This is a genomic window from Photobacterium sanguinicancri (assembly GCF_002265265.1).
GTDB classification, from domain to species: domain Bacteria; phylum Pseudomonadota; class Gammaproteobacteria; order Enterobacterales; family Vibrionaceae; genus Photobacterium; species Photobacterium sanguinicancri.
The window spans coordinates 1-57,671 of record NZ_NOIF01000005.1; the positions used below are offsets into that span (position 1 = coordinate 1).

58 protein-coding genes (1 of these 58 running past the window's edge) are annotated in these 57,671 nt (G+C 44.8%); 51 read left to right on the plus strand and 7 right to left on the minus strand.

The window, feature by feature from the left end; translation table 11 throughout:
- Positions 1-247 precede the first annotated feature (247 nt).
- Positions 248-1,153 (minus strand): permease, encoded by a 906-nt coding sequence (locus ASV53_RS01670; protein WP_205049172.1) that lies wholly within the window; start codon positions 1,151-1,153, stop codon positions 248-250.
- Positions 1,154-1,310: 157 nt separating this feature from the next.
- Between ASV53_RS01670 and ASV53_RS01675 the strand changes: the two genes are divergently transcribed.
- Positions 1,311-1,601, plus strand: a complete 291-nt coding sequence (locus ASV53_RS01675; RefSeq protein ID WP_062688089.1) for an ArsR/SmtB family transcription factor — start codon at positions 1,311-1,313, stop codon at positions 1,599-1,601.
- Between the two features lie 17 nt (positions 1,602-1,618).
- Here the strand turns inward: ASV53_RS01675 and ASV53_RS01680 are convergent, their stop codons facing one another.
- From ASV53_RS01680 to flgA, 3 genes are all read right to left on the minus strand, one after another.
- Positions 1,619-2,047, minus strand: a complete 429-nt coding sequence (locus ASV53_RS01680; RefSeq protein ID WP_062688090.1) for a flagella synthesis protein FlgN — start codon at positions 2,045-2,047, stop codon at positions 1,619-1,621.
- Between the two features lie 66 nt (positions 2,048-2,113).
- Positions 2,114-2,437 carry a flagellar biosynthesis anti-sigma factor FlgM gene (gene flgM, locus ASV53_RS01685; protein WP_062688091.1) on the minus strand — a complete coding sequence of 108 codons (324 nt, stop codon included), beginning with the start codon at positions 2,435-2,437 and terminating at the stop codon, positions 2,114-2,116.
- A gap of 105 nt (positions 2,438-2,542) precedes the next feature.
- Complete coding sequence (gene flgA, locus ASV53_RS01690) at positions 2,543-3,250, minus strand: flagellar basal body P-ring formation chaperone FlgA (protein ID WP_083540798.1); 708 nt, start codon at positions 3,248-3,250, stop codon at positions 2,543-2,545.
- 130 nt (positions 3,251-3,380) lie between these two features.
- On the opposite strand from flgA, the gene ASV53_RS01695 reads away from it, so the two are divergent.
- The 13 genes from ASV53_RS01695 to flgL all read left to right on the plus strand — a co-directional run bounded on the left by ASV53_RS01695 (position 3,381) and on the right by flgL (position 16,404).
- Positions 3,381-4,304 carry a chemotaxis protein CheV gene (locus tag ASV53_RS01695; RefSeq protein ID WP_094955856.1) on the plus strand — a complete coding sequence of 308 codons (924 nt, stop codon included), beginning with the start codon at positions 3,381-3,383 and terminating at the stop codon, positions 4,302-4,304.
- A 102-nt stretch (positions 4,305-4,406) separates the two neighbouring features.
- Positions 4,407-5,234, plus strand: coding sequence for a protein-glutamate O-methyltransferase (locus ASV53_RS01700; protein ID WP_062688092.1), 828 nt, complete (start codon positions 4,407-4,409; stop codon positions 5,232-5,234).
- 303 nt (positions 5,235-5,537) lie between these two features.
- Complete coding sequence (gene flgB / locus ASV53_RS01705; protein ID WP_062688093.1) at positions 5,538-5,933, plus strand: flagellar basal body rod protein FlgB; 396 nt, start codon at positions 5,538-5,540, stop codon at positions 5,931-5,933.
- Positions 5,934-5,936: 3 nt separating this feature from the next.
- Positions 5,937-6,353, plus strand: a complete 417-nt coding sequence (gene flgC / locus ASV53_RS01710; RefSeq protein ID WP_048899751.1) for a flagellar basal body rod protein FlgC — start codon at positions 5,937-5,939, stop codon at positions 6,351-6,353.
- Positions 6,354-6,369: 16 nt separating this feature from the next.
- The gene (gene flgD / locus ASV53_RS01715) at positions 6,370-7,086 is read left to right on the plus strand and encodes a flagellar hook assembly protein FlgD (RefSeq protein WP_062688094.1); all 717 of its coding nucleotides are present in this window, start codon (positions 6,370-6,372) and stop codon (positions 7,084-7,086) included.
- A 28-nt stretch (positions 7,087-7,114) separates the two neighbouring features.
- Positions 7,115-8,416: a flagellar hook protein FlgE gene (flgE, locus tag ASV53_RS01720; RefSeq protein ID WP_062688095.1), complete on the plus strand. Its 1,302-nt coding sequence runs from the start codon at positions 7,115-7,117 to the stop codon at positions 8,414-8,416.
- A gap of 224 nt (positions 8,417-8,640) precedes the next feature.
- Positions 8,641-9,390: a flagellar basal-body rod protein FlgF gene (gene flgF, locus ASV53_RS01725; protein ID WP_062688096.1), complete on the plus strand. Its 750-nt coding sequence runs from the start codon at positions 8,641-8,643 to the stop codon at positions 9,388-9,390.
- A 20-nt stretch (positions 9,391-9,410) separates the two neighbouring features.
- Positions 9,411-10,199 (plus strand): flagellar basal-body rod protein FlgG, encoded by a 789-nt coding sequence (gene flgG / locus ASV53_RS01730; protein ID WP_062688097.1) that lies wholly within the window; start codon positions 9,411-9,413, stop codon positions 10,197-10,199.
- Between the two features lie 32 nt (positions 10,200-10,231).
- Entirely contained in the window at positions 10,232-11,008 is a 777-nt protein-coding gene (gene flgH, locus ASV53_RS01735) for a flagellar basal body L-ring protein FlgH (protein ID WP_062688158.1), read from the plus strand.
- Between the two features lie 26 nt (positions 11,009-11,034).
- Entirely contained in the window at positions 11,035-12,126 is a 1,092-nt protein-coding gene (locus tag ASV53_RS01740; protein WP_390960453.1) for a flagellar basal body P-ring protein FlgI, read from the plus strand.
- 63 nt (positions 12,127-12,189) lie between these two features.
- Positions 12,190-13,155, plus strand: coding sequence for a flagellar assembly peptidoglycan hydrolase FlgJ (flgJ, locus tag ASV53_RS01745; RefSeq protein WP_083540800.1), 966 nt, complete (start codon positions 12,190-12,192; stop codon positions 13,153-13,155).
- 161 nt (positions 13,156-13,316) lie between these two features.
- Positions 13,317-15,200, plus strand: coding sequence for a flagellar hook-associated protein FlgK (flgK, locus tag ASV53_RS01750; RefSeq protein ID WP_094955857.1), 1,884 nt, complete (start codon positions 13,317-13,319; stop codon positions 15,198-15,200).
- 13 nt (positions 15,201-15,213) lie between these two features.
- Positions 15,214-16,404, plus strand: a complete 1,191-nt coding sequence (gene flgL, locus ASV53_RS01755; protein WP_062688100.1) for a flagellar hook-associated protein FlgL — start codon at positions 15,214-15,216, stop codon at positions 16,402-16,404.
- Positions 16,405-16,505: 101 nt separating this feature from the next.
- Here the strand turns inward: flgL and ASV53_RS01760 are convergent, their stop codons facing one another.
- Positions 16,506-18,620, minus strand: a complete 2,115-nt coding sequence (locus ASV53_RS01760; protein ID WP_094955858.1) for a tetratricopeptide repeat protein — start codon at positions 18,618-18,620, stop codon at positions 16,506-16,508.
- A 342-nt stretch (positions 18,621-18,962) separates the two neighbouring features.
- Between ASV53_RS01760 and ASV53_RS01765 the strand changes: the two genes are divergently transcribed.
- The 36 genes from ASV53_RS01765 (at position 18,963) to ASV53_RS01940 (ending at position 55,783) form a co-directional block, all read left to right on the plus strand.
- Positions 18,963-20,084, plus strand: coding sequence for a flagellin (locus ASV53_RS01765; RefSeq protein ID WP_390960790.1), 1,122 nt, complete (start codon positions 18,963-18,965; stop codon positions 20,082-20,084).
- Positions 20,085-20,333: 249 nt separating this feature from the next.
- Positions 20,334-21,449, plus strand: coding sequence for a flagellin (locus ASV53_RS01770; protein ID WP_094955860.1), 1,116 nt, complete (start codon positions 20,334-20,336; stop codon positions 21,447-21,449).
- Positions 21,450-21,512: 63 nt separating this feature from the next.
- Complete coding sequence (locus ASV53_RS01775; protein ID WP_062688106.1) at positions 21,513-21,950, plus strand: flagellar protein FlaG; 438 nt, start codon at positions 21,513-21,515, stop codon at positions 21,948-21,950.
- A gap of 23 nt (positions 21,951-21,973) precedes the next feature.
- On the plus strand, positions 21,974-23,341 hold the full coding sequence (gene fliD, locus ASV53_RS01780) for a flagellar filament capping protein FliD (protein WP_094955861.1): 1,368 nt from the start codon (positions 21,974-21,976) through the stop codon (positions 23,339-23,341).
- Between the two features lie 34 nt (positions 23,342-23,375).
- Positions 23,376-23,678: a hypothetical protein gene (locus ASV53_RS01785; RefSeq protein WP_062688109.1), complete on the plus strand. Its 303-nt coding sequence runs from the start codon at positions 23,376-23,378 to the stop codon at positions 23,676-23,678.
- Positions 23,679-23,695: 17 nt separating this feature from the next.
- A complete protein-coding gene (fliS, locus tag ASV53_RS01790) occupies positions 23,696-24,100 on the plus strand; it encodes a flagellar export chaperone FliS (protein WP_062688160.1) in 405 nt (134 codons plus the stop codon).
- 173 nt (positions 24,101-24,273) lie between these two features.
- Positions 24,274-25,734, plus strand: coding sequence for a sigma-54 dependent transcriptional regulator (locus ASV53_RS01795; RefSeq protein ID WP_094955862.1), 1,461 nt, complete (start codon positions 24,274-24,276; stop codon positions 25,732-25,734).
- A 148-nt stretch (positions 25,735-25,882) separates the two neighbouring features.
- On the plus strand, positions 25,883-26,953 hold the full coding sequence (locus tag ASV53_RS01800) for a sensor histidine kinase (protein WP_094955863.1): 1,071 nt from the start codon (positions 25,883-25,885) through the stop codon (positions 26,951-26,953).
- A complete protein-coding gene (locus ASV53_RS01805) occupies positions 26,954-28,366 on the plus strand; it encodes a sigma-54-dependent transcriptional regulator (protein WP_094955864.1) in 1,413 nt (470 codons plus the stop codon).
- A gap of 182 nt (positions 28,367-28,548) precedes the next feature.
- Positions 28,549-28,860, plus strand: coding sequence for a flagellar hook-basal body complex protein FliE (gene fliE / locus ASV53_RS01810; RefSeq protein WP_062688113.1), 312 nt, complete (start codon positions 28,549-28,551; stop codon positions 28,858-28,860).
- Positions 28,861-28,875: 15 nt separating this feature from the next.
- Positions 28,876-30,627, plus strand: coding sequence for a flagellar basal-body MS-ring/collar protein FliF (fliF, locus tag ASV53_RS01815; RefSeq protein WP_094955865.1), 1,752 nt, complete (start codon positions 28,876-28,878; stop codon positions 30,625-30,627).
- The gene (gene fliG / locus ASV53_RS01820) at positions 30,620-31,660 is read left to right on the plus strand and encodes a flagellar motor switch protein FliG (RefSeq protein WP_062688116.1); all 1,041 of its coding nucleotides are present in this window, start codon (positions 30,620-30,622) and stop codon (positions 31,658-31,660) included. The genes fliF and fliG overlap by 8 nt, the downstream gene beginning before the upstream one ends.
- 61 nt (positions 31,661-31,721) lie before the next feature.
- Entirely contained in the window at positions 31,722-32,519 is a 798-nt protein-coding gene (fliH, locus tag ASV53_RS01825; RefSeq protein ID WP_094955866.1) for a flagellar assembly protein FliH, read from the plus strand.
- Between the two features lie 230 nt (positions 32,520-32,749).
- The gene (gene fliI / locus ASV53_RS01830) at positions 32,750-34,072 is read left to right on the plus strand and encodes a flagellar protein export ATPase FliI (RefSeq protein ID WP_062688162.1); all 1,323 of its coding nucleotides are present in this window, start codon (positions 32,750-32,752) and stop codon (positions 34,070-34,072) included.
- 18 nt (positions 34,073-34,090) lie between these two features.
- Positions 34,091-34,534: a flagellar export protein FliJ gene (gene fliJ, locus ASV53_RS01835; protein ID WP_062688118.1), complete on the plus strand. Its 444-nt coding sequence runs from the start codon at positions 34,091-34,093 to the stop codon at positions 34,532-34,534.
- Between the two features lie 120 nt (positions 34,535-34,654).
- On the plus strand, positions 34,655-36,553 hold the full coding sequence (locus ASV53_RS01840; protein WP_094955867.1) for a flagellar hook-length control protein FliK: 1,899 nt from the start codon (positions 34,655-34,657) through the stop codon (positions 36,551-36,553).
- A 67-nt stretch (positions 36,554-36,620) separates the two neighbouring features.
- Entirely contained in the window at positions 36,621-37,109 is a 489-nt protein-coding gene (gene fliL, locus ASV53_RS01845) for a flagellar basal body-associated protein FliL (protein WP_094955868.1), read from the plus strand.
- Positions 37,110-37,116: 7 nt separating this feature from the next.
- Positions 37,117-38,163 carry a flagellar motor switch protein FliM gene (gene fliM / locus ASV53_RS01850; RefSeq protein WP_062688125.1) on the plus strand — a complete coding sequence of 349 codons (1,047 nt, stop codon included), beginning with the start codon at positions 37,117-37,119 and terminating at the stop codon, positions 38,161-38,163.
- Between the two features lie 14 nt (positions 38,164-38,177).
- Positions 38,178-38,570 (plus strand): flagellar motor switch protein FliN, encoded by a 393-nt coding sequence (gene fliN / locus ASV53_RS01855; protein ID WP_062688127.1) that lies wholly within the window; start codon positions 38,178-38,180, stop codon positions 38,568-38,570.
- Between the two features lie 38 nt (positions 38,571-38,608).
- The gene (gene fliO / locus ASV53_RS01860; RefSeq protein WP_094955888.1) at positions 38,609-38,998 is read left to right on the plus strand and encodes a flagellar biosynthetic protein FliO; all 390 of its coding nucleotides are present in this window, start codon (positions 38,609-38,611) and stop codon (positions 38,996-38,998) included.
- A complete protein-coding gene (fliP, locus tag ASV53_RS01865) occupies positions 38,995-39,828 on the plus strand; it encodes a flagellar type III secretion system pore protein FliP (protein WP_062688129.1) in 834 nt (277 codons plus the stop codon). The genes fliO and fliP overlap by 4 nt, the downstream gene beginning before the upstream one ends.
- A 16-nt stretch (positions 39,829-39,844) precedes the next feature.
- Positions 39,845-40,114, plus strand: coding sequence for a flagellar biosynthesis protein FliQ (gene fliQ / locus ASV53_RS01870; RefSeq protein ID WP_062688131.1), 270 nt, complete (start codon positions 39,845-39,847; stop codon positions 40,112-40,114).
- 35 nt (positions 40,115-40,149) lie between these two features.
- Entirely contained in the window at positions 40,150-40,932 is a 783-nt protein-coding gene (gene fliR, locus ASV53_RS01875) for a flagellar biosynthetic protein FliR (RefSeq protein WP_094955869.1), read from the plus strand.
- Between the two features lie 21 nt (positions 40,933-40,953).
- Positions 40,954-42,084 carry a flagellar biosynthesis protein FlhB gene (gene flhB / locus ASV53_RS01880; RefSeq protein WP_094955870.1) on the plus strand — a complete coding sequence of 377 codons (1,131 nt, stop codon included), beginning with the start codon at positions 40,954-40,956 and terminating at the stop codon, positions 42,082-42,084.
- Between the two features lie 251 nt (positions 42,085-42,335).
- Positions 42,336-44,432: a flagellar biosynthesis protein FlhA gene (flhA, locus tag ASV53_RS01885; protein WP_062688135.1), complete on the plus strand. Its 2,097-nt coding sequence runs from the start codon at positions 42,336-42,338 to the stop codon at positions 44,430-44,432.
- Positions 44,433-44,558: 126 nt separating this feature from the next.
- The gene (gene flhF / locus ASV53_RS01890; protein ID WP_094955871.1) at positions 44,559-46,253 is read left to right on the plus strand and encodes a flagellar biosynthesis GTPase FlhF; all 1,695 of its coding nucleotides are present in this window, start codon (positions 44,559-44,561) and stop codon (positions 46,251-46,253) included.
- Positions 46,246-47,133 carry a MinD/ParA family protein gene (locus ASV53_RS01895; RefSeq protein ID WP_094955872.1) on the plus strand — a complete coding sequence of 296 codons (888 nt, stop codon included), beginning with the start codon at positions 46,246-46,248 and terminating at the stop codon, positions 47,131-47,133. Before flhF ends, ASV53_RS01895 begins: the two co-directional genes overlap by 8 nt.
- A complete protein-coding gene (locus ASV53_RS01900; RefSeq protein WP_094955873.1) occupies positions 47,126-47,848 on the plus strand; it encodes an RNA polymerase sigma factor FliA in 723 nt (240 codons plus the stop codon). The genes ASV53_RS01895 and ASV53_RS01900 overlap by 8 nt, the downstream gene beginning before the upstream one ends.
- Positions 47,849-47,905: 57 nt before the next feature.
- Positions 47,906-48,277: a chemotaxis response regulator CheY gene (cheY, locus tag ASV53_RS01905; RefSeq protein WP_048899792.1), complete on the plus strand. Its 372-nt coding sequence runs from the start codon at positions 47,906-47,908 to the stop codon at positions 48,275-48,277.
- Between the two features lie 35 nt (positions 48,278-48,312).
- The gene (locus ASV53_RS01910) at positions 48,313-49,032 is read left to right on the plus strand and encodes a protein phosphatase CheZ (protein ID WP_062688141.1); all 720 of its coding nucleotides are present in this window, start codon (positions 48,313-48,315) and stop codon (positions 49,030-49,032) included.
- Between the two features lie 9 nt (positions 49,033-49,041).
- Positions 49,042-51,348: a chemotaxis protein CheA gene (locus ASV53_RS01915; protein WP_094955874.1), complete on the plus strand. Its 2,307-nt coding sequence runs from the start codon at positions 49,042-49,044 to the stop codon at positions 51,346-51,348.
- Between the two features lie 86 nt (positions 51,349-51,434).
- Positions 51,435-52,598 (plus strand): protein-glutamate methylesterase/protein-glutamine glutaminase, encoded by a 1,164-nt coding sequence (locus ASV53_RS01920; protein WP_094955875.1) that lies wholly within the window; start codon positions 51,435-51,437, stop codon positions 52,596-52,598.
- 10 nt (positions 52,599-52,608) lie between these two features.
- Positions 52,609-53,388, plus strand: a complete 780-nt coding sequence (locus ASV53_RS01925) for a ParA family protein (protein ID WP_062688144.1) — start codon at positions 52,609-52,611, stop codon at positions 53,386-53,388.
- Entirely contained in the window at positions 53,378-54,838 is a 1,461-nt protein-coding gene (locus tag ASV53_RS25955; RefSeq protein WP_239928704.1) for a chemotaxis protein CheW, read from the plus strand. Before ASV53_RS01925 ends, ASV53_RS25955 begins: the two co-directional genes overlap by 11 nt.
- A 22-nt stretch (positions 54,839-54,860) precedes the next feature.
- A complete protein-coding gene (locus ASV53_RS01935; protein ID WP_062689751.1) occupies positions 54,861-55,352 on the plus strand; it encodes a chemotaxis protein CheW in 492 nt (163 codons plus the stop codon).
- Positions 55,352-55,783: a DUF2802 domain-containing protein gene (locus ASV53_RS01940; protein ID WP_094955876.1), complete on the plus strand. Its 432-nt coding sequence runs from the start codon at positions 55,352-55,354 to the stop codon at positions 55,781-55,783. Before ASV53_RS01935 ends, ASV53_RS01940 begins: the two co-directional genes overlap by 1 nt.
- Before the next feature lie 16 nt (positions 55,784-55,799).
- Here the strand turns inward: ASV53_RS01940 and ASV53_RS01945 are convergent, their stop codons facing one another.
- Positions 55,800-56,096 carry an EscU/YscU/HrcU family type III secretion system export apparatus switch protein gene (locus ASV53_RS01945; protein WP_062689753.1) on the minus strand — a complete coding sequence of 99 codons (297 nt, stop codon included), beginning with the start codon at positions 56,094-56,096 and terminating at the stop codon, positions 55,800-55,802.
- Positions 56,093-56,920, minus strand: coding sequence for a hypothetical protein (locus ASV53_RS01950; protein WP_141226218.1), 828 nt, complete (start codon positions 56,918-56,920; stop codon positions 56,093-56,095). Before ASV53_RS01950 ends, ASV53_RS01945 begins: the two co-directional genes overlap by 4 nt.
- Positions 56,921-57,058: 138 nt before the next feature.
- Here ASV53_RS01950 and ccmA point away from each other — a divergent pair, with 138 nt between their 5' ends.
- Positions 57,059-57,671, plus strand: the 5' portion of a protein-coding gene (ccmA, locus tag ASV53_RS01955) for a cytochrome c biogenesis heme-transporting ATPase CcmA (protein ID WP_094955878.1). The gene runs 38 nt beyond the window's last position; 613 of the gene's 651 nt are visible here — the first part of the coding sequence; the start codon lies at positions 57,059-57,061; the stop codon falls past the right edge of the window.

Consider the following 57,671-nt stretch of genomic DNA (forward strand, 5'->3'; position numbering starts at 1 on the left):
AATATTAAGATGGGTATTATATACGCAGGTGAGATATTTTAAAGGTATGTTATGGATAAGGGAGATAAATATACCTTTAAAAAGTATAACAGGATGGGAAATGCTTACATTAAATGTAATGATTCTTCATGGGTGTATATTTGTTGTAACAATGGTATTTATCCTTACACTTCGGGGAATAATAAAAAGGAACAGATGTGTTAATTCTGTCCCTTTTTGATGTCTTAATATACAATGAGATTAATCATCACATTGCAGGAAACAATATTTGGTAAAGGTAACCTGCGCTGATTGCCATTCCAAGAATGACAACAAGGAACGCGATAATCATTTTATTTTTGAATATCGACTTTAATAGAATAACTTCCGTTAGACTTGCACCCGCACTACCGATAATTAATGCCATGACTGCACCTAATCCCATGCCTTTTGCGGCTAATGCAGCACTAAGTGGGATAACTGCTTCTGCACGAATATAGAGTGGAATACCAATCACGGCTGCGACAGGAATGGCAAAGATATTATCGTCATTCGCTACACTTGCAACCCATTCTGTTGGCATAAAGCCATAAATCATCGAACCAACTGCAATACCACCAATCAGGTAAGGAAGTACCTTTTTGAAGTCTACCCATGTAGATCGCCATACTCTAACCCATTTACTAACAGGCTTAGCCTTGCTGCCACAACTTGAGCCACAGCCTTTAGATGCTGGTGCTTCATAAGCTTCTGGTTTGATGTAACGCTCAAAGCCTAGCTTTTCAAGTGTGTAACCGGCAATAACGGAAACACCCATCGCAACCATGAAGTAGAACACTGTCACTTGTAGGCCAAAGGTAACCGCAAACAAGCCAATAATAATTGGATTTAGCAGTGGGCTAGCAAACAAAAATACCATCATGGTGCCAAACCCTGCTTTAGCGCGCAGTAATCCTTTTAGAAACGGAATCGTTGAGCATGAGCAGAAGGGGGTAATTGCGCCAAGGAACGCTGCGATGATATACCCTTTTCCTCTCTTCGCACTTAAGATCTGCTGGATCTTTGCTGGGGAAATATACTCCTGCAAGATCCCAACAGCGTAGCTGATAAGTAAAAATAGGACGGTTAGCTCAGCAGCAAGAAAAACAAACATATCTAAGGTGTCTTTTGCCATAGTGAGCATGCTTGGAGTGATCATAGTAAGCCTTAAACTTTATAGTTAAATCTATATTTCTGGAATAGTCGAAATATAGGTGCAATTAATTTCATCGTCAATATATTTCTGCTATTATCGAAATATAAATTACCGAGATGAAGTAAGGTCAGAAGTTATGGATATCGAATTTTTTGCTAAGGCCCTGAAAGAACTAGGTCATCCGACACGTCTTCAGATTTTTAAGCATTTGGTAAAGTCGGGTCATCAAGGCTTAGCCGTTGGTGATATACAAGAAGAGTTGGGTATTCCTGGTTCAACCTTGTCACACCATATTTCAAGTTTGGTGGCGGCAGGTCTAGTTAAGCAGCATCGGGAAGGGCGAACACTTTATTGTGTGCCACAGTATGATGCCTTACAGCAAGTAATTGATTTTTTGCAGGATGAATGTTGTAGCCGAGAGGCATAAGGTAATGTGAAGAGAGTTTATGCTTTAATATTGGTACCTAACGTACGAATATTTTGTGCTGCTCCTTCGCTGTTGTAGGTCATTTGATGCTTGCCGCGGCTTTGCTGGAATAAGTTATTTAATTTATGAAAGCTTAGCTGTGCACGTTGAAGTGCTTCACCATTAATTTCATTGAGTTCTTTACAGCGAGCGGCGCAGGCTTTGATGGTATTAACAGACTCGATGTGAGTTGGGGACTCTGTTAATAGTTGACGTTGAGTATGGCTAGCAATGAGGTGGTCTTGTTGTTGGACCTTATGGATAAGATTGAGTTTTTCTTTAGCAATACGCTCAATTTCAGTAGATTGACGCGAGACGATCGCCCCTTTTTCCTGCTCAAGAAGGCGAGACAACGACATTAATGTTGCGTGTTGTAATTCAAGCAACTGATCTATGGTCTGAGACATCTAAGGTTACCGATGGTTAGCAGGAAATTATGAATTGTTATGGTTAAAGGGAAGGGTTACTTCCCCTTAAATACCACGTAACTCATCTTCAAATTTTGTCATATTTGATGCAAGTTTGTCAGCATCAACTTTGTACGAGCCATCTGCGATAGCTTGTTTAATTTCGGCAACTTTTGCGCTGTCAAAACTGGGTTCAGCTGCAAGTTGTTGGTGGATTTGTCCCACTGCTTTTCCTTGTGCGCTAAGGGATACAGCATCATTTTTCACACGCGGGCTCGACGCAGCAGCAGCTGTCGATGGCGCATCAGATGATGTACTACCTACTTTGGTTTGATTACTACGCGTAGTCGGAATGGGTTGTCCGGTACGGAGCTGATCGATATTTGCCATAAGATTAACCCTTTGAACAAAATACTGATTGAATATTCAAGTACCTAATAGAGGTAGCTTGGGTATCTACTATCGGCCGTGAATATTATAACTTTAGCACCTAAATTAAAAATTTACGGTCACTTCACCAACACCCGTAACGATACCATCGACCACACGTTTGGATTTGTTATTTTGGATGCGGACTTGTTCGCCAAGTGCACCATCACCTAGCGCAGTACCATTGGTGACAATATTCAGTCCACTACCACCGGCACGGATTAACACTGAATCATTACGGCATACCAAGCAAATATCATTGCCTTCAATCGTATCGCCCATATTAACGCCACGTTTTACTTTAGAACCAATAACTTGGTTTGGATCTTCAAAGCTAACACTGCGTTGGAAGCGGTTTTCAACCAGCTTGATGGTGAGGTCTGATGCTGATAGCACAGTGCCTCTTGGCAAAGGTTTAGTTGCAACAACACGTGGTAATAGTAGCTTTACTCGCACAGGCACATATACTTGCCAGCCTTCTGATGGACAATTGATAAGTACAGTGACATTGCCGGTCATTGATTGTTTGCCGGGAACCGAAATATTGAGAGGAACGGTACATTCAGCGAGGCGTAATCGTGAATCAAGCTGGGTTGCCGTTACTTGTAGCTCGCCGTTTTGTGGTGCTGATAGGCTGTCAGTGACAAAATCCTCTGCCGTTTGCTGTACGGTATGTAGATAATTTGTACTTGTTCCATGTACAATAGTGCTAAAGATAATCGCGAAGATGCCGACTATCAGTAATAAGGGTGAAAAATGTGCTTTATTTGTCACTGTTTTACTCATATTAACAATATTGCAGGGGCTGAAATCGCAAGTGATGAAGTCCATAATATGTGATTCGCAAATAGATTGCTTGCGATCACCCGCTTAAATATAAAAATCTTTAGATGGAGTCACCTGTATGACGGGAATACTTGATTCAGTGAATCAGCGCACCCAGCTTGTCGGCCAAAACCGTCTGGAACTACTTACGTTCCGCTTAAACCGACGTCAGCGTTACGGCATTAACGTTTTTAAGGTGAAAGAAGTTTTACAGTGCCCTAAATTGACCACCATGCCTAACCTGCACCCATTGGTGAAAGGTATTGCACATATCCGTGGTCAGACTATCTCTGTTATCGATATGAGCCTAGCTACTGGCGGTCGCCCAATCGATGATCTGAATAATTGTTTTGTTATCATTTCTGAATTTAACCGTTCAATTCAAGGTTTCTTGGTTTCATCTGTTGAGCGTATAATCAACATGAACTGGGAATCGATTTTGCCGCCGCCAAAAGGTGCTGGTAAAGCGAACTACCTAACGGCCGTGACAGAAATTGATGGCGAGCTAGTGGAAATCTTGGATGTTGAAAAAATCCTTGATGAAATTTCACCAGTGAACACCGACATTACAGATACAGTGCTAGAAGAGTTGATTGAAGACTTTACGGCAGTACGCCGTGTACTTGTTGCCGATGATTCAAGTGTGGCACGTAAACAAGTTCAGCGTGCTATTGAAGCGATTGGCTGTGAATGTGTGTTGGTTAAAGATGGCCGCGAAGCCATTGTAAAACTGCGTGAAATGGCGAAAGAAAGCAGTATCTATGAACAGTTGGCGCTCGTTATCTCTGATATCGAAATGCCGGAAATGGATGGATACACGCTGACAGCCGAAATTCGTAACGATCCTAATTTAAAAGATCTTCACGTTATTCTTCATACTTCGTTGAGTGGTGTTTTCAACCAAGCTATGGTTGAGCGTGTGGGGGCTAATGCCTTCATTCCTAAGTTTAACCCAGATGAACTCGGTGCAGCGGTTAAAGCCGCCATGCCAGTTGAAGCATAATTAAAGATTACAATTGGCTTATTAAGCAGTGATTTTATTAGCTGAGTAGGCCATGAGTAACAAAAAAACGCTGAAATGCAACCGTGTATTAAAGAGTAGTAGATGACAGCTATAACAATAAAAGACCAAGAATATAAAGACTTTTGCCGATTTCTAGAAGCTCAGTGTGGCATTGTCCTTGGCGACAGCAAACAGTACTTAGTGCGTAGTCGCCTAAGTCCATTAGTCAGCCGATTTTCGCTATCATCTCTGTCTGAATTATTGCAGCAAGTGATCACTGGCCGTAATCGCGAACTTCGCGTTGCAGCTGTTGATGCGATGACGACAAACGAAACTTTATGGTTCCGTGACAGCTACCCGTTCACCGTGATGTCAGATAAAATTCTGCCAGAACTTGCAGCGAACAAACGACCACTTAAAATTTGGTCTGCAGCGAGTTCATCAGGTCAAGAACCGTATTCACTGGCGATGACAATCTTGGAAACTCAAGCTCGTCGTCCAGGTTTGCTGCCAACTGTTAGTCTAACGGCTACAGATATTTCGCAAACAATGCTAGATACTTGCCGTGCAGGTGTGTATGACAACCTAGCATTAAGCCGTGGTTTATCACCAGAACGTCGCCGTATGTTCTTTGAAGACAATGGTGACGGCCGCATGAAAGTGAACGACAAAGTGAAGCGTATGGTTAACTTCCGTCCGCAGAACTTAAAAGACAGTTACGCGCTATTAGGTAAATTCGACATTATCTTTTGTCGTAACGTATTGATTTATTTCTCGCCAGAGATGAAATCAAAAGTACTTAACCAAATGGCGGCATCACTTAACCCTGGTGGTTATTTGTTCCTTGGTGCATCTGAGTCGTTAACTGGTTTGACTGATAAGTTTGAAATGATCCGCTGTAACCCAGGTATCATCTACAAGCTAAAATAATCAGGTTGCAGCCAGCGCTCACGCTGGCAATCAATATGGGCGTGGTCTAAATATTGGGTTGTAGCGATACAATCGAGTAGACCTAACGTTTCGTACTGGTTTTAATATGGCATTGCTTCATTTAATTGCTCTACCAATGTATGTGGGCAATGCCACCTTTATCCTCTTTATTTACGCGCTGCTTATTTGATTCACCCGATAAGCGAACGACGCCGTTTTTCATTCTTCATTTTTATATATTCCTCAAACCTAAAACTTGGCATTGTCTTTGCATTTAACTACTCAGGTTAATTGGAGGCAGCTATGTCCATTTCTTTTGATAAAGCATTAGGTATTCACCAACATACGGTTGGGATCCGCGCTCAGCGTGCAGAAACTCTAGCGAGTAACCTCGCTAATGCCAATACCCCTGGGTATAAAGCAAAGGACATGGATTTCGATCGCGCACTGAAAGCGGCAAAGTCTGGGGCAAGCATTGGCCTTAGCCGTACCAGCGAGCGGCATATCTCTGCCTCAACTAAATTAATGGGCGAGCAAATGTACCGTGTGCCAACGCAACCCGACACTGGCGACGGCAATACAGTCGACTCTCAATTAGAAAAAAGTTTGTTCATGCAGAACTCACTGGAATACCAAGCATCACTAGATTTTCTTGGTTCTAAATTTCAGAACATGTCCAAGGCATTGAAAGGGGAATAATAAATGAGCCTATTTAACGTATTTAATGTGGCAGGATCTGCCATGAGTGCAGAATCGGTTCGTTTGAATACCACTTCAAGTAACCTTGCGAATGCGAACAGTGTGAGTAGTTCTGCAGAAGAAACGTACAAAGCACGTCACCCTATTTTTGCGGCTGAATTGCAAAGTGCCAGTTACCGCCGTGAAGACAGCGTGCCTGTCCAAGTGAAAGGCATTGTTGAAAGCCAAAAGCCGTTGCGTGCTGAATACAACCCAGCTCACCCAATGGCGAATGCTGAAGGTTACATCTACAAGCCAAACGTTAATGTGATGGAAGAAATGGCCAATATGATTTCTGCATCGCGTTCCTATCAAAGTAATGTGCAAGTAGCTGATGCAAGTAAGCAAATGCTGATGAGCACATTACAGATGGGCAAATAGGTAAGGAGTTTCAGTAATGACCGGTATTAATGGTGCAGGTGGCGCTTCCAACCTAACGTATCTTGATCAGCTTAAGGCGATGCAAGATAAAAAGGTCCAAGAAGAACAGAAAACCACAGGTCAGAATGAGCTAAAGCAAGAAGACTTTTTGTCGTTGCTTACCAAGCAACTTGCACAACAAGACCCATTTAAACCTGTGGGTAATGACCAAATGATTGCTCAAATGGCATCATTTGCGACGGTTGATGGTATCAGCCAAATGAATGACCAATTTGGTAGCTTGAATTCAGCAATGACCTCAAGCCAAGCACTACAAGCTTCTTCGCTCGTTGGCCGTGATGTACTGATCCCAAGTTCAACCGCCGTGAAGAGCATCGAAGGTGGTGTTGCGGGCATGGTGAAATTACCACAAGCCCTCGATAACTTGATGGTGCGGATTGAAAACGAACAAGGTCAATTAATTAAGACAATGGATCTTGGTGCGAAACCACCAGGTGAACATCGCCTTGATTGGGATGGTATGGATGAAAACGGCAACCCATTGCCTGAAGGTCGATACCAAGTTAAGGCGGCAGGTCTGGTTGGCGGTGAAAGCCGTGAATTCGACGTATCAACCTATGCAAACGTAAATAGCGTCTTGCTAGGAAATGGTGATGGCAATGTCATGCTAAACCTTGCTGGTTTGGATTCACCATTCAAATTGGCTGAAGTTTTAGAAGTCGGTAAGGTTTAATAAGGTTTAGGGATTCGGAGAATAGATCATGGGTTTTAACATTTCACTTAGTGGTATCGGGGCATCGCAGAAAGACCTTAATACTACCAGTAACAACATTGCGAACTCGAATACATATGGTTTTAAAGAGTCGCGTGCTGAGTTTGGTGATGTGTACTCATCGTCGATTTTTTCGAATGCAAAAACGACTACCGGTGGCGGTGTACAAACTTCAGTGGTTGCTCAGCAATTCCACGAAGGTTCAAGCATCTACACCAATAACCCGCTTGATATGCGTATTTCAGGCAGTGGTTTCTTTGCGGTTGCTGACGATAGCCTACAACCACAAAATAATAGTTTAAGCCGTAACGGCGCATTCCACTTAAACAAAGACAACTACATGGTTAACTCCGAGAACCAGTACTTGCTTGGCTATAAAGTGGACTCAGAAACTGATCAAGTAACATCGTACGAACCACAGGCGTTGAAAGTGCCAGATCAATTTGGTCAGCCTCGTGCATCAACCAATGTGCAAGTGGGTGTGAACTTACCTGCCAATGCAGATGCAAAAGATGCGTCATTGTTTAACCACAATGATCCTGCAACGTACGACAAATCAACCTCAGTAACGATTTACGACTCACTGGGTCAGCCATATAAGATGAGCACGTATTACACCAAAGATAATACAGCGCCAAATCGCTGGGTATCTCATTATACGGTTACGGATAGTGACGGTGAAAAGCCGTTGAATGTAACTAATGGCGGTTCAACCAGTGCAACGGGTCACAAAGGTACAGTGTTAGACTTTAACTCTGACGGTTCTGTAAAAACCATCAATGGTGGTAATCCTATCGTTACTGATAGCTTTGCAGCGGCAGGTATTCAGATGAACGGTGGTGATGATCAACAAACTCTGACCTTTAATTATGACGAACCAACCCAGTACGCAGCCCCATTTGAGGTGCGCCGCTTTAATGAAGATGGTGCAACAACGGGCTACCTTGCAAAAGTAGACATCGATCCGAAAGGTTCTATCGTTGCGACTTACAGTAACGGTGAAAACGTCACCTTGGGCCGTGTTGGTATGGTACGTGTACCTAATGAACAAGGTTTGGTATCGAAGGGCGGTACTCAGTGGGTAGCGAGCCAGGACTCAGGTGCAGCAATTTGGGGTGAAGCAACCCAAGGTGCATTTGGTGCGATTAAGAGTGGTACGCTTGAGCAATCAAACATCGATATGACCCAAGAGTTGGTTGATTTGATTACCGCGCAGCGTAACTTCCAGGCTAACTCACGTGCGCTAGAAGTCGATAACCAGCTACAACAAACTATTCTTCAAATCCGTTAATTAGTATGAGTGCTCAGCATTCATCTTTATAAATAGTTCGGATCCTGCTTTATTGATTTTGCCGCCTCTATGTAAGGCGGCAAAATTTGTCATATCTGCCGCCATGAAATTGGCACCCTTCCGTTATATCTTGCCTCCAGTTATCTAACATTTTGATAAGTAACATTATTAAATAGTGGCATATTTATTGCTTAATTCTCGTCATATGATGATGGGAGAGTAATATGGATCGCGCGCTATTTCTTGCCATGAGTGGGGCAAAGCAAGACATGCATGGTATGCAGCTGCATGCCAACAACCTTGCTAACGTAAAAACAACGGGTTTTCGTGCCGATCTTGAACAAGCTCGCAGTATGCAAGCATACGGTGAAGGTTTACCAAGTCGTGTTTTTGCGATGACTGAACGCCCTGGCCAAGATTTCTCGCAAGGCTCAGTAATGACGACGGGTCGTGATTTAGATGTCGCGGTTCAAGACCAAGGTTGGTTAGCCGTGATGGACCCATCAGGCCAAGAAGCCTATACCCGCGCGGGTCACTTAAAAATCGACCAAACGGGCATGTTGCAAAACTCGAATGGTAACTTGATGATGGGCGAAAATGGCGGCCCAATTTTTGTTCCTCTCCCTATCAGTAAAATTCAAATTGGCACTGATGGTACTATTTCGGTATTACCACAAGGTGCGCCACCCGAAGCAATGGAAGTAATTGATCGCTTGAAGCTGGTTCGTCCGGCTAACAATGAACTTTACAAAGATGCGAACGGCTTATTTAAGTCGAAAACACCAGGTAAAACCTACGAAGCGGATGCCAATGTCAAAGTCCTAAAAGGGGCACTGGAAGGCAGTAACGTGAATGCAGTGGGCGAAATGACCAGCATGATTGATCTACAGCGCCACTTTGAAATGCAAGTGAAATTGATGAAAACCGCGGAGCAGATGGACGAGGCCTCAAGCTCGTTACTGCGCATGGGTTAATAGGGTAGAAGGAAACTAAGATGCATCCAGCACTATGGGTAAGTAAGACTGGCCTTGACGCTCAGCAAACCAATATTTCAACCATCTCGAATAACTTGGCGAATGCCTCGACTGTGGGTTTTAAAAAGAGCCGTGCGGTATTTGAAGATTTGTTCTACCAAAACATTAATCAACCGGGCGGGCAGTCGTCGCAAGACACACAATTGCCATCAGGCTTGATGTTGGGTGCCGGTTCAAAAGTGGTGGCTACTCAAAAAGTATTTACCCAAGGTAATACCCAAACAACCAATAATGCGATGGATATGATGATCGAAGGCGATGGCTTCTTTCAAATCATGCTGCCAGACGGCAATATCGGTTATACCCGAAACGGTCAGTTCACGATTAACAATGAAGGCCAATTAGTTACGACAGGTTCTGGTTACGTGCTACAGCCTGAAGTGGCAGTACCGGAAGATGCGGTCGGTATTACGGTTGGTACGGACGGTGAAGTCTCGGCACGTATTCGTGGTCAGCAAGAAAATCAGGTGCTTGGCCAAATCACCACAGTTAACTTTATCAATCCAGGCGGTTTAGAGCCGATTGGTCAAAACCTCTTCCTACCAACAGGCGCTAGTGGCGATCCCCAAGAAGGTGTACCGGGTTTGAATGGCTTAGGTTCTGTTCGTCAGTCGATGTTAGAAACATCGAACGTTAACGTGACGGAAGAATTGGTCAACATGATTGAAGCTCAGCGTGTGTACGAGATGAACTCGAAAGTGATCTCGACGGTCGACCAAATGCTGAGTTACGTAAATCAGCAACTCTAATCCGCCACTGTAAAGAAGGTAGTTGTACGATGATGAAAAAACTGTTGTGTGGTGTGTTTATCATGACCCTTACGGGCTGTGAAATGCTGACGCCACCACCGGATACTGGCAGTGATGTTGAAAAAGCGACCACCAATGTGGATGCGGTTGAAGGCTCAACCGAAAAAGACACAGACTTGGTGGACATGCTGCGCCGTCGTACCGATCCACAGGCGGGAGATCCTGCTTGGGCGAGTCTTCGCCCTCAGCCAAAGCCAGAGCATTACGCAACATCTACAGGATCTTTGTTTAGTCAAACGCAAGTACAAGACTTATACGATGACACCAAACCGCGTGGTATCGGTGACATAGTGACTGTACTGCTTGAAGAAAAGACCCAAGCGAAAAAAAGTGCGAGCTCAGATTTAGACAAGAAAACCGATATGAGCATGGATCCTATGGCGATCGGTGGTCAAAATTTACAAATTGCTGGGCGAGAACTGTCGTACGAAGTGAAAAATCAGAACAAATTTGCAGGGACGACATCAGCTGATCAGAGCAACAGCATTAAAGGTGAAATCTCGGTTGAAGTTATTGATGTGCTAGCGAATGGCAACTTAATGGTACGCGGTGAAAAGTGGTTAACACTCAATACTGGCGATGAATATATCCGAGTTAGCGGCACCATTCGTCCTGATGATATTTCACAAGACAACACGGTTACCTCTACACGAATTACCAATGCGCGTATTCAGTATTCTGGTACGGGTGATCGCCAAGATATTCAAGAACAAGGTTGGTTAGGCCGATTCTTTAACGTCACCTTATAACTGTGGCATTTATTAGGAGCATGAACGTGAACATCCGTCTATTGATAGCCAGCTTGTTGATTCTACTAACGTTACCAGTACACGCAGCGCGCATTAAAGATGTGTCTGAGGTTGCTGGGGTTCGTAGTAACCAATTAGTCGGTTATGGTCTTGTTGTTGGTTTGCCGGGAACCGGTGAAACCACACCGTTCACCGATCAAAGCTTTCGTGCCATGCTACAAAACTTTGGTATTCAATTGCCAGCAGGGCAAAAACCAAAAACTAAAAACGTAGCGGCGGTTGCCGTTAATGCCACATTACCTGCTTTTACCAAGCAAGGTCAGAGTATTGATATTACGGTTTCTTCAATCGGTTCTGCTAAGAGTTTACGCGGCGGTACCTTGTTGCAAACTTTCCTAAAAGGTCTTGATGGCAAGGTATACGCGGTTGCTCAAGGTAGTTTAGTGGTTAGTGGATTCAGTGCTAACGGTGCCGATGGATCTAAAATTGTCGGTAATAACCCAACCGTTGGACGGATTAGTAATGGCGCCATGGTTGAACAAGAAGTGCCAAACCCATTTGGTCGTGGTGATTTCCTGACTTTTAACTTATTTGAATCTGACTTTACGACAGCCCAGCGAATGTCTGACACCGTCAATCAATTTTTAGGTCCTGATATGGCGGCAGCGATTGATGCGACCTCTATTCGAGTGCGTGCGCCTCGAGATGTCAGCCAGCGTGTTGCTTTTTTATCGACGATTGAAAACCTTGAATTTGACCCAGCCGAAGGCGCTGCCAAGATTATTGTGAACTCCCGTACAGGCACCATAGTGGTCGGCCAGCACGTTAAGCTAAAACCTGCGGCGATTACTCATGGTGGCATGACGGTAACGATCCGAGAGAACCCACAAGTCAGTCAACCAAATGCATTTTCGGGAGGGAATACGGTAGTAGTACCCAATTCTGACATTGAAGTGACAGAAGCCGATTCGCGAATGTTTAAATTCGACCCAGGTGTTAGCTTAGATGACTTAGTACGCGCGGTGAACCAGGTCGGTGCTGCACCATCAGATTTAATGGCTATTTTGCAAGCGCTGAAACAAGCGGGTGCTATTGAAGGTCAGCTGATTATTATCTAGTGGTATTTCTGAGTAAGTTGAGAAATACCAAGTAGAAAAAGACCCAATTGAGAAAAGATAATGATTAAAAATGTAGATGCGGGATTTGTTCATGATTTATCAAGCCTTGATCGCTTGCGTGCCGGGATCAAAGATGATGAACAAGGATCGTTACGCGCTGCTGCAGTGCAATTTGAATCAATCTTTACTCAAATGCTGTTTAAATCGATGCGCCAAGCGAATGAAGCGTTTGAATCGGATTTAATGAGCAGCAGTAATACCAAGTTCTTTGAGCAAATGCACGATGAACAAATGGCCAGTGAGCTTAGTAGTACTGGTTCATTAGGCTTAGCTGATTTGATCGTAAATCAACTCGGTGGCGATCAAGAGAAGCCACCTGAAGATGTTATCCGTAATGCGATTCATGATTCTCCGTTGCGTTTACCTGTTGATAAAAATGGTAATAAGCCCGATCAGGCGATGGTAGATAAAGCTGCCAATGACGCGATCTTAGCCATGCAATCGTCGCAAGCTCAGCAATCGGCGGTGATGGCGCCACCGATGGCAAAGGCTAAGCCCGAAACCTTTGATAGCCCAGAACAGTTTGTGAGTAAGCTGCAACCGTACGCTGAAAAAGCAGCCAAAGCATTAGGCACAGATCCGGCGGTATTGATTGCTCAGGCTGCGTTAGAAACCGGCTGGGGTAAAAAAGTCATTAAGAACGCAGCGGGTTCTAGCAATAACTTATTCAACATCAAGGCTGATCCACGCTGGCAAGGTGGCAAAGTGGCAACTAATACCTTGGAGTTTCATAACGGTATCGCGGTGCAAGAGAAAGCCGCTTTTCGTTCGTATAACGACTATCAAGACAGCTTTAACGATTATGTGCGCTTTTTGAATCAAAACCCACGTTATGAAAACGCCCTGAATTCCCCGCAAGATCCACGTCAGTTTATTCGTAACTTGCATCAAGCCGGTTATGCTACCGATCCGAATTACTCACAAAAAGTTATTAGTGTGATGGATAAAGTCACCAGTATGATGAAGTGATAATCAGCAAAGCCACTTGTTTATTGTCAGCAAAAAGCACCTAAAGTAAGGTGCTTTTTTTGTTTCTGTAAGGTACTGATAACAGATTTATTTAGTTGGCTCGAATATTGCATTTAAGTCTGCATTAATCGTATTTTCATGAACAATTTACTGGAGGCGAGATGGGGTTTGACCTACTCAATATGGGGTCGCAGGGCGTTTTAACCGCTCAGCGTCAGCTCAACACCACTAGCCACAATATTAATAACGTTAATACTGAAGGTTATAGCCGTCAGTCAGTTGTTCAGAGCACCAATGATCCAATTTGGTGGGGCGGCAATCAGTACGGTACGGGTGTGCATGCGGCAGAAGTTCGCCGTGGTTATGATCAATTTGCCACCAATGAATTAAACCTCACGACGACGAACCTGAATTACGCCAGCGAACGCGAAGGGCAGTTGGGGCGTTTGGATAATATGTTGGCAAACAGTGCCAAAAAAATTCCAGAAGACATGAACCAATGGTACGACGCCATCAAAGGTATGGCGGATAGCCCGAGTGACATTGGTAGCCGTAAAGTTGTATTAGAAAAAGCCAAACTGGTTGCGGCTGGCCTTAATGACAATCATAAGGTTTTAGCGCAGCAGCAAACTGAAACTAATGAAGTGCTAGGGCGTACGCTGAATCGAGTCAATGATATCGGTCGTGAGCTGGTGGATATTCATAAAGCGATTATCAAAACCCCGACATCGGGCGCTGACAATGATTTATTAGATCGCCATCAAGCACTGATCAATGAATTGTCGCAATACACCAAAGTGACGGTGACTCGCAAGAATGAAGAAACCTTCAACATCATGATTGGCAGTGGCCATACGCTAGTATCAGGTACTGAGTCGAGCCAATTACAGATGGTGGATGGTAATCCCGATCCGCGTCAAACCCAGCTTGCTATGGTTGAAGGCCAATCACTTAAAACGATTCGTAATGATGATATTGGTGGCAAACTGGCTGCATTATTTCAGTTTAGAGATGAAACGTTAGCACAAGCAATGGACGAAATGGGCCGTATTGCGGTGGGTTTCTCCGACTCGATGAATGAACTGCAATCGCAAGGTTTAGACTTGAAAGGCCAAGTGGGAGAAAATATTTTCCATGATATAAATAGCCCCGAAAGTGCGGGGTCACGCGCCTTGATCCCGAAAGGTTCTACGGCGGCAGTCAACGTTTATATTGATGATATTAAAGCGTTAAAGTCGGGCGAATATCAACTAAGTTTTGATGGTAGCCAACACAAGTTAGTTTCACCTGATGGCCAGAGTCAAACCGTGATGCCAAGTGGCACCCCACCTAAATTTAGCGTCGATGGGTTAGAAATTGAAATTGCAGCACCGATTGGGATAGGTGAACCGATATTGATCCGCCCAACGCGTACCTCTGCCAGCGAAATCCGTGTAACCATGGATGACCCATCTAAACTGGCAGCGCAAAGCTACATGAGCTCAGCAACAAAAGCGCATGGCACGGCTGATTTGCAGGTATCGACTCCTGGTGCATTACGTGAATTTCAAGTGGCTATTTCACCCGATGCCAGCCAGTTCGCTGTTCTCGATATGAAAGGCCAAATTTTGCAGGCACCACAGACGTACCCGCCAACAGGAGATGTGACAGTTAACGGTACCAGTTTTAGCTTAAGCAATGGCGCACTGGGTAACGATGTCTTTGCGGTTAACTTAAATGCTGCGGTGGGTGATAACGGTAACCTAATAAAAATGCAGGATGTGCAAACGGCAAAGGTAATGAACGATGGCCGCTCTACGGTATTGGATGTCTACGAAGGGCTCAATACGGATATGGGGGTGCAAAAAGCATCGGCAAGCCGTTTACGTGAAGTGGGCCTAGTGGAAAAAGATGCCGCTGAAAGCCGAGTGGCTGAAATATCAGGGGTCAACCTTGATGAAGAGGCTGCCAACATGATGCGCTTCCAACAGTCTTACGCCGCCTCGTCCCGTATTATGACGGTGGCGAATGAAACCTTTGAAACCTTGCTGAATGCATCTCGCTAGGGAGTAACTTGATATGATCACTCGTATGGCTACCTTCCATAACTATCGCTCAGTCGCGAATGATATGAATCGCCAACAAGTTAAAGTTGCTGAAAATCAGCAGCAGTTAGCATCCGGCAAACGGTTATTAACGGCTGGTGATGACCCTGTTTCATCGATTTATATTCAGAATTTCGATCAACAAAATACTCAAATAGATCAATCGCTGAAAAGCATCACGATGGCAAGAAACCGTCTGAATAATGAAGAAACAGCGGTTGCTGAAGTTGAAAATTTGCTTGATGAAGCAAAGCGAAAATCCATGCTGATGGTCAACGGTTCACTATCAGCCGATGACCGTATTGCGCATAAGCAAGATATGCAGGGTTTATACGACTCGTTCATGAACGTAGTGAACAGCCAAGATGAATCTGGCAACTTTGTGTTTGCTGGTACGCGTTACAATAAACAACCTTTCTTTCGCGATAACAATGGTGTTGTGGCTTATGCGGGTGACAGTTATCAACGTATGGCTAAAGTCTCAGCATCGGTTGATGTACCCATTAACGATGCTGGCGATAAACTCTTTTTAGAGGTTGCTAACCCCTATGGTGATTATCAGCCTGACTATGATTTAAAAAGTGGATCTCTGCTGCTGTTATCTAACGCGACCAATACTAACAACGCTGATAAAGCCGCGTATGACGTGACCTTTACCAATACTGCAGCTGGAACCAACTATGAGTTATTCCAAAACGGAGTATCGGTGCAGCAAGGTAAATACGAGGCGGATACTGGGATTCAGTGGGGAACGTTACAAGTTGATTTAGAAGGCGAAATTAAAGATGGCGATAAAATTAGCCTAAATCGCCAAGAGCATGTCAATGTTTTTGAAGCGTTTCGCCGTGGTATCGAATTATCGGATAGCAGTGTATCAGATGCATCGGCCAGTGCAGAATTACACCAGGTCGCCGCTGAACTGTCTGAAGGGTTTAAACATATTAACCGGGTGCGCTCAGAGGTAGGTACACGCTTACAAACATTGGACCGCCAAGAAGATATGCATCAAGACTTTAAGATTGTCATGAGTGAAGCTCGTGGCACATTAGAGGATTTGGACTATCCAAGTGCGGTAATTGAATTGAACGAAAACATGATGTCTCTGCAAGCATCGCAACAAGCGTTTGCGAAGACAAAAGATTTGAATTTGTTTAATTATATTTAAAGCACCTAGATGAAAAGGACGACATACGCAGTGTCTCGTCCTAAAAAGCCTTTGCGAGTAAGCAAAGGCTTTTTTGATCGTGCTAGGTTTACCGTGTTTACTTATTGATCTGCAAAGTCGTTTTTAATACGCTGGCTGATGGCTTCAATCATAGGGTATTTATTCCCCATCATTGGTGGGAAGCGGAAGAAAAACTCCTGTTTCTCATTCATATCGCCAAAGTACTCCGTTGGCTCTGCAAAGTTCGATTCATTTGAGCCGGCACCATAAACATAACAAGGAGTGGTTGTCGTCACGGTTAACATATGTACAGCGGTTGGTGCCGTAAAGACAATATCAAGTGAATTCATAACGGCAGCAGTGGCGAGGAAATCATCACGCAGATCTAATCCTTCAAGCTGAATCACTTTCACGCCGCTTAGCTTCTCTATTTTTTTCAATTCTTTGCTGCACTCACCGTACTGCAAGTTGTAGAAGCTAGCATCAGGAAATTGCTTAATAAAGTGCGCAACTTCATGGATTTTCAAGAAGTTAATATTACGGGATGCAGACCCTAGACCGCTTCGCCAGCTGATGCCGATTCTGAGCCCTTTACCTGAATGTTGGGTATCAACCTTGTCTTGCCATTGCTGCTTTAGGTCGGCAGGAAACACACCATAATGAGGTTTAGCCCAGTGTTTACCCGTTTCATTGTAGATTTCACCACCAAGACTGCCCGCAGGGATCCAGCTCGTACATTGCTGAACAACCTCGGTTGGAATATCAAGTAAGTGCTTTTCTTGAGAGCGTTTTAGCGGAATGTAGCTAACCGTAGGATAGGCGAGTGATAAATAAGGGACAAGTCGCTGATCACAAGCGACAAATACCTTTTTCACACGCTCGATAATAAAGTTGAGGTTATGATAAAAACGGATTTCATCACCAACGCCTTGTTCAGGTAGAACAATAACCGTTTCTTCTTTTGTTGATAGGCTTGCGTGCCAGCGAGGCATGTCACTCGTATGATTAACACGCTCATCAAGCTCAATACCCAGTTCATAAGCTGGGTAGTATTCTTGCCAGTTGTTGCGGTGTAAAAACAAGATATGCTGAAGCCAGCGCATTTGTAAATTGTCAGGAGTCATGCGAAAAACATCAGTAAAATAGCTCTCTGCTTGTTGAATATCGCCTAAGTACCAAGTGACTTCGGCTTTGTAGCTGAGTAATTCATTGAGTCGTTTTTGAGATGCTCCCACCATGGCTTGATCAATACAATCTATGGTGGCTTGCATTGCTTCTGGTGTGTAGTTATGACGATTTCGTAATAAATGAAAGCTACATAAGGTGTACAAATAGCAAATATCGTTATCTTCTGGATAGCGTTGCTTTAACGCTTTGCCCAGAGTTTCACCTTGGATCCACTGTTTGTCTTTGACGCACATGACGAGCCATTGTTTTTCAATTTGCGCATGTTGGCCAGCTTCTCGGACGAAGTTTTGGCAAACGAGTCGGCCTTCTGAATATTGATTTAGTCGGGCATACACTTTGGATAATAAAAGTGCAGCAAGTTCATCGGCAGGATTGATCGATAGTAATCGCTTGAGCTGGTGGGCAGCTTCAATATTTTTCTCTTGTACCATCAACAACTGTGACCATTTATGAATCGCATCACGGTTATTTTCATCTAACGATAGAATCGCAACAATGAGTTGTTCGGCTTGCTCATTTTGACCTTGAGTCATCAAGGTCTCGGCAACTGCAAGTGTTTCGGCAATCTCAGTATCGAGTTGTTGTGCTTTATGTTGCTTTATTTGATCGAGCTGTTTTTCGTCGCGTTTGCTGGCACCACGTTGCCCCATTAGCGCGGTAAGCTCTTGCCGCAGTTGCAATGCAGTGGCATTCGTTGGATCGAGGGATAAAACATCTTCTGTCAAACTCAATGCGTCTTTGTTGCGGCCTTGGGCTTTAATGGCAATAGCAAGATCGAGAGTAAGAGAAAGATCTTGAGGCGCTAGGCTCTGAGCATGACGAAGTTTTGTTTCAGCGGCAGTAAAATCGTGATCTTCCATATCCAAGACAGAGAGTACTTGTAAAACAGGTAAAGAGTCAGGGGAGGCAGCGAGGATTTGCTCGAAGATATTTCTCGCCGTCTCTTTTTCACCCTTTTGGTAATGTTCCACCGCTAAGTTAAACGCCTCTTCTAGCGTTAAGGACGTATTACTTGTCTCGCTCGTCATTGTTTATTCTCAGCTACAGCTATAGTTATGGCTGATTATAAAGCAAGAAGTGTACCTACAGGGAATTCTTGAGCGGGAATAGGCACCCCTTTGCCACTACGGTTATTCTCTTCTTTGTGATTTATTTTAAGTTATTGAAAATAAATATTTAAGTTTTTTGGCACACTTATTGCTAAATGCATGGGGTGGCAATAAGCATTGCCGATAATTTAATGATATTAGATAGCTAGTCCCGCTTCATTGTCTTTTGGATTGACTGTTGCGGGTAGGCTGTTTCGCTGAAGACAGCGAAAGTCAAAGGAGAGCAAAATGGGTGTAACCGTAAACACCAACGTGTCTGCCATGACTGCGCAGCGTTACCTGAACAAGGCATCAGAAGATCTTGGTCGTTCAATGGAACGCTTATCGACAGGTGAGAAGATCAATAGTGCAAAAGATGATGCTGCTGGTTTACAGATTTCTAATCGCTTAGTGGCGCAAACACGCGGCCTAAACGTTGCAATGCGTAATGCTAACGACGGTATTTCGATTGCTCAAACTGCTGAAGGCGCAATGCAAGAGTCAACCAGCATCCTGCAACGTATGCGTGACTTATCCCTTCAATCATCGAACGGCGCAAACTCGGACGATGATCGTGTTGCAATGCAAGAAGAAGTTTCTGCACTGCAAGATGAACTTAACCGTATTGCTGAAACGACTGCCTTTGGTGGCCGTAAGCTATTGAACGGTACATTTGGTGAAGCTGCATTCCAAATTGGTTCTGATTCTGGTGAAGCTATTATTATGGGTATCACTAGTGTGCGTGCCGACCATACTGATATGGGTGGCCAGAAGGTAGTGGCAACCGGTATGGCAGAGCCTACTTGGACTGCGGGTTCAAGTAACGTCATGAAAATTAAGATTGATGGTGAGGCTTCGCCGTCTATTTCGATCGACCTTATCGAAGGCGATGATATTGAAGAAGTGGCAACACGCATCAATGGTCAGTCTAACGGTCGCGTTAATGCATCGGTAACGGAAGAAGGTAAGCTACAAATCTTCTCTGACGAAGGCAGTATTGAAATTGATGGTACAACGAAACTAGCGCAAGGTGTTGATGCCGCGGGTGCTGCTGCTGATATCTTTGCTGCAGGTGCCACAAGTACTTTAACCACAGTGCAAGAAGTGGATGTTAAGTCCGTAGGGGGCGCGCAATCTGCGGTCAGTGTTATCGATGCTGCGCTTAAATATATTGATAGCCAACGAGCTGATTTAGGTGCGAAACAGAACCGCCTTGGCCACACTATTAATAACTTGGCTAACGTATCTGAAAACGTATCTCAGTCGAATAGTCGAATTCGTGATACTGATTTTGCCAAAGAAACAACAGAGATGACGAAGAGTCAGATCTTGCAACAAGCAAGTACGTCTATTCTTGCGCAAGCAAAACAAGTACCTCAAGCGGCAATGACGTTACTTCAATAAACCAAATCACATTTTACTAAACGGCAAGAGGTTTCCTCTTGCCGTTTTTTTTGCTGTAGTTACGTGCTTTTTTCTGCATTTATCCTATTTCCATAATTCATTGCCTTTGGTGGTTGGCCTTTTTTCTTATTTTTCAAAAAAAAACTTAAAGGTTTTCGAAACCATGCCGTTACAACTCTTGAATAAAGATTATAAAGGTTTTGCCGGCTGGGCTGGTCAAGCCATTCTGAATAAGTAAGGAGATACATTATGGCAGTTACAGTAAATACTAACGTTTCTGCAATGACCGCTCAGCGTTATTTAAACCAAGCGTCTGAAGCGTCTGGCAAATCAATGGAACGTCTTGCGACTGGTAGTAAGATCAACAGTGCGAAAGATGATGCTGCTGGTCTTCAAATCTCCAACCGTTTGATGACTCAAAGCCGCGGCCTAGATGTTGCAGTACGAAATGCTAACGATGGTATTTCAATGGCGCAAACCGCTGAAGGTTCAATGCAAGAAACAACTAGCATCCTACAGCGTATGCGTGACTTGTCTCTACAGTCTTCAAACGGCTCAAACTCTGCAGAAGACCGTGAGTCAATGCAAGGTGAGGTCACAGCACTTCAAGACGAACTTAACCGTATCGCAGAAACCACGTCTTTCGGTGGTACTAAACTGCTTAATGGTACGTTTAACACGCGTTCTTTCCAAGTGGGTGCGGATTCAGGTGAAGCCGTACAAATGGAAATTAAAAACGTTCGTGCTGATGAATCAAAAATGGGTGGCCAAGTTCATACTGCTACCAATGGCGCTTCTGCTGGCTGGGAAGTGAAAACAGGTTCATCATTAACAATTAAAGTTAATGGTGGCGCAACTATCGATGTTAACGTTAAAGCTGGCGACGATATCGAAGAGCTTGCAACCAAAATTAACGGTGCAGTTGATGGTATCAACGCATCAGTAGGTGACGACGGTAAACTACAAGTTGTTTCTGCTGCTGGTGAGTCAGTCACATTTGCTGGTGGTGTTGGTACATCCCTAGGCCTAACAAGTGGCGCTGGTACGAAAGAAACAATCCAAGATGTTGATATTCAAAATGTTGCAGGCGCACAAAAAGCGGTAGCACTTATTGATAACGCCCTAAAATACGTTGATTCAAACCGTGCAGAGCTTGGTGCTTCGCAAAACCGTTTGAACCACACCATTAACAACTTGAATAACGTTAATGAGAACGTATCGGCATCTAACAGCCGTATCCGTGATACAGACTTCGCGAAAGAAACGACTGAAATGACGAAGAACCAGATTCTTTCTCAAGCTTCTACGTCTATCTTGGCGCAAGCGAAACAAACGCCACAAGCGGCACTTAGCTTATTAGGTTAATCGCTGATAAGACGGCAAGGTGAAGACCTTGCCGTTTTTCTGTTTACTGGAAGGTAATAGATAATGGAAATAAAACCCGTTGCTATATCTCAGCTGCCTTCATCCACTTCTTCGCAACACTCCTCATCTGGCACGAATGTTGCAGATAAATCTGGCAGCACAACACCACTTTCTCAATCAAGACACCAAGAGCAAGCTGTAAAAAGTAGCGATCAAGGCAAAACTGATGTTCGCCGTGTGGAACAAACCGTTTCGCTTGAAGAAAAACAACAAATTCAACAGCAAGAATTGGCAAAAATGGTTGAGAGCATCGAAGAGTTTGTTGGTACTTTAAATAAAGGGCTAGCATTTCGCTTAGACGAAGACTCTGGTCGGCAAATTATTACCGTTTACGATAAAAAAAGCGGTGAAATTGTCAGGCAGATCCCTGATGAAGATTTATTGTCACTATCTCGTCAGTTAGCAACACACTCTGGGGGATTGTTTACCACCCAAGTTTAAATTTGATTCGTTCGAGGATGTAAATGAATATTGGTTCCGCAACGGCGTCTGGCCTTGATATCAACACGATGGTGAATAAAATTGTTGATTCTGAGCGTGCCCCGAAAGAAGCGCGGATCAATGAACAACGCGGACAAATCAGCACCACTATCAGTGCCTACGGGCAACTCAAAAGCTCCCTTGATGGCATGAAAAACATGATGGCAGACTTTCGCCGTAATGATGCCTTCTCTGCGCGTATGGTCACCGTTGATAACGATGAAGTACTTAACCCATCGGTTGATGCGGACGCTATTCCTGGTAAATACACCATTGATGTGCAGCAACTCGCACAGTCCCATAAAATTGTCTCAGGCTCATTTGATGAAAAAGACAAATTAGGTGCGGGTAAACTATCCATCGCCCTTGGCGGTAAGCATTTCAATGTAGAGATACCAGAAGACGAAAGTAAAGCCTTAGATGTGGTTCGCCATATTAATCGCCACCCCGCCAATACTGGGGTGATGGCGTCGTTAATTAAAGATGATGTAGGTACTCGCTTAGTCTTATCATCGGATAAACCCGGTGAAGATAACACTATTAAGGTCAGGGTTGATGCTCCCATTACGAGCACGCTGCAGAAGTTTGGGTTTAATCCTAATAATGAATTGAACTCGATGAGTGAAATGCAGGTCGCAAAAGACTCTAGAGTGTTGATTGATGGCTTAGCGGTTGTCACTAGCCAAAACAATGTGATTGAAGATGCGATTAAAGGGGTCGATCTCAATTTAGAAAAAGTGACGGATGGTATCGATGTTAAACCCGTAGTGGTTGAAGTCGCTTACGATCGTGACTCCGTTAGAGGCGCAATCGAGCAGTTTGTTCAAGCTTATAACCAATTTGAGAATACGTCTGAACGGCTCGCGAAATTTGATCCGCAAAGCCAAGAAAAAGGCCCATTAGTGGGTGACAGCATCGTTCGTATTTCAAATAATCAATTGCGTGCTGCATTTTCAACGCCGCTAGAAAAAGCACCTGAATCACTGTCAACGTTGAGTGAGCTTGGGATCAAGACCACCCTTGAAGGTAGCTTAGAAATTGATTACAAAGTGCTTGATAAGCACTTAGATAAGAACTTCAGTGATGTGGGTGAGTTTCTTGGTGGGCGAAACGGTTTTGCTCGTAAAATAGAAGAGTTGATCCACGCTCATACAGGGATCACTGGCAGTATTCGTAGCCGTGAAAATAGCTTAAATGACCAAGTGTTAGATCTTAATAACGATCAAGACAAGTTAGATCGACGCATGGACAGTGTGCAAAAGCGAACCTTTGATCAGTTTGCGGCAATGGATAATGCGATGGGTAAAATGCAGAGTCAATTTGGTTCAATGATGAGTATGATGCCACAGTAAAGTGACTTTGGTGTCGTGATAAAGAGATTTCAGTATGCAGCAATTAGATCAGCTAGATGAAAAGTTAGCCGCCTTATTGGCAACAAACACCGAGTTGGCAACAGAAACAGAGGTTGATTCTGAGCAGCTGCAGCAGTTATTACAGCAACGTGAAGTGTTGCTACAAGAATTAATGGCGCACCCAGAACGGTTGAATAAACCACAATGGCAAGCTGCCGTAGAAAGAACATCGTTGTTGCTTGAGCAGATCCGTTACCACAGGGACAGATCCGCCGGCCAACTTAAACGACTCCAGCACGGGCAACGCTCGATGCAGATTTATAATAAATTTCGGTAAGGTAAGTAATCATGGCAATGAGAGGCTCTCTTCAGGCTTATAAACGTGTATCCGTTGATAGCCAGCTAACATCAGCGACCCCACACCGTGTGGTACAAATGCTTATGGCTGGTGCTATCGAGCGTTTAATTCAAGGTAAAGCAGCCATGCAGCAAGGCTCTATTGCTGTGAAAGGTGAGCGTTTAGGTAAGGCATTGGACATCGTCATAAGCCTACGAGGCTGTTTATCAATGGAAGATGGTGGTGAAATTGCGACCAACCTTGATTCACTATATGACTTTATGATTCATCAGATCTCTACCGCCAATCAAAACAACGAACCTGAAAAACTGGACGACGTTGTTGATATTCTTCGAGAGATAAAATCTGCTTGGGATCAGATCCCAACTGAATTTCATTCAATGACACAGCTTGATAATTAAGCAACCACCTCGCAAAATTACTTCTGGTTTGTACTGGGGTCACAGGTTTTTGTCGTCCCCAGTTGCCATCTGCTGTGCATTTATTACAATAGGCAGTTATGAATTTTGGTAGCTGTTCCTTTTTAGAATACGCCACAAAATAAAATCCCCCATAAAGGCAGGCAGTTAGACCTATGCAAGGCTTAGCTAAAACTCTCGTTATTGATGACGATTTGCAGCACCGACATGACTTAAGTGTCATTTTAAATTTTGTGGGTGAACAGCATGAAGCCGTCTCAACAGGTGAAGTGCACAGTTCACTTTTAGATCAAGCCTGGGGAGCGTGTTTACTTGGTAAAATTAGCTCGCCAATTGCGCTGACCAAGATTTTGGATTTTCTTCAAATTCACCATCACATTCCAGTGATCGCATTATCAACACATAATAGTGAAGTCGCAGGCCTCTCAAACTATGTGGGTGAACTTGAATTACCGCTTCATTATCCTCAGCTGACAGATGCGTTACGCCATTGCCAAGAGTTTCTTGGTAAGCGTAGCTTCCATGTCCCTCAGCTTGGTAGGAAAAACACCTTATTCCGTAGCATGGTTGGTCGCAGTGAAAGCATCAGCCAAGTGCGTCATCTGACTGAACAAGTTTCAGCAACAGATGCGAGTGTCTTGATTTTAGGTGAGTCTGGTACGGGTAAAGAAGTTGTTGCTCGTAACATCCATTACCATTCATCTCGCGGTAAAGGCCCATTCGTCCCTGTAAACTGTGGCGCAATTCCACCTGATTTACTTGAAAGCGAACTGTTTGGCCATGAAAAAGGGGCGTTTACTGGAGCGATAGCTTCACGTAAGGGCCGTTTTGAATTAGCGGATGGCGGTACATTATTCCTTGATGAGATTGGTGATATGCCAATGTCGATGCAAGTGAAGTTACTGCGCGTACTGCAAGAGCGTAGCTTTGAACGCGTTGGTGGTAACCAAACGATTAAAGTTAACGTGCGCATTGTAGCGGCGACTCACCGTAACTTAGACGAGATGATAACTGCGAATCAGTTCCGTGAAGATTTGTATTATCGTCTCAATGTCTTCCCAATCGAAATGCCAGCGTTACGTGAACGTATCGAAGATACGCCATTATTATTACAAGAGTTACTGGCGCGTATGGAAGCTGAAGGGGCTAAGCCTATTCACTTTACACCCCGTGCCATTAATTCCTTAATGGAACATGATTGGCCGGGCAATGTGCGTGAACTAGCCAACTTAGTTGAACGCTTAATTATTTTGTACCCAGGTGAAATGGTGGATGTGAATCATCTACCGATGAAATATCGTTACAGCGAGTTACCTGACTTCCAACCAGAAGATAATAACTTCTTGTCGGTAGAAGATCAGGAGCGTGCAGCCTTAGCCGATATGTTTGCCTCTTCATTTGAAGATGAGTCTCACGATGACAATGCCGCGTTTAGTGATCTACCTCCTGAAGGACTTAACCTTAAAGAGATGCTTGCTGAACTTGAAATTGACATGATACGTCAAGCGCTTGACGCTCAAGGTGCGGTTGTTGCACGTGCTGCCGACATGTTAGGTATGCGTCGTACAACACTTGTTGAAAAAATGCGCAAATATGGCTTAAACAAAGCCAGCTAATCGAGTTAAAAATCGCGTGTCATTTTTATGACGCGCGTTATTACCTTCCTATAAAGCTCAATTCATTGAAAATCAACGTTTTTTATTGGCACGAAATATGCTTAATAGGGTTAAGTGTTAAATTATTTCGAGCTGAATCAAATTACGTATGGATCAACAAGAATCACCACTAGGCTCTTTGAGTCAACAGGTCAGTCGTTATAAGCAAGTATTGGATGTCTTGCCTGCAGGTGTGATCTTGTTAGACCCTATGGGATGTGTTTGCGAAGCGAATCCTGAAGCACAGCGCTTATTAGACACCCCGTTAGCGGGTGAACGTTGGTTTGATGTGATACAATGTGCCTTTTCACCGAAAGAAGATGATGGACATGAAGTTTCTTTACGTAATGGTCGTAAAGTAAAGCTTGCGATTTCAGCGTCCGATGCCGGGCAACTTATTCTGATCACCGATATGACAGAAACACGGTTACTGCAATCTCGTATCGGTGATATGCAGCGCATGTCGTCATTAGGGCGTATGGTTGCATCGCTTGCTCACCAAGTACGTACACCGTTATCGAGTGCCATGCTTTACGCATCTAACTTGTCATCACCGAATTTGAATGAACAAACTCGTGAGCGTTTTCAAACCAAGTTGGTGGATCGTTTACACGATCTTGAAAAGCAAGTGAATGACATGCTGTTATTTGCCAAAGGTGGTGATAACAAAGTTGTCGCGCCGTTTACGTTAGAAGCTTTACTCAATGAGCTTGAACCTATGGTTGAAGCGCAGATTCTTGCCCAGAAAATTGACTTTAGTATTGAGTGTGATGACGAAAGTTTACTGATTTTAGGCAACGCTAACGCCCTTGCGAGTGCGTTAAGTAACTTGATCACCAATGCGATTCAAATTGCGGGCAAAGAAAGCCAAGTGTCCTTGGTATGCCAAGCGAGCCAAGATCAGATCCACTTAAGTGTAATTGATAATGGACCTGGTATAGCATCTGACATGCAAACCAAAATATTAGAGCCCTTTTTCACCACTCGCCAACAAGGCACAGGCCTTGGTCTTGCCGTGGTTCAAATGGTGACTAAAGCACATAAAGGTCGCCTTTCGTTAGTATCGGAAGAGGGGCAAGGGGCATGTTTCACTGTTTCATTGCCAATGGCAGACACCGTTGCCACAGAGAGTGACCATGTTGCTCAGTACGCTGAAAATACCCCAATGGGAGAATTATAAATGAACACAAGCCGAGTCTTAGTTGTAGAAGATGATGAAGGTCTGCGTGAAGCACTCGTCGATACATTGGCCCTTGCAGGGTATCAATGGATAGAGGCGGACAGTGCAGAACAAGCGCTTTTGTTATTGAAATCTGAGTCGGTAGATATTGTGGTTTCAGACGTACAAATGGCTGGCATGGATGGCTTAGGTTTACTGCGTAATATCAAACAACATTGGCCTAAAATCCCAGTGTTGCTAATGACAGCGTACGCCAATATTGAAGATGCTGTTGCGGCGATGAAAGAAGGTGCTATCGATTACATGGCAAAGCCATTTGCGCCTGAAGTTTTGCTTAATATGGTGAGCCGTTACGCGCCCGTCAAAATGGAAAGCAACCAAGCGATTGTGGCTGATGAAAAAAGTTTAAAGTTGTTAGCATTAGCCGATAAAGTCGCTAAAACTGATGCCAGCGTAATGGTACTTGGCCCAAGTGGCTCCGGTAAGGAAGTGATGTCTCGCTATATTCATCAGCAATCTCATCGAAACACCAAACCATTTGTCGCCATTAACTGTGCTGCGATTCCTGACAATATGCTGGAAGCGACGTTATTTGGCTATGAAAAAGGGGCGTTCACGGGGGCAATTCAAGCTTGCCCTGGTAAATTTGAACAAGCACAAGGGGGAACTATTTTGCTGGATGAAATCAGCGAAATGGACCTGAACCTGCAAGTTAAATTATTACGTGTATTGCAAGAACGCGAGGTTGAGCGTTTAGGCAGCCGTAAGAGCATTAAGCTGGATGTACGCGTATTGGCAACCAGTAACCGTGATTTAAAACAGTATGTGTCTGAAGGTAACTTCCGTGAAGACTTATACTATCGCTTGAATGTATTCCCATTAGTTTGGCCTGCGCTGGCTGAACGTACTGGGGATATTTTGCCATTAGCGAAACATTTATTAGAGCGTCATTGCGTTAAACAAGGTAATGCTGTACCAACATTCACTGTTCAAGCTCAGCAGAAGTTATTGGACTATCAATGGCCTGGTAATGTGCGAGAGCTTGATAATGTTATCCAGCGAGCAATGATTTTAGCTAATGGCCCACAGATTGATGCTGATGCCATTTTGCTAGAAAGTTTAGACTGGCTTGATGCATGTAGTATCCAACCCGCGTACGATAACGCGTTAGCCCCAACAGTCAGCCCTGTTGCACAGCCTGTTTCTATGAATAATGTGGCAAGTTCAGGTAATAATGGTCGTGAAGGCTTAGGTAATGAGTTGCGGGAACAAGAGTTTACCATCATTCTAGACACGATTCATGCGTGCGAAGGTCGCCGAAAAGAGGTTGCCGAGCAATTGGGGATTAGCCCACGAACGCTTCGCTATAAATTGGCGAAAATGCGTGATGCAGGTATCGAAATCCCATTATAAGAGCGACCTAGTTAGCAAAGCAGATGCAATGGCATGACGTTTGATGTTTTATTGTCTGAAATGCGTGCTAATAAATCTCTCTGTCAATATAATGGCAAACACAATCAATATAATTACTACTCTCTCATTATCTTTAGATGTGCTTAGGTGCATCTTAGTGGGAGGGAGCCATGAGGTAGCGAATGAAAATCAGTGGTCTTCAATCTGAAATGCAAACCATGGCATTAGAAGCGCAGAACACGACACGTCCTGCGACAGCTCAGCAAGTGAATGCTGATTTTGGTGATTTACTTGGCGATGCCATTAAATCGGTAAACCAACTGCAAGGTGAGTCGAGTGCGTTACAGACTCGTTTTGATCAAGGCGACCGTAGTGTCAGCCTTTCCGACGTAATGATAGCCCGGAATAAATCCAGCGTTGCTTTTGAAGCAACCGTACAAGTGCGTAATAAGCTGGTGGAAACTTATAAAGAAATGATGAACATGCCAGTTTAATTCGGGAATTAATTCGTGTCTGAACAATCACAAAATCACGATCTGGCACTCGCTGGCAATAGTAGCTCAGCGGTTGTTTCAGCAGAGGGTGATCTTGAACTACAAAATCCAGATTTAGAGGCGAAAAGCGCTTCCAAGGTTGACGGTCTACTCGGCAACCTCGATTTGCTGCGTCAGGTTATCCTTGTCTTATCCGTCGCGATTTGCGTGTCGTTGATCGTGATGGTCGTGATGTGGATTAAAGAACCTGAAATGCGTCCACTCGGCACCTATCAGACTGAAGAGTTGATCCCAATTCTTGACCACTTTGACCAGCAAAAAATCACTTATGTTTTGGATGGCAATACTATCCGAGTGCAAAGCGATAATTATGCCTCCATTAAGCTTGAACTCTCTCGTGCTGGGCTTAATAACTCTGTTGCTGAAGGCGATGATATTCTGCTAAAAGACATGGGGTTTGGGGTATCGCAACGGTTAGAACAAGAGCGATTGAAATTAAGTCGTGAGCGACAACTTGCGCGGGCCATTGAACAAATTCGCCATGTCCGTAAAGCTCAAATCTTATTAGCGATGCCAAAACAAAGTGTATTTGTGCGTCATAATCAAGAAGCGACGGCGACGGTATTTTTGACCTTGTCATCGAATACGTCTCTGGGCCAGCAAGAAGTCGACTCGATCGTTGACATGGTAGCAACGGCAGTACCTAGCCTTAAGCCAACACGTGTTACGGTGACCGATCAACATGGTCGTTTACTGAGTTCAGGTACCGAAGACCCATCGGCAACGGCTAAACGTAAAGAATACGAGCACGAACAAAAGCAAGAAAGAGCGCTACGTGACAAGATCGACTCTATCTTAATTCCTGTTTTAGGTCTGGGTAACTACACCTCACAGGTGGATGTATCTCTCGATTTTAGTGCGATAGAAGAAACACGGAAAAAATTCGACCCCTCAACGCCATCAACGCGTAGCGAATACACATTAGAAGATTACAATAACGGTAATATTGTTGCTGGTATTCCAGGTGCTCTGAGTAACCAACCGCCTGCTGATGCGTCTATCCCTCAGGATGTACGTGATTTACAGAGTGGCAAGGGATCGAACAATGGCAAAGTACACCGTGAAGCCACGCGTAACTTTGAGCTTGATACCACCATCAGCCATAAACGTGCTCAAACGGGGGTTATTAGCCGACAAACCGTTTCTGTGGCAGTTGATTACAAAAATGTCACCAATCCAGAAACGGGTGAGGTGACACGAGTCCCCGTTAGTGAAGCTGAATTACAAAAAATTCGTCGTTTGCTAATGGGTGGCGTTGGTTTCGCTGAGTACCGTGGTGACATGCTAGAAGTCATTTCAGTACCGTTTGCGCTCCCTGAACAACCTGTATTGGCCGATCTTCCTATCTGGGAACACGAAAACTTTAATACATGGGTACGCTGGCTAGCTGCGGCACTGGTGATCATCGTGGTCTTGATGACGCTGGTTCGTCCTGCTATGCGTAAGCTGCTGTACCCGAACCAATCTGAAGATGGCACGCCATTGGATGAACATGGTTTACCTATCATTAATCGGGATAGCGATGGCCTAGGCCTTATTGGCTCTGATTTAGACGGTAGTGATGGTTTTGATCTCAGCAGTAGTGGATTAGATTTACCGAACTTGCACAAAGATGAAGACTTACTGAAAGCCGTTCGTGCCTTAGTGGCGAATGAACCAGATCTTGCGGCGCAGGTCGTGAAAACGTGGGTAAATGAAGATGGCTGATGAAGCTGACAAAATAGATGAAAAAAAGTTTGATGTAACCAGCTTATCAGGTACTGAAAAAGCCGCGATTTTATTGCTTAGTTTAAGTGAGCAAGATGCAGCAAGCATCATCCGTCATTTTGAACCCAAACAGGTTCAGCGTGTTGGTGGCATCATGGCGAGCATGAACGATTTAAGCCAAGAAAAACTGTCTGCCGTTCATCGTAATTTTCTAGAAGATATCCAAAAATACACCAGTATTGGTATGGGTAGCGAAGACTTCGTACGAAATGCCTTGGTAGCAGCACTGGGTGAAGATAAAGCCAATAACTTGGTCGATCAGATCCTTATGGGCAGTGGTTCTCGAGGTTTGGACTCTTTGAAATGGATGGACCCTCGTCAGGTGGCAAGTATCATCTTAAACGAGCACCCACAGATCCAAACGATTGTACTGTCGTATTTAGAGCCTGAACAGTCAGCCGAAATATTAGCCCAGTTCCCTGAACGTGTTCGCCTTGATCTTATGATGCGTATTGCCAACCTTGAAGAAGTTCAGCCAGCAGCATTGCACGAGCTAAACGACATCATGGAGAAACAATTTGCGGGTCAAGCGGGTGCGCAAGCAGCGAAAATTGGCGGCTTGAAAGCAGCGGCAGAAATTATGAACTACCTCGACAACAATGTTGAAGGTTTGTTGATGGATCAAATTCGCGATAATGATGAAGACATGGCAACCCAAATCCAAGACTTGATGTTTGTGTTTGATAACCTTGCAGAAGTTGACGATCGTGGTATTCAAGCCTTGCTACGCGATGTTCCACAAGAGCTACTGCAAAAAGCCCTTAAAGGGGCTGATGATCTGCTGCGTGATAAAATCTTACGTAACATGTCGAAGCGTGCAGCTGAAATGCTGCAAGACGACCTTGAAGCCATGGGACCAATTCGTGTGGCAGATGTAGAATCGGCACAAAAAGAAATTCTATCTATCGCTCGTCGCCTCGCTGATGCTGGAGAGCTGATGCTGTCGGGTGGTGGTGGTGATGAGTTCTTATAAGTGATGAGCCGTAGCTATCTAATCAATAATCTAGCTGGAATCCAACAAGGCGGAGTATTTAATGAGCACTGATCGCCGTCGTGGATTTATGCGTGTTTCAGAGCACCAAGCACAAGAACTTGAGCGCTGGGCGTTTCCCGATTATGCCGAGGAACAGTTAGAGCCGCGTGATAACGCGATGAACTATGATCCGCAGTGGGAACCTGAACCATTAGAGCCAGAAGAAGAGCCTGGTCCTCCGCCATTAACCGCGGCAGATTTAGACGACATTCGCCAATCGGCTTATGAAGAAGGATTAACCGAAGGGCGCACCTCAGGTCATGCTGAAGGTTTTGACATCGGCAAGCAAGAAGGGCTTGAATCAGGTTTACTTGAAGGCCGAGAGCAAGGCCACGCCGAAGGTCTCCAACAAGGCCAAACTGAAATATCAGCCCATGTTGCAGCCTTGGTGAAACTGGCTGAACAGCTAGCGACGCCGTTACAACAACTTGATGGTGAAGTTGAAAATCAAATGGTTGCCATGGTCACCAGTTTGGCGAAAGAGCTGATCCGAGTTGAAGTGCAAACTAACCCACAAGTGATCTTACAAACCGTACGTGAAGTGATTGCCGAATTACCAATGGCAGGGCGTACGATTACCTTACAACTACACCCTGATGATCTCGCAATTGTACGTGATGCCTATAACGAAGATGATCTTGCCGATCGCCAATGGAAGCTACAAGCTGAGCCAGCCATGAATCGTGGCGATCTTCATGTTCAGTCTGGTGACTCTAATGTCGATTTCTTTATGGACGATCGCATTCGCCAGCTATTAGAGCAATTTCAAGGTGTTAATAAACAACATGGTGGTGAGTAATGTCATCACCTTACTCTGAGCATCCGCTAACGGATGATCCGCAACAGCCTTTACCACATCAAGCTGGCGTTACTGGTCAAGTGAAAGAAAACCAGCAAGGCTTTGATCAACAAAGCTCGGATCTACAAAGTACCAATCCACAAAGCAGCGATCTACAAAGTACCGATCTACAAAGTGCTGAGCCGCAAACTGACGCAGCACTTTTTTCAACACCTGTCACGCCCGCTCATATTTCCCCTAATTTATCGGAAAAGCTAGCTAAGTATAAAACAAAAGGCTTAGCCACTCGGCCTGTTGCCTCAGGACGATTAGTTCGTGTGGTTGGTTTAACACTAGAGGCTATTGGCTGTCGTGCGCCTGTTGGAAGCTTATGCAAAGTGGAAACGCTTAAAGGGGAAATGGAAGCCGAAGTGGTTGGTTTCTCTGGTGATACCTTGTTTTTGATGCCAAGCGAGCAACTTGCTGGGATCATGCCGGGCGCAAAAGTGACGCCAATTACAGAAGCCGCAGGCATTCCTGTTGGAATGGAACTGCTTGGCCGCGTGATTGATGGCGTGGGTAATCCTCTTGATGGGTTAGGTGATATTTTTACCGCGAAACGTGCCGCTTTTAATGCAGAACCGATCAACCCCTTATCACGCAAGCCAATCAAAGAGCCGCTTGATGTTGGCCTTAAAGCGATCAATGGATTATTAACCGTTGGTAAAGGGCAACGCATTGGTTTATTTGCAGGTTCTGGTGTGGGTAAATCTGTGACTTTAGGCATGATGACCCGAGGTACAACTGCACAGGTTGTGGTGGTTGGCTTGATCGGCGAACGTGGTCGTGAGGTAAAAGAATTTATTGATGAAATTCTTGGTCTGGAAGGACGAGCGCGTGCGGTTGTGGTTGCGGCTCCTGCCGATGCTTCGCCACTAATGCGCTTAAAAGGTTGCCAGACAGCCCTGACGATTGCGGAATACTTCCGTGACCAAGGGTTAGATGTTTTGTTATTAATGGATTCGCTGACGCGTTTTGCCCAAGCGCAGCGTGAAATAGCCTTATCTGTGGGTGAGCCTCCAGCAACCAAAGGTTATCCACCATCGGTCTTTGCTAAATTGCCTGCTTTGGTAGAACGTGCCGGTAACGGCAATGAAAACCAAGGGTCTATTACGGCTTTTTTCACCGTATTAACGGAAGGTGATGACTTACAAGATCCGATCGCCGATGCTTCGCGAGCGATTTTGGATGGTCACATAGTACTGTCCCGTGAAATGGCCGATGCAGGGCATTACCCTGCGATTGACGTTGAGCGTTCGGTGAGCCGTGTTATGCCAGCCATTGTCGATGACGAGCACATGTTGATGTCAAAAGCTGTTCGCCAAGTGTTATCGATTTGCCGTAAAAACCAGGATTTAGTGTCGATAGGGGCTTACAAACCGGGTACTGATCCCGCCATTGACCAAGCTTTCTTGTTGAAGCCCAAACTCGATATGTACTTGCAGCAGCAGATGAAAGAATCTGTACCGTACCAAATGTGTGTCAATATGCTCAGAAGTACTCTCAGCGGATAATTTTAAAATTGATCGTTTATGCCTAACAGTGCCTTACAACTTATCCTAGAACGCGCCAAAGAGGATGAGCACCAAGCTTCTTTAGCGCTAAATAACGCCCGTAATGAGCGTGATAACTATTTAGTTCAACTTCAACAAATTGAACAATATCGCTTAGATTATTGTAAGCAACTCTCCAGCCGAGGCCAGGCTGGCCTAACCGCTAGTAATTATAATCACTTACAAAAATTCCTTACTCAGCTTGATGAAACGTTGGCGAAGCAGAGAATGGCAGGGGCGCAATTTGACGAACAAGTGAATGCTTGTAGTGAATACTGGCAAGAGGTCAGAAAAAAGCGCCGCTCCATTGAGTGGCTACTAGAAAAAAAGCAAACCGAACGCCAACAGATGTTGGATAAACAAGAGCAAAAAATGATGGATGAATTTTCAACCTTACAATTTGCTCGTCGCCATTTACGCTGATCATCACGAGTTGAGTGTATAGCTTGAATAGACGATTAAGAGCATCATTCATAGTGGCTTGATTATTGCATGGTATTTGCATTCATTGTACCGTGCTTTTTTTCTTGTTGATGAGTGTTTATGAGCCTGTCTAGCTTAATGCCTTTTAATTTTTCTTCTGTTTCTAAAGCTGCGCCTAATGGGGCGAATCCAGCATCTTCAGATACTGAAGGTGGAAGTGATTTTTCCGAAGAATTACAACAAGCTAGTGCGTCGTCGTCACCGTCAGCATTAAAAAAACAACTAAGTAGTGGTGACGCTGTTTCTGATACTTCTGAACATGCGGTAAAGAGCAGTGGCGAGAAACTGACGTCTGATGATTCAGTCGAGTCTGCTGAAACCGTAGCTAAGAGTGCCGACCTTGAATTAGGGCAAATTGATGGCGAACTTGCAGCCAAAGATGAGGCTAAAGCCGTCACATCTGTTCAGCAAGTTATTGATACAGATAGTAATGACGATATTTCTGATGATGTGCTACAAGTTGAGGCAGTTACTTCTGGTCAGGCTGGCAATACCAAAGTTAGTACGGTAGAGAATATACCACTAAGCCAAGCAAAGCAGCAGACAATGACAGAAGGGGAAGCCTTTTTAAATCAGATGGATGCAGCGAATAAGCAGTTGTCAGCAAAAGAGTTAAATACCCCAAATCAGCCTTCAGCAAATGATGTTGATGGCAACTCCTTGCCAGTTGGTACGGCATTAGTTGCTGGCCAATCGCTAGGCGAAGCTCCTGTTGATGGTGCTATTGATGCCCCAATTAATGGTTCTATTGGTACTTCTGTTGATAGCGCTGAATTGCAAGGCCAAACAGAAGCTGCAGATACAGAATCACTAGCGCATGTCTTTAACTCCTCAGCAGTGAATAGTAACGTAACAGCCGCAAATGTGGGTGATGCCTCCGTGACCAGCAGTGAAGCGGAAGCAGTTGTGAATGGAACGGCTTCAGGGGCGACAGAGGCAAGCCAAGCTGTCGCGGCATCTGGTGCCATTGGTGTTGCTGCGACCAATAATGTAAACGGTGAGCCTGTTATTACCGACGCGAGTGATACCACAACAGAACAGGTATCAGGAAAAGCGAGCGGTGCTGCGGTGTTAGCGAATGGTACAACAGCGAGTACTCCATCGGCGGGTACGGCACATATTCCATGGTCTTCCAGTGCAGTTATGGCCCCAAGCACGATGGACGCTGGTGGCGTATCAAGCGCGAACTTAGCGGGTGGTCTTGCTGTCGGAGTCAGTGCAGGAGTCAGTACTGGTATAGGTATCGGCGCTGAAGCTGTAACGCCAACGGATGGTTCAAGCCAAGAAATGGATCACGCTGCGGCAATGTTGGCAGGAGGGGCGATTGTTGCCAATACAGCTGATGGACAACAAGACTCAACAGCAAATATACAAGCAAATGAGTCAGCCGCGGCAATAACGAATAACGTGACCGCGGGAAGCCTGACCATGCAGCAAGCAGCAAAAGCGGATGCATTGGCACAAGCTCAAACCCCCATTCAGTTAACCAAAGATCACGGTGGTGATGAGTTGGCCGAAAAAGTGAATATCATGCTGTCGAAAAATTTAAAGCATGTTGATATTCGGTTAGACCCGCCAGAGTTGGGTAAAGTACAAATCAAATTATCTATGAATCAAGATCAGGCATCGGTTCAATTTACAGCAGCGAATGCACAAACCCGTGAGTTATTGGAGCATTCTATGCCGCGTTTGCGTGAGTTACTTCACCAGCAAGGTATGCAGCTAGCACAAACCTCGGTGCAACAAGACACCAGCCGTCAGCAGTCAGGCGGACAAGCTTTCGCTGGTCAGCAAGGCCAACACACCAATGGGCAAGATGGCTCAAATGGTGGACAGCAGCGTGGCGGCACATCAGGCCAAGGACATGGTCAAGGTGATGGGCATTGGGGTGCGGGTGACGGACAATCGCTAGAAATGTATGCAACACCATCAAACGATCGTGTCGATTACTATGCTTAAGCTGAAAAATACACGACAATAGGCGTAATGGATTGGCTTAGGTTTAATAAAGAATAAAAGAGGAAGCATGGCGGACGAGTTACAAGAAACGGGCAAAAAGAAGAAGCTCATTATCATTATAGTGGCTGTAGTTGTTCTTCTTCTCGGTGGTGGTGCCGCTGCATGGTTCATGATGGGCGATGATACGCCTGCTGCCGTTGAGTCAGTTAATACTCCAGCACAAGCGACAAAAACTGAGCCTGCGTATTACGTGACTTTGCCACAGCCTTTTATCTTTAATGTGACAGGTGATAAGCGTGATCGCCTTGTTCAAGTTAAAGTGCAATTAATGGTGCGAGGTGACGATAATGAATCAACCGCTAAACAACATGTTCCTTTGATTGAAAGTACCCTGTTGCAGACATTCGGTGCTGCGACAGTAGAAGAATTACGCACGCCAAATGGTCGCGTTGAATTACGTGAAAAAGCGCGCGAATCTGTGCAAGGTGCGCTGCAAAAAGTCTCGGGCCGACAAGTGGTCGAGCGTGTTTTATTTACTGGCTTTGTAATGCAATAGGTTCAATGTGAGTGATCTATTAACCCAAGACGAAATTGATGCGCTCTTACATGGTGTTGATGACGTAGAAGATGATGATGATCTAGACGATGGTGGCTCCTCCAATGCCACGACGTTCGATTTTTCATCGCAAGATCGTATTGTTCGTGGGCGGATGCCTACGCTTGAGTTGATCAATGAACGCTTCGCCCGACATATGCGTATTAGCTTGTTTAATATGCTGCGTAAAACGGCTGAAGTGTCGATCAATGGCGTGCAAATGATCAAATTTGGTGAATACCAAAACACCTTATACGTTCCAACCAGTTTGAACATGGTTCGCTTTCGTCCGCTAAAAGGGACAGGACTGATTACCATGGAAGCGCGTTTAGTTTTCATCTTGGTAGAAAACTTCTTTGGTGGGGATGGACGTTTCCACGCAAAAATTGAAGGGCGTGAATTTACCCCTACCGAGCGCCGTATTGTTCAAATGCTATTGAAACTCGTATTTGAAGATTACCGCGAGGCATGGTCGCCAGTAATGGGGGTTGAGTTTGAGTATCTCGATTCTGAAGTTAACCCAACCATGGCGAACATTGTCAGCCCAACTGAAGTGATCGTAGTGAGTTCGTTCCATATTGAAGTGGATGGCGGTGGCGGTGATTTTCACGTGGTCATGCCATACTCCATGGTTGAGCCTATTCGTGAATTGTTGGATGCGGGTGTGCAATCCGACAAAATGGATACTGATGTTCGCTGGAGTAAAGCATTGCGTGATGAAATCATGGACGTACCAGTGAATATGCGTGCCAAATTATTGGATGTGAATTTGTCACTGCGTGATTTGATGGAACTGCAAACGGGTGATGTGATCCCAATTGATATGCCAGAAGCGGCAACTGTGTTTGTTGAAGATCTACCAACATATCGCGCAAAAATGGGTAAATCAGGCGATAACGTCGCGTTAAAAATTACCGAAAAACTAAAACGACCAGATATGGTGAAAACTGATCTGGCTTTCCTTGATCGTGATGCACTTGGTACCGCGTTGATGGAAATTAATAATGAAGACTAACGATAGGTGTAATCATGTCTCAAAATGATCAACAAATCGCAGATGACTGGGCTGCAGCGCTTGCGGAGCAAGCTGACGACGAAACAGTACAGGCTGCGCCACTTGAAGAGTTAACTGACGAGAGTACACCAATTACGGAAGATGAACGCCGTAAGCTTGATAGCATCATGGATATTCCGGTGACTATCTCAATGGAAGTCGGTCGCACCCAGATTAGTATTCGTAACTTACTGCAATTAAACCAAGGTTCAGTGGTGGAATTGGATCGTATCGCTGGTGAGTCTTTGGATGTGATGGTAAACGGCACATTGATTGCACACGGTGAAGTGGTCGTGGTGAATGATAAATTTGGTATTCGTCTTACTGATGTCATCAGTCAAACTGAACGTATTAAGAAACTACGTTAATGCTGTGGCGTAAATTGAGTAAAATGGTTGACCTGCGAATGACGAAAATACTGCTTTCAGTGCTACTTGCTAGCTTATCTTTACCAGCAATGGCAGCCCCACCAGAAGTGAATCTTGCGACGACATTAGCATCACTGCTGTTAGTCATTATGTTGATTTTAGTGCTAGGTTGGCTACTAAAACGCTTACGTTTGCCTTCGATCCAAGGCGATAACAATATGAAAATTGTTAAGCAGCTAACAGTGGGACAAAAAGAACGTATTTTGTTGCTACAGGTCGGTGATGAGCAGCTATTAGTTGGGGTGACTCAGCATAATATTTCGTTACTGAATAAGTTGGAACAACCACTTCCAGAGCCTGTGGTTACTCGTCCCGAGTTTGCTAGTCAACTGGGCAAAATATTAAAAAACGACGCTAAAACGAAATGATAAAAAATAGCCTAGTGGCTGCATTGTTGGCAGCGTGTACTTTCTTTTTCAGTGTTTCAGCATGGGCATCCGTAGAAAATGGTACGGTAAGTGTCACTGAGCAAGCTATGCAAAGCGAGCAAGGTGCATCGCATATGGTGGCTAAGCGAAATGGCACGGGGATTCCTGCTTTTTCCGTTAGCGTGAACCCTGACGGTACGGAAGATTACTCGGTCACTTTGCAAATACTGGGCTTGATGACAGCACTGGGTTTTTTACCCGCTATCATTATTTTGATGACCTCGTTTACCCGTATCGTGGTAGTCATGTCTATCTTGCGTCAAGCCATGGGTTTGCAACAGACGCCATCGAATCAGGTGATTATTGGCATCGCATTGTTCATGACATTTTATGTTATGTCACCAGTGATCGATAAAATAAATACCCAAGCTGTTCAGCCGTACATCAATGAAGAAATAAATGCAGAACAAGCATTTACTGCTGCACAAGATCCACTGCGTCAGTTTATGTTGAAGCAAACTCGGGTGAAAGATCTTGAAAGCTTCGTCAATATGTCTGGCTCATCGGCGACAGATCCACAAGAAGTGCCGATGACAGTCTTGATCCCTGCGTTCATTACGTCAGAGCTAAAAACCGCATTCCAAATTGGTTTCATGTTGTTTTTACCATTTTTGATTATTGACCTTGTTGTTGCTTCCGTCTTGATGGCCATGGGTATGATGATGCTATCACCTATGATTGTCTCTTTGCCGTTTAAACTCATGCTGTTTGTATTGGTCGACGGTTGGAACTTGATCCTGTCAACGCTCGCGGGCAGTTTTGGCACTTAGCCAGTAGAGAGTACGCATGACACCTGAAGCTTTTGTCGAAATATTCCAAGATGCACTCTACATGGTTTTAATCATGGTATGCATGATTGTAATACCGGGCCTATTGGTGGGCTTGGTTGTTGCTGTTTTTCAAGCCGCAACCTCAATCAACGAACAAACCTTGAGCTTCTTGCCTCGTTTGATTGCCACTTTGTTAGCATTAATGCTCTTTGGGCATGCGATGACAACCATGCTCATGGACTATTTTTTCCGCGTGATTGAGCGGATCCCGCAGTTACTCTATTAGTGACTCAAATTATGACAATGGAACACGCGTAAACGATGCACTATCCAGCGACAATGATCCTCGATTGGATGGCGAATTATTTTTGGCCATTTATCCGCATCTCATCGATGTTAATGTCGATGACGTTTTTTGGCGCGCGCTTTGTTTCACCTAAGATTCGTTTATATCTTGCGGTGACTATTACGATAGCGGTGATGCCTGCATTACCTGCCGTTCCGCAAGATATTGAAGTCATGTCTTTTCAAGGTTTTCTGATCATTGCCCAGCAAGTCATTATTGGTGTTTCAATGGGATTTGTGACTCAGTTTGTAAGCCAAACCTTTGTCTTACTTGGCCAGATTCTAGGTATGCAATCGAGTTTGGGTTTTGCATCTATGGTCGATCCGGCAAACGGTCAAAATACGCCCGTGCTTGGTCAGTTATTCATGATGTTTGCACTCATGCTGTTCTTGTCGACTGACGGCCATTTAGTGATGCTACAAATGGTGATCATGAGCTTCACGACCTTGCCTATCGGGAAAGGGATGTTGGAAGCGGGGGATTATTATCAGCTCGCTGGTTGGTTTGGTTTAATGTTTAAAGCGGCACTGAACATGGCATTAGCTGGGATTATCGCCCTAATGACAGTGAATTTAGCCTTTGGTGTTATGACGCGTGCTGCACCACAGTTAAACATTTTTGCATTAGGTTTTTCTTTTGCGTTATTGCTGGGCTTAACCATTGCTTGGTTCTTAGTCTTAGGGATGTTGCCACACTATGAGTATCAGTGGCAGCTTGGTGTTGACCAGGTTTGTAGCCTGATCCGTTTAGATTGTTAATCCAGTAGGTTAGAAGCAGAGATGTCAGATTCTGACGGTCAGGAACGTACCGAAGAGGCCACGCCCCGAAGGCTTGAGCAGGCGCGAGAAAAAGGTCAAGTACCGCGCTCAAGAGAATTAGCTTCCGTTGCCGTATTAGTGGCAGGTGCTGTATCACTGATGTGGTTTGGCGAGTCGCTAGCACATGGCTTGATTGCCATTATGACAAAAATGTTCACCCTGTCTCGTGAAGAAATCTTCGATGTCAGTAAATTGTTTGCGATGATCTTCGTATCTCTCAAGCACATTGCTATGCCGTTGTTTATTGTCTTGGCTTTTTTGTTTGTCTGCGCCTTAATTGGAGCATCTGCATTAGGGGGAGTGAGCTTTTCTGCGGAAGCGGCGCGTCCCAAGTTATCAAAAATGAGCCCACTGAGCGGCTTCAAGCGAATGTTTGGCCTTCAGAGTTGGGTTGAGCTGATCAAATCGATCCTTAAAGTGCTGCTGGTAGCAGGGGTTGCGCTGTATTTGATGTACAGCAGTATTAATGATTTGTTTTTGATTAGTACAGAGTTATTCCCTAATAATTTCTATCATGCTTTGCAACTCTTAATGGACTTCGTGCTATTGATTTGTTGTTCTTTGCTGGTGGTCGTCGCCATTGATGTGCCTTATCAAATTTGGCAACACAACGAACAGCTAAAAATGACGAAACAAGAAATAAAGGATGAATATAAAGACAGTGAAGGTAAACCTGAAGTTAAAGGGCGTATTCGTATGCTTCAGCGGGAGATGGCTCAGCGTCGAATGATGGCTGACGTGCCTGAAGCTGATGTGGTGATAACAAACCCGGAACACTTCTCGGTGGCATTGCGATATAACACTGAGTTAGATGGTGCACCTGTGGTCATCGCGAAGGGAACCGATCATTTAGCTCTTAAAATTAGAGAAGTTGCCAATAAGCATAAAATTGATATCGTCCCATCGCCTCCTTTAGCACGAGCGATTTATCACACCACGGAACTAGAACAACAAATACCGGATGGATTATTTATCGCGGTTGCTCAGGTGCTTGCTTATGTTTATCAGTTGAAACAGTATCGAAAAGGGCAAGGTAAAAAGCCCGTACTTTCAAAAGAGGCAAATAATATTCCGACTGAACTTCGTTACTAAAGCCTTCTGTAAATCTCTCGGCATCAATAGCATAAACATAAAACAATGCGAGTTGTTCAATATTAAATTGTACATATTTGCATCACCAATTGTTATACTGTGAGCTGCTTCAAATTATGTTTTCTGTCAAAAAAATGACGATCGATTGGGCATGATTGTTGCTTTGGTGTTTCGTTTTTAAGACGAAAGCCTTAAAATAGCCTGACAATTATTATTCCAATTTCCTATGCGACATTATTAATAGCGATTTAATGAAACTTCTAACGTCTTTAGCGGCGAAATTACCGCTGTCTCGTTTAAAAGCAATGCCTGCCATTGGCGCACCCGTTATGGTGTTAGCAACGCTCGCGATGATCATCTTGCCAATGCCTCCGATTCTGTTGGATATGGCGTTTTCTTTTAATATCGCATTATCGATGGTGGTATTGCTTGTCACCATCTATACCCGCCGCCCACTGGATTTTGCGGCATTTCCTACGGTGCTACTGATTGCCACATTATTACGATTGGCATTGAACGTAGCTTCTACGCGTGTGGTGTTGCTTTATGGCCATGAGGGCTCGGCGGCTGCTGGCCAGGTTATTGATGCTTTTGGTTCTGTTGTTATTGGCGGTAACTATGCGGTTGGTTTAGTGGTCTTCCTGATTTTGATGATCATCAACTTCATGGTTGTAACCAAAGGTGCTGGCCGTATTTCGGAAGTAAGTGCCCGTTTTACCCTTGATGCATTACCCGGTAAACAAATGGCAATTGATGCCGATTTGAACGCAGGTTTGATCGATCAGGACCAAGCGCGAACTCGCCGTAGTGAAGTGACGAAAGAAGCTGACTTCTATGGTTCGATGGATGGTGCCTCGAAGTTCGTCAAAGGTGATGCCATCGCTGGTATCTTGATTTTGTGTATCAACATTATCGGCGGTTTGGTGATCGGCATGGGTCAGCATGGCCTAGCGTTTGGTGAAGCGCTCGAAATCTATAGCTTACTGACCATAGGTGATGGCCTGGTTGCTCAAATTCCGTCATTGTTATTGTCGATTGGCGCTGCCATGATGGTGACCCGTCAAAATACTGACGAAGATATGGGGCAGCAGCTTTACTTCCAGTTATTCAATAACCCGCAAGCTTTAATTATCACTGGTGGCATTTTGTTTGTGATGGGGATTGTGCCGGGGATGCCACATGTTCCTTTTCTGCTACTAGCTGCCTTGATTGGATTGATGGCTTATTGGCGAGTGAAAAAAGAACAAGCGGCGGCGTTGGTTGAAAAGGATGAGGCATCCACCGAACTTGCTGCGGCACCAAAACAGAAAGAGTTGTCGTGGGATGATGTTCAACCTGTTGATATTATTGGCCTTGAGGTTGGTTATCGCTTGATACCTATGGTTGATAAAGAGCAGGGCGGTGAGCTACTTGACCGTGTTAAAGGGGTACGTAAGAAGCTTTCTCAAGATTTTGGCTTCTTAGTTCCACCTGTTCATATTCGCGATAATTTAGAACTGCCGCCTAACAGTTACCGCATCAGTTTGATGGGGGTTGCTTGTGGTGAGGCCAATATTCACCACAACATGGAATTAGCCATTAACCCAGGCCAAGTCTTTGGTTCTATTGATGGTGAAGTCACCACTGACCCTGCTTTTGGTTTAGAAGCCGTGTGGATTATGGAGTCTCAGCGGGAACATGCCCAAGCGTTAGGTTATACCGTGGTGGACTCTGCGACAGTACTTGCAACGCACCTTAGTCAGATCCTCACAAATAGTGCCGCACAATTGCTCGGCCATGAAGAAGTCCAGAACTTACTTGAGATGCTAGGGCAGTCCACACCTAAATTGGTGGAAGGCTTTGTGCCGGATCAAATATCGCTTGGTGTGGTTGTTAAAGTGATGCAGAACTTGCTTAATGAAAGCATTCCAATCCGTGATATTCGAACGATTGTTCAGACTTTGTCCGAGTACGCACCCAAGAGTCAAGATCCTGACATATTAACGGCAGCTGTTCGTATTTCATTAAAACGACTAATTGTTCAAGAAATCAACGGTATAGAGCCAGAGTTGCCTGTTATTACTTTGGTTCCAGAGTTGGAACAAATATTGCATCAAACAATGCAATCTGCGGGTGGTGAGTCTACAGGTATTGAACCTGGTTTGGCCGAGCGATTACAGCGCTCGTTAGCAGAAGCCACCCAACAGCAAGAGCTGAAAGGGGAGCCCGCAGTACTGCTGACATCAGGTGTACTACGTTCAACTCTCGCGAAGTTCGTAAAGAATACCATCCCAAGTTTACGGGTGCTTTCTTACCAAGAAGTGCCAGATGAAAAGCAAATTCGAATTGTAAACGCCGTGGGGAATTAACCCTGTAATACATTATAGTTCTGTGTGTTACCGATAGGGGTCTAGTAACAATTTTATCAAGCCAGCCTGAGGCTGGCTTAATGAGTCTGACAATGTGGTAAAGCGCCATTTGACGGGAATATTAGATTGAAGATTAAACGATTTTTTGCAAAAGATATGCGAACAGCATTGAGCCAAGTGAAGGAAGAACTTGGTTCAGATGCGGTGATCATGTCGAATAAAAAAGTCACTGGCGGAGTGGAGATTGTTGCCGCAGTTGACACTGACTCTGGCAATCAGCCGCCGCCACCGTCTCCTGCCCGTGATGAGTTAGCGAATCGCTTAGGTCAAGCGAAGCGTAAATTGGCTGATGATAAAGTACAGCTTAAACAATCGGCAGGTAGCCGATTCGCCAGCATGCTACAGAATTATCAAGGCCATAATGAATCTTCAGCGGAAAACCGCAGCGAAGAAGATTCATTATCTGCGTTATTAAAGCGCCAATCTAAGCACAGCAACGGTGGACGTGATTACGGTTATGACCGTGAAGAACAACCGTCACGCCAACGACATGAGCAGCCACAACATGCCCGTCAACCGATGCAAAGTCGTAATAATGTAGGCATGCGTGAGCAGTCAGGCTCTAATGGTTATGGTTCTCAAGCTAATAGCGGCCATGCTAATGGTGGCTTAGGTAAACGCCAACCAGCCAAACATGCATTAGATATTGGTAATTACCAGCGCCCAAATTCTCAAAATTATGATGATAAGCCTGATTGGGGCCACAATCAGCGTAGTGGTTACCAAGGCGGTCAAAATAATACGGCATCGCGTTCACCGATGGGGGAGCGTAACAACCGTTTAGACCCATCACGTTATGATTCTAAATCGCCATCACGCCCTGAAGATATTGATGCGATGCGCAGTGAAATGGCTTCGATTCGCCGTTTGTTAGAGCACCAATTATCAGGCTTGATGTGGCAAGAGGTTGAACGTCGTGAGCCAATGCGCGCCATGATGATTAAACGCTTAGAGAAAATGGGCCTATCACCAGAACTGAGTGATCAGCTTGCTTGTTACATCCCAGAAGACGTGCCAGCTCATGAAGCTTGGCCCGCATTACTCGGTTTATTAGCCGATCAAATTATTACCACCGATGACTGTATTTTAGAAACGGGTGGGGTGGTCGCTTTATTAGGCCCTACAGGGGTAGGAAAAACCACGACCATCGCGAAGTTAGCCGCACGTGCCGCAATGGACTACGGCCCAGAAGAGATCGCACTGGTGACAACCGATACTTATCGTATTGGTGCGCACGAGCAATTATCTACTTATGGTCGAATTTTAGGCTGTCCGGTAAGAGTTGCTAAAGATGCGGAAGAACTGGCCGATATACTTCATCAGTTACGGCATCGACGATTAGTTTTATTAGATACAGCAGGGATGGGACAGCGCGATATTCGCCTGTCAGAACAGCTTGATACACTCATGCAAAACAGTGGCGCTCAAATCCGCAGTTTGTTGGTATTACCTTCAACGGCACAGCGTCGAGTATTACATGAAACGATTGAACATTTCCGTCGTATACCGTTATCTGGTTGTGTGTTAACCAAACTTGATGAAGCATTAAGTTTGGGTGAGGTGATGTGTGTAACCATAGAGAATGCACTCCCTATTGCGTATTTGGCCGATGGTCAGCGTGTGCCAGAAGACATAAAAGTTGCCACAGGCAAATTTTTGGTCGCACGAGCCAACGAACTATTAGAACAAGAAATTAGTCAGCAACCTCACTTCTGGAGTAGCGACAATTCAGAAAACCAGGCGGCGGATTTTTATGATTGAGAACATGATGCACGATCAAGCGAGCGGCTTACGCCGTATGACTAAACTGTCTTCTACCAAAGTTATTACTGTTACCGGCGGTAAAGGTGGAGTAGGTAAAACTAACGTCACGCTCAACATGGCAATCTCAATGGCCCGCCAAGGTAAAAGAGTCATGGTATTGGATGCCGACTTGGGGCTGGCTAACGTTGATATCATGCTAGGTTTACGTGCAGGCAGAAACTTGTCTCATGTGCTAGCTGGCCTGTGTGATCTACAAGATATTATTGTAGAAGGTCCATACGGTGTGAAAATTATTCCCGCATCGTCAGGTACCCAAAACATGGCAGAATTAAGCCCTGCACAGCATGCTGGGTTAATTCGTGCATTCGGTAGCTTGAATGATGACGTCGATGTGTTGTTGGTGGATACCGCAGCGGGTATTTCAGACATGGTATTGAGCTTCTCGCGAGCAGCACAAGAAGTGCTAGTCGTTGTTTGTGATGAGCCAACATCCATTACCGATGCTTATGCGCTGATTAAAATCCTGAGCCGAGAATACGATGTGCAGCGCTTCAAAATTGTTGCCAACATGGTACGCAGTTACCGTGAAGGGCGAGAATTATATGCCAAGCTAACCCGTGTTACTGAACGCTTTTTAAGTGCAAACCTCGAGTTGGTTGCTTGCGTGCCACTGGACGATAAAGTTCGTCAGGCTGTAAAGCGTCAAAAAATTGTGGTTGAAGCTTACCCTAAAAGTCCTGCAGCATTAGCGTTAAATTCACTGGCGAACAAAGCGCTTACTTGGCCAGTACCAACCAGTGCTGGTGGCCACCTTGAGTTCTTTGTTGAGCGGTTATTAGTGAAACCAACGCCAACAGAGGTACCTATCGGTGAATAAAGCGTTAACCTATGGCCGTTACCAAGAGAGCCCGCAAGCGTTCGTAATGCGCTATTCGGCCTTGGTTAAGCGGATTGCACATCACTTAATGGGGCGGCTTCCTCCCAGTGTGCAAGTTGAAGATTTAATTCAAGCAGGCATGATTGGCCTGCTTGAGGCACAACAAAACTATGACCCAACAAAAGGGGCGAGTTTTGAAACATTTGCTGGAATTCGTATTCGGGGCGCAATGCTTGATGACATTCGCCGTGGGGATTGGGTGCCACGTTCGGTTTATAAAAATAGCCGACGTATCACCGAAGCAATCTCGGTGCTTGAAGGAGAGCTAGGTCGCGACCCGAACGATCAGGAAATTGCGACACATCTCGAAATGACACTGGATCAATACTATCAGGCTTTAAATGATGTAAATTGTGGTCGCTTGATAGGTATGGATGATCTTGGTGTGACAGAAGATGCGATTGCCAACGAGGAATCGCTTGAGGAAAATCTTCCCTTTCAAGGTGTTGTGGATGATAATTTCCGTCATTCATTGGCTGAAGCCATTAAAACCTTGCCTGAACGTGAAGCACTAGTACTGTCGCTCTATTATGATGAAGAACTCAACTTAAAAGAGATCGGTGCTGTTATTGGGGTTAGTGAATCCCGAGTGTGTCAGATTCATAGTCAGGCTATGCAACGCTTGCGCGCTAAGCTCACAGCTTGGACTGCGTAAAAATTAGAATATTATAAAAACACTGTGACCTCAGTGGAGGCAACTTTGAACAAAAATATGAAAATCCTCATTGTTGATGACTTCTCAACAATGCGCCGCATCGTTAAAAACCTTTTACGTGACTTGGGCTTTAATAACACCCAAGAGGCGGATGATGGATTGACCGCATTACCTATGCTCAAAAAAGGTGGTTTTGATTTCGTAGTGACTGACTGGAACATGCCTGGCATGCAAGGGATTGATCTACTTAAACACATCCGTGTTGATGATGAATTGAAGCATCTGCCTGTCTTAATGATCACCGCGGAAGCAAAACGCGAGCAGATCATTGAAGCCGCTCAAGCCGGTGTTAATGGTTACATTGTTAAGCCATTTACTGCAGCAACGCTTAAAGAAAAATTGGATAAAATTTTCGAACGTATGCAGTAATGCTGTCTGTCAGACGCTAACAGGTAAACATAATAATGATAACACTTGCTCAAGCGAAACAGCTTGTCAGCCTGCTTGAAGACGGACAACAAGATGAAGCGAATCAACTCGTTTTATCTGCCGTTAATGAAAGCCGCGATCCAATGTATGACGAAGTTGGGAAATTGACCCGTCAATTGCATGATTCGTTGCAGAATTTCCGTCTTGACCCGCGTATTTGTGATCTTGCTAAAACTGAAATTCCAGATGCGAGAGGGCGTTTATCGTATGTTATTGACCGCACTGAAGAGGCGGCAAATAAAACGATGGATGCAGTAGAAAATACTTTACCTATTGCGGATAAGTTGCACGATAACTTGCTATTAGTTCAGCCTCAGTGGAAGCGACTAATGGTAGGTAAGATCGAGCTGCACGAGTTTAAAACGCTTTGCCACAACATTGATGGATTGCTAACGCAAGTTGAAGGCGATAGCGGTGAACTTCGTAGTCAACTGACAGAAATCTTAATGGCGCAAGACTTTCAGGATCTCACCGGGCAGATTATTCGCCGTGTGATTGAGCTCGTCCATGAAGTGGAAGATCAGTTAGTTGATATCCTGAAAGCCTTTGACATGGAACAAGATGACAAAGCTGAAGCCCTAACGGAAGCACAAACTATTGCCCCAGAAGGGCCAATTATCAACAGCGAAGAACGTGTAGATGTAATGTCTTCACAAGATGATGTTGATGATTTGCTGTCGAGCCTTGGATTTTAGGGGAATTATATGAGCTTTGATTTAGATGAAGATATCCTGCAGGATTTCCTTATTGAAGCAGGAGAAATCCTAGAGTTGCTTTCGGAGCAGCTTGTGGAGCTAGAACGTAGTCCAGATGACGGTGAACTTCTAAACGCGATTTTTCGCGGTTTTCACACCGTAAAAGGTGGTGCCGGTTTCTTATCATTGGCTGAGCTTGTTGATGCTTGTCATGGTGCTGAGAATATCTTTGATTTACTTCGCACCGGTAAGCGTCAAGTTACATCTGAACTGATGGACGTGATTTTAGAAGCGTTAGATACCATTAATGCCATGTTTGTCCAAGTTCAAGCGCGCGAGCCATTGGACCCAGCAAATCAAACATTGTTGGAAGCGCTTCACCGTTATAGCCAGCCGCCAACGGAAGCTGAACTGAATCCACCTGTTGTGGAAGACGTTGTTGTACCTGTGGCAACTCCAGAGCCTGTTGCTCCTGTAGTCGAAGCGCCTATTGAAGTACCTGCATCAACCATTCCAAGCGATAGTATTATTGCTGGTAACTCAGTTGATGACATTACTCAAGATGAGTTTGATCGTCTATTAGATGAACTTCATGGTGTGGGTAATAGCCCGTCAGACGCTGCTATTTCAGCACCAGCACCTGTAGCCGAAAATATTGTTAATCAAATTCAGGCAGAAAGCGGTGATATTACCGATGATGAATTTGAACGCTTACTGGATGAACTTCACGGTTCAGGAAAAGCACCAGGCTCGAATACACCAGTAGCAGCTCCTGTGGCTGAAGCGCCAGTTGTTGCGCCTAAGCCAGCAGTGTCAATTACTGCAACATCAGGCGATGACGACTTAATGTCAGACGATGAATTTGAGCGTTTACTGGATGAACTTCATGGTTCAGGTAAAGGTCCATCACCTGATGAGCTCGATTTTGCCACTAAGCCTATCGCTGACATGATTGCAGATGATGCGCCTGTTGCACCTGCACCTGTTGCATCAGCTTCGGTTGCTGCGGCTCCAGCTCCAGTGGCTAAGCCAGTTGTTGCTGCACCTGTTGCACCTACGCCAGCGCCAGTTGCGGTCTCCGCACCTGCAGCTAATCCAGTGGCTGAACGTAAAGCGCCACCAGCAAAACCAGCGCAGGCTAAAGCACAAGCAGAAGCAACGGTACGTGTCGATACATCAACGCTAGATACCATCATGAATATGGTGGGTGAGCTGGTATTAGTACGTAACCGCCTGGTTAGCTTAGGTCTGAATAATAACGACGAAGACATGTCGAAAGCGGTTGCTAACTTAGATGTAGTCACGGCTGATCTGCAAGGCGCGGTAATGAAAACGCGTATGCAACCGATAAAGAAAGTCTTTGGCCGTTTCCCGCGCGTTGTACGCGATTTAGCACGTGCTTTGAAAAAAGATATCGTGCTCGAAACGCGTGGTGAAGAAACCGACCTTGATAAAAACTTGGTTGAAGCACTTGCTGATCCATTGGTCCACTTAGTGAGAAACTCGGTAGACCACGGCATTGAAATGCCAGATGTACGTGAAAAAGCGGGTAAACCTCGAACCGGGACAGTTCTGCTTTCAGCATCACAAGAAGGTGATCATATCCTCTTAACCATCGAAGATGATGGTGGCGGTATGGATCCTGATAAACTACGTTCGATTGCGGTTGAACGTGGTGTGATGGACGCCGATGCGGCTTCTCGTATATCGGACAACGAAGCGTACAACTTAATTTTTGCACCTGGTTTCTCGACCAAAAAAGAAATTTCTGACATTTCTGGTCGTGGTGTAGGGATGGATGTTGTTAAGACGGGTATCAACCAGCTAAATGGCTCGATTTTTATCGATTCAGCGCTAGGTAAAGGCACCCGTATTGACATTAAAGTACCGTTGACGTTAGCGATTCTACCGACCTTGATGGTGGGTGTTGCTGAGCAGCCATTTGCATTGCCATTAGCCAGCGTGAACGAGATTTTCCACCTTGATCTGCGTAAGACCAATGTGGTTGATGGTCAGTTAACGACGATTGTGCGTGATAAAGCTATCCCACTGTTCTACCTCCAAGATTGGTTGAGTGGTGTTGGCTTACCTAAACGCGAACGTAAACACGGCCATGTAGTTATCGTTCAGCTTGGTCATCAGCGTATTGGTTTTGTGGTCGATACTTTGATTGGTCAAGAAGAAGTGGTTATTAAGCCGCTTGATGAGTTGCTTCAAGGTACGCCAGGTATGGCGGGTGCAACGATTACCAGTGATGGTCATATTGCCCTGATTCTTGATGTACCAAATTTGCTGAAGCATTACGCTGGTCGTTAAGATAAAACAATAATAAATCAAAAGAATTAGGAGCATTTGTTCCTAATTCTTTTTCCGGGTATCCGGAGCAACAGGACAATAAGTAGATGGCAATTAAAGTATTGGTAGTGGACGACTCAAGTTTTTTTCGTCGTCGTGTGAGTGAAATTATAAACTCAGATCCACAACTGGAAGTAATTGGTAACGCTGTAAATGGTAAAGAAGCAGTCGATCTTGCAAAGCAACTTCGTCCTGATGTTATTACCATGGATATCGAAATGCCGGTGATGGACGGTATTACGGCTGTGCGTGAAATTATGAAAAGCACACCGACACCAATCTTAATGTTTTCATCACTAACACATGATGGTGCTAAAGCGACCTTGGATGCTTTAGATGCCGGTGCGTTAGATTTCCTGCCTAAAAAGTTTGAAGATATTGCGCGTAATCGTGATGAAGCTGTGAGCTTATTACAAAAACGCGTAATTGAAATTGCACGTAAGCGCGTTATGATGCGTCGTACTGCAGTTCGTCCCGTTACAACGGCGACAATCGCACCGCGCGACCCCGTTTCACGTGATGGCGCACGTTCTTTAGCTACGCGTCCAGCAACATCAGCGACAGCAACTCGTACGCCAGTTGCCCCTCGTCCTGCAATCAAACCTGTTGCTGCTCGTTTTAAAGCAACAGGTAAAAAATATCAGTTAATGGCGATTGGTACGTCAACCGGTGGTCCAGTAGCGCTTCAGAAAGTGTTAACTAAACTGCCTGCCAATTTCCCATTACCGATCGTACTAGTGCAGCATATGCCTGCTACTTTTACTGCAGCTTTTGCAGCGCGTTTGAATAATCTGTGTAAGATTTCAGTCAAAGAAGCAGCTGATGGCGACGTACTAAAACCTGGCGTGGCCTATCTAGCGCCAGGTGGCATGCAAATGATGCTTGAAGGTCGTCCTGGTTCAACCCGCGTTCGCATCATTGATGGCGGTGAGCGCATGAACTACAAACCTTGTGTTGATGTTACTTTTGGCTCTGCAGCGAAGATTTATCAAGATAAAGTGCTATCGATGATCCTTACGGGGATGGGTGCTGATGGCCGTGAAGGTTGTCGTATGCTGAAAAGCGGTGGCTCAACTATTTGGGCACAAGACGAAGAAAGCTGTGTGGTTTACGGCATGCCACAAGCGGTTGCTAAAGCTAACATCTCAACGGAAGACTTACCGCTTGAGCGTATATCTGAACGTATTTTAGTCGAGTTAGGACTAGGGTGAGGAGCACCGCGTGTTAGTCTGGAGCATTGCTAACCAAAAAGGTGGTGTTGGTAAAACAACGACAACAGTTGCGCTTGCTGGGTTACTCAGCGAGCGAAATAAACGTGTGTTGTTGGTTGATACCGATCCCCATGCGTCGTTGAGCACGTATTTGAACATCGATTCAGATCATGTGCCTGCAAGCTTATTTGATTTGTTTCAGTTAACGGAGATTACCCGCAACACCGTGATGCCACTGGTGATGCAGACTAATTATCCGGGCATTGATATTATCCCTGCCCATATGTCGCTAGCGACATTAGATCGCGTCATGGGTAGCCGTGGTGGTATGGGGTTGGTGCTGAAAAAAGCATTGCGCAGTTTGGTTGATGATTACGACTATGTGCTGATCGATTGTCCACCGATCCTTGGTGTAATGATGGTCAATGCGTTAGCAGCCAGTGATCGTATTTTGATCCCGGTACAAACCGAATTTCTGGCGATGAAAGGGCTTGAACGCATGATGCGTACATTGCATATTATGCAAAAGTCACAGCCTAACGGATTCAGGGTCACAATTGTGCCAACCATGTACGACAAGCGAACGCGTGCTTCTTTGCAAACCTTGCAAGAATTAAAGGTGCGTTTCCCTGATCAAGTGTGGGCATCCGCTGTACCAATTGACACTAAGTTTCGTGATGCCAGCATCAAGCATATGCCACCATCCTACTTTGCTCGTAGTTGCCGTGGTGTCTTTGCCTATAAAACATTATTAAATTATCTCCTGCGGTTAGAACAAGATGAGCGATAAAAAACGATTATCCAGTGAACAAGCACTGGACGATTACTTTTTCGATCTGTTGATTGAGCCAGAAGAAGAGCTTGAAGCAGAAAGCACGATTGAAAGTGAGGCAGATACAAGTGGGGAGATCGAATCTCAACTAACTGAACTGCCAGCAGATATTGATGTTACGGCAACCGATAGTGATGAATCAGATAATATTGGTGTAAGTGACGATGTTGTAGATCAACAGCCTGGGTTAGGTGACTGGGAGGTCAAACCGACGGATGATTTATCTGTGTTACCCGCTCAAGTTGATGGTTCACTCACTAATTACGATCAAAAAAGTGAAGATAATTCGCAAGTGGTCGATAGCTTAGATGACTTTGTCGATGATCTTGCCTTGGAAATGTCGGCAAGTCGAAATGCGGATTATGATTTTTCAACGATTGAACTGACGCACAGTACGCATGGTAAGATCGCTGAAGATGCACAAGCTAGCAATACACACCACGATGATGGTGAAGTATTGGCGAGTCAATCGCTTGCCGATGACTCGACGTCAGTAAATTTAGAAGTGAATGTCGATGGTTTAACACCATCACTTGTTTCATCATTTTCGCTGACACAACACTGTCAGTCACAAGCATCTAACTGGGTGCCATCAGTACAGCGTGTAGAAGCCCGTAATTTGGCGTCATTTACGCCAGTCGTCATGGAGCATACTCAACCTGATATGCAAGGCGTACAACGTCTGCTTGATCAAATGGTGAGTATGCAAACTGCGATTCAACAAGACAGCGATGCCTTGATTGATAATGTGACCGAAGCAGAGTTCCTTGCAGCAGCGCAAGATGACGTTATGCTTGCAGAGCCAGAGCCAGAGCCAGAAATTATCGAGCAAGTGGAGGAAACCCCTTCAGTTGCGACTGACACTGTTGCGAACTTAAGTGTTAATAACAATGTAGAATCTCAGCTAGCGACACAAGTTGGCAGTGACATACCACCCGAGAAAACTGCAGAATCGCAGTTAGGTAGTGAGTTTCAAGCGCTCTTTTTTGAAGCTTGTGGGGTGACATTTGCTGTGTCGTTAACAGAACTGGGCGGTATTCATCAAATGGGTGAGTTAAACCATTTGTTAGGCCGACCAGAGTGGTATCTTGGCTTATTAACGAGCCGTGAGTTACAGCATGATGTTGTTGATACTGCACGGTGGGTAATGCCAGAAAAGTTAAGCTCTGACGAACATAAAGAGAACTATCGCTATATCGTCATGTTGGGTGAAAGTAAGTGGGGGTTAGCATGTGATAAGCTCCACGGTACTGAAACCTTAACAAAACAGAGTATTCGTTGGCGAGAAAAGGTTGGAAAACGACCTTGGCTTGCTGGAATGGTTAAAGAAAAAATGTGTGCTTTAATTCACGTCGAAGAACTTATCAAAATGCTCAATGCAGGGCTTGATGTTAAGGGTATTCAGTGAGTAGGCCCCAAGAGGAAACAGCATGTCGCAGGTGAGTGTAGCCGAAATTCAAAAAGAAGACGGCGATCAAGTATTACAGTGGGTTACTTTCCAACTGGAAGATGAAACTTACGGTATTAACGTAATGCAGGTACGCGAAGTACTGCGTTACTCTGAAATTGCACCTGTACCAGGTGCGCCAGACTACGTGATTGGTATTATCAACCTACGTGGTAATGTTGTAACGGTGATCGATACTCGTTCTCGCTTTGGCTTGATGCCGGGTGAGATTTCAGACAATACCCGTATCGTTATTATTGAAGCCGAAAAACAAGTGATTGGTATTTTGGTTGATAGCGTTGCAGAAGTTGTTTATTTACGTAGCTCAGAAATCGACACCACTCCAAGTGTGGGTACTGAAGAAAGCGCTAAGTTCATTCAAGGCGTAAGTAACCGCGACGGTGAGCTGCTGATCCTAGTGGATTTAAATAAGCTGCTTAACGATGATGAATGGGACGAGATGGCGTACCTATAATGCTTGATTTGGTCATACAATGGTTACCTCTTGGTATCTCGTTGATTGCGCTTATCTTACTGTTTGTGTTACTTGGCCGTGAGCGAAAAGCCCGTTTAGCCTTAGAAGCTAAATTTTCGGCGATGGAGCTTGTGGCAAAAAATGCACGTCAGCAACATGAAAGCCTCACTAAACAGTTCAATGAACTGCGTGTAGGTACCATGGGTATGAGCCAAAAAATGGCCGAAATAGCAGATCATCAAGAAATGTTAGCTGATCGTCAAAGTGAAATATCAATGCAAGATCCTGATGGACGCTTGTATAGCCGAGCCAATAAAATGGTTGAGCTTGGTGCGGATATTAATGAGTTGATGGAAGAGTGTGATTTGCCAAAAGCAGAAGCTGAATTGCTGATGCGATTACAGCAAATATCACAAACTCGCCGCCGCTAAGTATTCTACCTGTCGTTTACACGACAGTATCGATGTTTTCAGACCCTTCCCATCCGGGCGGGGTTTTTCCGTTTATGAACCATGAAAATGCAATAAGCTCTGCAATGATGACGTAGAGTTGCTCTGGAATGGTATCACCGACCTCAAGCTTGTTTAAATACTCCAGCAATACGGGATCTTCGTGAATTAACCCGCCTTGTTGTTTAACTTGCTCAATAATATGCTCGGCAAGCTGCTCTGTCCCTTTGCTGGTGACTTGTGGTGCTGTTCGGCCATCATAGTGTAATGCAACAGCATGTTTTGAATAGCTCATATTTTGGCGATCAGTCCTGTATACGTCGTATTGTGCTCGCTATCAAACGTTTTGCTTTCTTGTTTGAAACTCATATTTGAAGTGGCTATACCCAGTGATTGCATTCGATGAGTGAGGTGAGGGGCTAGCAGCTCTGTACGTTGTAGTAGTTGTGCTGACGTACTACTGAAAAGGAGATGTAGTTGCTGATTCTTCCACACGGCTTTGGTGATTAACGTTTCACTGCCACCAATGGGAAGCGTGAGGTCAATATGCCAACTTTCTTGTTTCTCATTTTTTTGTGAGCCACTCTTCGCTTTGTCTCTCCAGACATGTAGTTTAATTTCTTTTCCTTGTGCCTGCGCGAGGTGTAACTGCAATACTGTCGGGATATCACTATCTTGCTGTGCATTAAGCGCTACACGTTGTTCTGCGGCTAAGCGAAGTAAAGCTTTAAAGTCATTTTGGTCGCTGGGTGAGAGATCGGATAGCCACTGGTAAACCGTACTATTGGGTATAGCTAATTGTTGAAGTAGCATTTGAACGGCTGATTGCCCAGCCCCTTGGCGTAACCAAGGAATAAGAGTTGCCTGATTATTCGGCAAAAGAAGCTGAGAGAGTATTTGCTGAGTAAAGTTTTGTGGCGTAGTCGACGTCGTATTTAACGATGACAAAAGTGCAACAAAACGTTGCAGTGCAGGCAGGTTTGTTAATAAAGTTTGCAGCCTTTGATGTGGGTTCTGCTCTACCACTTTAGTGTTAACTGATTGACTTGTATCAACAACTTGGCCATTTAATCGCACTTTATCTGTATTGACTTGTCTATCGCTAGTTACTATAGCCATTAACGTTTTGTTGATGTGTACGGGGTTCACAAATACTTACCTTCACCCTTAATCTAGATAATCGGGTCGCTAACAATATGTCCGTCCGATGTGGTAATATGCGTGCTTAATTGTGTCACCTAGGATACATCATTTCGTATGTTGTCAGTAGAAAAGTTAAGCTGTATTCGTGATGAACGTGTACTGTTCGATGACTTAAGTTTTACCGTTGAAAGCGGTGAGTTAGTGCAAATCGAAGGCCATAACGGTGCGGGTAAAACTACGTTGCTCCGTATCATCGCAGGGCTAGGTAATACCGATGAAGGTCGAGTATGCTGGAATCAGGAAGATATACTGAGTGCCCGTGAAGAATATCATCAAGAGTTGCTTTTTTTAGGGCATCAAACCGGTGTAAAGCGCGAACTGACAGCATTTGAAAATTTAGCTTTTTTCCAAGCAATGCATACTGAGGTTGGTGAGTCACCGTTAGGCGGCAGTGCGCAAGTATTTGGTGATGATGCCTTGTGGCAAGCATTAGCCCATGTGGGCTTAGCCGGGCGTGAAGATGTTCCGGCGGGTCAATTATCTGCAGGTCAGCAACGACGTGTTGCTCTTGCAAGGTTATGGATAAGTAATCATCGATTGTGGGTGCTTGATGAGCCACTCACCGCGATAGATAAACAAGGTGTTCGTGTATTAGAGCGTTTGTTTTTAGCGCATGCGCAACGTGGTGGCATCGTATTGTTGACCACGCACCAAGATATGTTTACAG

Coding starts and splice junctions, on each gene's coding strand:
- ASV53_RS01670 (WP_205049172.1), bottom strand. CDS start 1,153: ATGGCAAAAGACACCTTAGATATGTTTGTTTTTCTTGCTGCTGAGCTA.
- ASV53_RS01675 (WP_062688089.1), top strand. CDS start 1,311: ATGGATATCGAATTTTTTGCTAAGGCCCTGAAAGAACTAGGTCATCCG.
- ASV53_RS01680 (WP_062688090.1), bottom strand. CDS start 2,047: ATGTCTCAGACCATAGATCAGTTGCTTGAATTACAACACGCAACATTA.
- flgM (WP_062688091.1), bottom strand. CDS start 2,437: ATGGCAAATATCGATCAGCTCCGTACCGGACAACCCATTCCGACTACG.
- ASV53_RS01695 (WP_094955856.1), top strand. CDS start 3,381: ATGACGGGAATACTTGATTCAGTGAATCAGCGCACCCAGCTTGTCGGC.
- ASV53_RS01700 (WP_062688092.1), top strand. CDS start 4,407: ATGACAGCTATAACAATAAAAGACCAAGAATATAAAGACTTTTGCCGA.
- flgB (WP_062688093.1), top strand. CDS start 5,538: ATGTCCATTTCTTTTGATAAAGCATTAGGTATTCACCAACATACGGTT.
- flgC (WP_048899751.1), top strand. CDS start 5,937: ATGAGCCTATTTAACGTATTTAATGTGGCAGGATCTGCCATGAGTGCA.
- flgD (WP_062688094.1), top strand. CDS start 6,370: ATGACCGGTATTAATGGTGCAGGTGGCGCTTCCAACCTAACGTATCTT.
- flgE (WP_062688095.1), top strand. CDS start 7,115: ATGGGTTTTAACATTTCACTTAGTGGTATCGGGGCATCGCAGAAAGAC.
- flgF (WP_062688096.1), top strand. CDS start 8,641: ATGGATCGCGCGCTATTTCTTGCCATGAGTGGGGCAAAGCAAGACATG.
- flgG (WP_062688097.1), top strand. CDS start 9,411: ATGCATCCAGCACTATGGGTAAGTAAGACTGGCCTTGACGCTCAGCAA.
- flgH (WP_062688158.1), top strand. CDS start 10,232: ATGAAAAAACTGTTGTGTGGTGTGTTTATCATGACCCTTACGGGCTGT.
- flgK (WP_094955857.1), top strand. CDS start 13,317: ATGGGGTTTGACCTACTCAATATGGGGTCGCAGGGCGTTTTAACCGCT.
- flgL (WP_062688100.1), top strand. CDS start 15,214: ATGATCACTCGTATGGCTACCTTCCATAACTATCGCTCAGTCGCGAAT.
- ASV53_RS01760 (WP_094955858.1), bottom strand. CDS start 18,620: ATGACGAGCGAGACAAGTAATACGTCCTTAACGCTAGAAGAGGCGTTT.
- ASV53_RS01765 (WP_390960790.1), top strand. CDS start 18,963: ATGACTGCGCAGCGTTACCTGAACAAGGCATCAGAAGATCTTGGTCGT.
- ASV53_RS01770 (WP_094955860.1), top strand. CDS start 20,334: ATGGCAGTTACAGTAAATACTAACGTTTCTGCAATGACCGCTCAGCGT.
- ASV53_RS01775 (WP_062688106.1), top strand. CDS start 21,513: ATGGAAATAAAACCCGTTGCTATATCTCAGCTGCCTTCATCCACTTCT.
- fliD (WP_094955861.1), top strand. CDS start 21,974: ATGAATATTGGTTCCGCAACGGCGTCTGGCCTTGATATCAACACGATG.
- ASV53_RS01785 (WP_062688109.1), top strand. CDS start 23,376: ATGCAGCAATTAGATCAGCTAGATGAAAAGTTAGCCGCCTTATTGGCA.
- fliS (WP_062688160.1), top strand. CDS start 23,696: ATGAGAGGCTCTCTTCAGGCTTATAAACGTGTATCCGTTGATAGCCAG.
- ASV53_RS01795 (WP_094955862.1), top strand. CDS start 24,274: ATGCAAGGCTTAGCTAAAACTCTCGTTATTGATGACGATTTGCAGCAC.
- ASV53_RS01800 (WP_094955863.1), top strand. CDS start 25,883: ATGGATCAACAAGAATCACCACTAGGCTCTTTGAGTCAACAGGTCAGT.
- ASV53_RS01805 (WP_094955864.1), top strand. CDS start 26,954: ATGAACACAAGCCGAGTCTTAGTTGTAGAAGATGATGAAGGTCTGCGT.
- fliE (WP_062688113.1), top strand. CDS start 28,549: ATGAAAATCAGTGGTCTTCAATCTGAAATGCAAACCATGGCATTAGAA.
- fliG (WP_062688116.1), top strand. CDS start 30,620: ATGGCTGATGAAGCTGACAAAATAGATGAAAAAAAGTTTGATGTAACC.
- fliH (WP_094955866.1), top strand. CDS start 31,722: ATGAGCACTGATCGCCGTCGTGGATTTATGCGTGTTTCAGAGCACCAA.
- fliJ (WP_062688118.1), top strand. CDS start 34,091: ATGCCTAACAGTGCCTTACAACTTATCCTAGAACGCGCCAAAGAGGAT.
- ASV53_RS01840 (WP_094955867.1), top strand. CDS start 34,655: ATGAGCCTGTCTAGCTTAATGCCTTTTAATTTTTCTTCTGTTTCTAAA.
- fliL (WP_094955868.1), top strand. CDS start 36,621: ATGGCGGACGAGTTACAAGAAACGGGCAAAAAGAAGAAGCTCATTATC.
- fliN (WP_062688127.1), top strand. CDS start 38,178: ATGTCTCAAAATGATCAACAAATCGCAGATGACTGGGCTGCAGCGCTT.
- fliO (WP_094955888.1), top strand. CDS start 38,609: ATGACGAAAATACTGCTTTCAGTGCTACTTGCTAGCTTATCTTTACCA.
- fliP (WP_062688129.1), top strand. CDS start 38,995: ATGATAAAAAATAGCCTAGTGGCTGCATTGTTGGCAGCGTGTACTTTC.
- fliQ (WP_062688131.1), top strand. CDS start 39,845: ATGACACCTGAAGCTTTTGTCGAAATATTCCAAGATGCACTCTACATG.
- fliR (WP_094955869.1), top strand. CDS start 40,150: ATGCACTATCCAGCGACAATGATCCTCGATTGGATGGCGAATTATTTT.
- flhB (WP_094955870.1), top strand. CDS start 40,954: ATGTCAGATTCTGACGGTCAGGAACGTACCGAAGAGGCCACGCCCCGA.
- flhA (WP_062688135.1), top strand. CDS start 42,336: ATGAAACTTCTAACGTCTTTAGCGGCGAAATTACCGCTGTCTCGTTTA.
- ASV53_RS01895 (WP_094955872.1), top strand. CDS start 46,246: ATGATTGAGAACATGATGCACGATCAAGCGAGCGGCTTACGCCGTATG.
- cheY (WP_048899792.1), top strand. CDS start 47,906: ATGAAAATCCTCATTGTTGATGACTTCTCAACAATGCGCCGCATCGTT.
- ASV53_RS01910 (WP_062688141.1), top strand. CDS start 48,313: ATGATAACACTTGCTCAAGCGAAACAGCTTGTCAGCCTGCTTGAAGAC.
- ASV53_RS01915 (WP_094955874.1), top strand. CDS start 49,042: ATGAGCTTTGATTTAGATGAAGATATCCTGCAGGATTTCCTTATTGAA.
- ASV53_RS01920 (WP_094955875.1), top strand. CDS start 51,435: ATGGCAATTAAAGTATTGGTAGTGGACGACTCAAGTTTTTTTCGTCGT.
- ASV53_RS25955 (WP_239928704.1), top strand. CDS start 53,378: ATGAGCGATAAAAAACGATTATCCAGTGAACAAGCACTGGACGATTAC.
- ASV53_RS01935 (WP_062689751.1), top strand. CDS start 54,861: ATGTCGCAGGTGAGTGTAGCCGAAATTCAAAAAGAAGACGGCGATCAA.
- ASV53_RS01940 (WP_094955876.1), top strand. CDS start 55,352: ATGCTTGATTTGGTCATACAATGGTTACCTCTTGGTATCTCGTTGATT.
- ASV53_RS01945 (WP_062689753.1), bottom strand. CDS start 56,096: ATGAGCTATTCAAAACATGCTGTTGCATTACACTATGATGGCCGAACA.
- ASV53_RS01950 (WP_141226218.1), bottom strand. CDS start 56,920: ATGGCTATAGTAACTAGCGATAGACAAGTCAATACAGATAAAGTGCGA.